Source organism: Geodermatophilus sp. SYSU D01036 (assembly GCF_054050435.1).
Genome location: NZ_JBJGZJ010000010.1, coordinates 112,693 through 162,434, shown reverse-complemented (window position 1 = coordinate 162,434; position 49,742 = coordinate 112,693). Strand labels below are relative to the sequence as shown.

Genomic DNA, 49,742 nt, shown 5'->3' with positions numbered 1-49,742 from the left:
GGTTCCAGCCGATCCTGGTGACCGAGCCCAGCGTCGAGGACACCGTGCAGATCCTCTGCGGCCTGCGCGACCGCTACGAGGCCCACCACCAGGTGCGCTTCACCGACGACGCCGTCCGCGCCGCCGTCGAGCTGTCCGACCGCTACGTTCCCGACCGGCACCTGCCCGACAAGGCGATCGACCTCATCGACCAGGCCGGGGCCCGGGTGCGCCGCCGGGTGAAGACCCCGCCGACGGACCTGCGCGGCCTGGAGCAGGAGGTCGAGCGGCTGCAGCGGGAGAAGGACCAGGCGGTCGCCGCCGAGCAGTACGAGCGCGCCTCCCAGCTGCGCGACCAGGTCGCCGAGGCGCAGCGCCGCCTGGAGGAGGCCCGCACCGGCGGCGGCCAGCCCGGGGTGCCCGAGGTCGGCGTCGAGGACGTCGCCGAGGTGGTCTCCCGGGCCACCGGCATCCCGGTGGCCCAGCTCACCCAGGAGGAGATGGCGCGGCTGCTGCAGCTCGAGGAGCGGCTGCACGAGCGGGTCGTCGGGCAGGACGACGCCGTCCGCGTGGTCGCCGAGGCCATCCGCCGGTCCCGCGTGGGCCTGGGTGACCCGGACCGGCCGATCGGCAGCTTCCTGTTCCTCGGGCCCACCGGCGTCGGCAAGACCGAGCTGGCCCGGGCCCTGGCCGAGGCGATGTTCGGCGACTCCGACCGGATGGTCCGGCTGGACATGAGCGAGTTCCAGGAGCGGCACACGGTCAGCCGGCTGGTCGGCTCCCCGCCCGGCTACGTCGGCTACGAGGACGCCGGTCAGCTGACCGAGGCGGTGCGCCGCCGGCCGTACTCGGTGGTGCTGCTCGACGAGATCGAGAAGGCCCACCCCGACGTGTTCAACACGCTGCTGCAGGTGCTGGACGACGGCCGGCTCACCGACTCCCAGGGCCGCACGGTCGACTTCACCAACACCGTGCTGATCATGACCAGCAACCTCGGGTCGGAGCTCATCCAGGGGCGCAACACCCCCCTCGGCTTCGGCACCGGCGACGGCGCCGCGGCCGACGCCGGCCTGCGGGACCGGCTCATGCGGCGGCTGCGCGAGTCGTTCCGGCCGGAGTTCCTCAACCGGATCGACGAGATCGTGGTGTTCCAGCAGCTGGAGAGCGAGCAGCTGCAGCAGATCACCCGGCTGCTGCTCGACGAGACCCGCCGGCGGCTGTCGGCGCAGGGCATCGAGGTGACCTTCACCGACGAGGCGGTCGCCTGGATCGCCGAGCGGGGCTTCGAGCCGGCGTTCGGGGCGCGCCCGCTGCGCCGGGCCATCCAGCGGGAGGTCGACAACCCGCTGGCCCGGCTGCTGCTCGACGGCCGCGTCGGGGCCGGCCGGCACGTCGTCGCCGACGTCCGGGACGGCACCCTCGACCTGCGCGTCGAGGACCGCGAGCCGGCGGCGGCCGCCCGGGCCTGAGCCCGCCGTGACCTGCGCCACCCGGCCCCTGACCTGCGCGGTCGGGGGCCGGGTGACTTAGGGGGGCCTTGCTTGCAGGCCTCCCGAAATAGGACACAATCGTGTTGTGGAAAGCAGCGCGACCCAGGCGGGGACGGTGCGGGCCGACGACGTCCGCACCCGTGACCGCGTGCTCGCGCTGCTGCTCGAGCACGGTCCGCAGACCGCCAGCGAGCTGGCCGGCCGGCTGGGCGTCAGCCCCGCCGCCGTCCGGCGCCACCTCGACGCCCTGGCCGCCCAGGGGCGGGTCGAGGAGCGGGCCGCTGCCGGCGCGCACCGGGGGAGGGGCCGGCCCGCCCGGCACTTCCACCTCACCGACGCCGGCCGGTCCGGGTTCGCCCACGCCTACGACGACCTGGCGCTCACCGCGCTGCGGTACGTCGCGGCCTCGGGGGGTCCCGACGCCGTCCGCGCCGTCGCCGAGGCGCAGCTGGCCGGCCTCGAGCAGCGGGCCTCCGACGCCGTCGCCCGCGCGGACGGTGCGCCGGTCGAGCGGGCCCGGGCGCTGGCCGAGGCGCTGACGGCCGAGGGCTACGCTGCCACGGCCTCGGCGATCTCCAGCGGCGGGCAGCTGTGCCAGCACCACTGCCCGGTCGCGCACGTGGCGGCGGAGTTCCCGCAGCTGTGCGAGGTCGAGACGGCGGTCATCGGCCGGCTGGTGGGCACCCACGTCCAGCGGCTGGCCACGATCGCCCACGGCGACGGCGTCTGCACCACCCACATCCCCGGGCCGTCACGCGCCCGGGCTCACACCGGTGCGGGGAACAGAACCACCCCCGCACGCCCTGTACCCGGTGAGCGAGCGGCGCGGGTCGTCCCACCACGACCCGGCCCCGCACCGTCCACCAGCACCCCCACGAGCGACCGGGAGAGGACGCCCGCATGACCAGCACCCAGCAGCCGGTGAGCGGCACGCCGCTGACGCAGGACGAGCAGATTGAGCAGCTCGGCCGCTACCAGTACGGCTGGGCCGACGCCGACGTCGCCGGGGCCTCCGCCCGCCGCGGCCTCGACGAGGACGTCGTCCGGGACATCTCGGCGCGCAAGGGCGAGCCCGAGTGGATGCTCGAGCGCCGCCTCAAGGCGCTCAAGCTCTTCGAGCGCAAGCCGATGCCCGACTGGGGGTCGGACCTCTCCGGCATCGACTTCCAGAACATCAAGTACTTCGTGCGCTCGACCGAGGCCCAGGCGGCCTCGTGGGACGAGCTGCCCGAGGACATCAAGAACACCTACGACAAGCTGGGCATCCCCGAGGCGGAGAAGCAGCGGCTGATCGCCGGCGTCGCGGCCCAGTACGAGTCCGAGGTCGTCTACCACAAGATCCGCGAGGACCTCGAGGAGCAGGGCGTCGTCTTCCTCGACACCGACACCGCCCTCAAGGAGCACCCGGACCTGTTCCGCGAGTACTTCGGCTCGGTCATCCCGTCCGGCGACAACAAGTTCGCCGCGCTGAACACCGCGGTGTGGTCGGGCGGCTCGTTCATCTACGTGCCGAAGGGCGTGCACGTCGAGATCCCGCTGCAGGCCTACTTCCGGATCAACACCGAGAACATGGGCCAGTTCGAGCGGACGCTGATCATCGTCGACGAGGGCGCCTACGTGCACTACGTCGAGGGCTGCACCGCGCCGATCTACAAGTCGGACTCGCTGCACTCCGCGGTCGTCGAGATCATCGTCAAGAAGAACGCGCGCTGCCGGTACACGACCATCCAGAACTGGTCGAACAACGTCTACAACCTGGTCACCAAGCGGGCGATCGCCCACGAGGGCGCGACCATGGAGTGGATCGACGGCAACCTCGGCTCCAAGGTCACCATGAAGTACCCGGCCGTCTGGATGACCGGCGAGCACGCCAAGGGCGAGGTCCTGTCCATCGCCTTCGCGGGCGAGGGCCAGCACCAGGACGCCGGCGCCAAGATGGTGCACGCGGCCCCGAACACCTCCTCGACCATCGTGTCGAAGTCGGTGGCCCGCGGCGGTGGCCGCACGTCCTACCGCGGCCTGGTGCAGATCGACGAGGGCGCGTCCGGCTCGAAGTCGACGGTCAAGTGCGACGCCCTGCTGGTCGACACGATCAGCCGGTCGGACACCTACCCCTACGTCGACGTCCGCGAGGACGACGTCGCCATGGGCCACGAGGCGACCGTCTCTCGGGTCAGCGAGGACCAGCTCTTCTACCTGATGAGCCGCGGCCTGTCCGAGGACGAGGCCATGGCGATGGTGGTCCGCGGGTTCGTCGAGCCGATCGCCCGCGAGCTGCCCATGGAGTACGCCCTCGAGCTGAACCGCCTGATCGAGCTGCAGATGGAAGGTGCCGTCGGCTGATGCCGGAGCAGAACACCCCCAGCACCACCGGCCTCACCACGGAGTCCGCGACCCTCGCCGGCGAGCTGTTCGGCGACGGCGTCGGCACCCAGGCCGGCCCGCCCGCCGTCCCGGCGGCGGGCACCGGCACCGCCGGCCAGGCCGCGCCCGGCGCCCACTCGCACGGCGGGACGACGCCGACCGGCTCGCCGGCCGAGCGGTTCACCTCGACCGACCCCGAGGCCTTCGGCACGGTCACCGGCCGCGAGGAGACGTGGCGCTTCACCCCGATGCGCCGGATCCGCCCGCTGCTCGACAGCGTCCCCTCGGACGCGCACCTGGAGTGGGACACCGACCTGCCCGAGGGCGTCGAGCTGACCCGCGTCGACGCCGACGACCCGCTGCTCAAGGGCCTGCCCGAGCCGGTCGACCGGCTGGCGGCGCTCACCCGGCAGCGCAGCGGCGGCGCCGCGGTGGTCCGCGTGCCGTCCGAGGCGCGGCTGGACCGGCCGGTGACCCTCGGCCTGGCCGGCACCGGCGGCGACGACGTCGTCTGGGGTCAGCTGGTGATCGAGGTCGGCGCCTTCTCGAAGGCGACCGTCGTGCTCGACCACACGGGCCTGGCCCGGTATGCCGGCGGCGTCGCGGTGCTCGTCGGCGACAGCGCCGACGTCACCCTCGTCTCGGTGCAGGACTGGGCGCCCGGCGCGGTGCACGGCGGGCAGTACGACGCCGTCGTCGGCCGGGACGCCTCCTTCAAGCAGGTCGTGGTCACCCTCGGCGGCGACCTCGTCCGGCTGGTCAGCAACGTGCAGTACGCCGGCCCCGGCGGGCGGGCGGAGCTCTTCGGCGTCTACTTCTCCGACGAGACCCAGCACCAGGAACACCGGCTCTGGGTGGACCACGCGGTGCCCAACTGCAGCAGCAACGTGCTCTACAAGGGCGCGCTGCAGGGCGAGGGCGCGCGCACGGTGTGGATCGGCGACGTCCGCATCCGCCCGGAGGCCACCGGCACCGACACCTACGAGCTCAACCGCAACCTGGTGCTCACCGACGGCGCCCGCGCCGACTCGGTGCCCAACCTGGAGATCGAGACCGGCGAGATCGTCGGCGCCGGCCACGCCAGCGCCACCGGCCGGTTCGACGACGAGCAGCTGTTCTACCTGTGCTCGCGCGGCATCGACGCCGAGACCGCCCGCCGCCTGGTGGTGCGCGGCTTCTTCGCCGACGTCGTCCAGCACATCGGGGTCGACGAGCTGCAGGACCGCCTGATGCGCTCCATCGAGACGCGCCTCGGCGCTCTCCCCGGCCTCGACGAGCAGCCGGTCGAGGTGGCCTGACCCATGGCCTTCGAGCGGGTCTGCGGGCTCTCCGACGTCCCCGAGAACGGGGCGCTGCGGGTGGAGCTCGCCGACGTCGACGTCGCCGTCGTCCGGTACGACGGCGACGTCTACGCGGTGCAGGACGTGTGCTCGCACGCCGAGGTCCCGCTGTCGGAGGGCGACGTCGAGGAGTTCGACGGCGCCCCCACCATCGAGTGCTGGCTGCACGGGTCGTGCTTCGACCTGCGCACCGGCGAGCCCACCAACCTGCCGGCCACCGAGCCGGTCGACGTCTACCCGGTCCGCGTGGAGGGGGATGACGTCTACGTCGACACCGAGTCCGACGGGCGCCTCCCGCTCGCGGCCGGCAACTGAGGAGCGAGAGAAGAAGTGTCGGTTCTGGAGATCCGCGACCTGCACGTCACGGTCGGCGAGGGCGACGAGACCAAGGAGATCCTCCGCGGCGTCGACCTGACCGTCCGGTCGGGCGAGACGCACGCGATCATGGGCCCCAACGGCTCGGGCAAGTCGACCCTGGCGTACTCGATCGCCGGGCACCCGAAGTACACGATCACCGGCGGCACGGTGACCCTCGACGGCGAGGACGTCCTCGCGATGAGCGTCGACGAGCGCGCCCGCGCCGGCCTGTTCCTCGCCATGCAGTACCCGGTCGAGGTCCCCGGCGTCTCGGTGTCGAACTTCCTGCGCACCGCCGCCACCGCGGTCAAGGGCGAGGCCCCGAAGCTGCGCACCTGGGTCAGGGACGTCCGCGACGAGATGTCGGCGCTGGAGATGGACCCGGCGTTCGCCGAGCGCAACGTCAACGAGGGCTTCTCCGGCGGTGAGAAGAAGCGCCACGAGATCCTGCAGATGCGGCTGCTCAAGCCGAAGATGGCGATCCTCGACGAGACCGACTCCGGCCTCGACGTCGACGCGCTGCGCGTCGTCTCCGAGGGCGTCAACCGCACCCGCGAGGAGGGGGAGGTCGGCGTCCTGCTGATCACCCACTACACGCGGATCCTGCGCTACATCAAGCCGGACTTCGTGCACGTGTTCGTCGCCGGCCGCGTCGTCGACGAGGGCGGCCAGGAGCTGGCCGACAAGCTCGAGGCGGAGGGCTACGCCGCCTACGTCAAGGGCTCGAAGGAGACCGCGAAGGCATGACCTCGACCGCCTCGCGTCCCACGGGGACGCGTGCCCCGCTGCCCCTGGACGTCGAGGCGATCCGGGCGGACTTCCCGATCCTGTCGCGCACCGTGCGCGACGGGAAGCGGCTGGTCTACCTCGACTCCGGCGCCACCTCGCAGAAGCCGCGCAGCGTCCTCGACGCCGAGCGCGACTTCTACGAGCGGATCAACGCCGCCCCGCACCGCGGCGCGCACCAGCTGGCCGAGGAGGCCACCGGCGCGTACGAGTCGGCGCGGGCGCGGATCGCGGCCTTCATCGGCGCCTCCGCGGAGGAGGTCGTCTTCACCCGCAACTCCACCGAGGCGATCAACCTCGTGGCGTACTCGCTGTCCAACGCGGTCACCGCCAAGGACCCGGCGCACCGCCGGTACGCCGTCGGCCAGGGCGACGAGATCGTCGTGACCGAGATGGAGCACCACGCCAACCTGGTGCCCTGGCAGCAGCTGTGCGAGCGCACCGGCGCGACCCTGCGCTGGCTCGGGCTCACCGACGACGGCCGGCTGGACCTGTCCGACCTGGACACCGTGGTGAACGAGCGGACGAAGCTCGTCGCGGTCACCCAGCAGTCGAACATCCTGGGCACGATCAACCCGCTCGGGCCGATCACGGCGCGGGCGCGGGAGGTCGGCGCGCTGGTGCTGGTCGACGGCGCGCAGTCGGTGCCGCACCAGCCGGTCGACGTCGCGGCGCTCGGCGCGGACTTCCTGGTGTTCTCCGGCCACAAGATGCTCGGGCCCACCGGCATCGGCGTGCTGTGGGGCCGCTACGACGTCCTCGACGCGCTGCCGCCGTTCCTCACCGGCGGCTCGATGATCGAGGTCGTGCGGATGGAGGGCAGTACCTTCATGCCGCCGCCGCAGCGGTTCGAGGCCGGCGTCCCGATGACCGCGCAGGCCATCGGCCTCGGCGCCGCCGTCGACTACCTGCAGGCGCTGGGCATGGCGAACGTGCAGGCCCACGAGGAGGCGCTGACCGCCTACGCGCTCGAGCAGCTGCAGGCGGTCCCCGGTGTCACCGTGATCGGTCCGCCGGACACCGTCGCCCGCGGCGGCGCGGTCTCCTTCACCGTCGAGGGCATCCACCCGCACGACGTCGGCCAGGTCCTCGACGACCTCGGTGTCGCCGTCCGGGTGGGGCACCACTGCGCGTGGCCGGTGGTCCGCCGCTACGGCGTCCCGGCGACCACCCGGGCCACCTTCTACGTGCACACCGGGTACGACGACGTCGACGCGCTCGTGGAAGGCGTGCGGGCCGCGCAGCGTTTCTTCGGTGTGACGCCGGAGGAGGCAACCGCCTGATGCAGCTCGAGTCGATGTACCAGGAGATCATCCTGGACCACTACCGCAACCCCCACGGCCGCGGACTGCGCGACCCGTTCGACGCCGAGGTGCACCACGTCAACCCGACCTGCGGGGACGAGGTGACCCTGCGGGTGCACCTGGACGGCGAGACGATCGCCGACGTGTCCTACGAGGGCATGGGCTGCTCGATCAGCCAGGCGTCGGTCTCGGCGATGTACGACCTCGTCGTCGGCCGCCCGGTCACCGACGCGCTGGCCACCGGCGAGCACTTCATGACGCTCATGCAGTCCAAGGGCGACGCGGCCGTGGCCGAGCGGCTCGAGGACGAGCTCGAGGACGCCGTCGCCTTCGCCGGGGTGTCGAAGTACCCCGCCCGCATCAAGTGCGCGCTGATGAGCTGGATGGCCCTCAAGGACGCCTCCGCCCGCGCGCTGGCCGCCACGCCCACTGGAGGACAGGCATGAGCGAGACCACCGAGAACGAGACCCCCGAGCTGCCGGCCTACAAGTCGGCGCTGCTCGAGGACGTCGAGGAGGCCATGCGCGACGTCGTCGACCCCGAGCTGGGGGTCAACGTCGTCGACCTGGGCCTGGTCTACGGCATCGACGTCGCGGACGAGGGCAGCACGCAGGTCGCCGTCCTGGACATGACGCTGACCTCCGCGGCCTGCCCGCTGACCGACGTCATCGAGGACCAGGCCCGCCAGGCGCTGACCGGCGGCCCCGGCCCCGGCCTGGTCGACGACGTCCGGATCAACTGGGTCTGGATGCCGCCGTGGGGCCCGGACAAGATCACCGACGACGGGCGCGAGCAGCTGCGCGCCCTCGGCTTCCGGGTCTGACGAAGGACCCGGCTACCCCCCACGCCACGCTCCGCGTGCCGCGGGACCCCGCAGCCGCGCCGGACGAGCTCGACGAGACCCTGCGGGGCGGCCATCCGCTCGCCGGGCTCTTCGACCGACTGGCCGCCGGGGACGACCCGGCGGCCGACGCGAGCGTCCTGACACTGCCCGCGCCCCCCGGGGCGCGGGCAGTCGTCGTCGGGGGGACCGCCTGGCACGTCGTCGCCGCCGACGTCGACCCGGAGTGGGTCGCCCGCTGCGTGGCGCCGGACCCGCTGGCCCTGCCGCTGGGCGCCCGCTTCCTCGCCGCGCTGGCCGACCGCGTCGGCGCCGAGCCCGGGGTGGTCGACGCCGTCCTGGTGGCCCCGCCGCCGGCCGCCGCACCGGGCGTCGAGCTCGTGCCGGCCGAGGTGGACCACCCGCGGGTGACGCGGGCGCTGCGGCACCGCACCGACGTGCGGGTCTGGGCGACGCCCGACGGCGCCGGCGTGCTGGTGCTCGGCCGCGGCGTCGCCGGCCGCTGGGAGGTCAGCGTCGAGGTCGACCCGGCCGCGCGCGGGCGCGGGCTGGGGACCGCGCTGGTCGCGGCCGCGCCGTCGCTGGTGCCCGGCGCGCCGCTGTGGGCGCAGGTCGCGCCGGCGAACACCGCCTCGCTGCGGGCGTTCCTGGCCGCGGGCTACCGGGCGGTGGGCGCCGAGTCGCTGTTCGGCTCCTGAGCCTCAGCGCATCTCCGACAGCCGCGCGCCGAAGCCCGCGACCGGGCGCAGCTCGCGGCGGGCGCCGAGGGCCAGCAGGCCCGCGCCGGCGACGAGGACCCCGGCCAGCGGCAGCGGCAGCGCCTCGACCGCGAGTCCGGCACCGAGCGCGACCGCCGTCGCGGCGCCGACGACCAGCGGCGCCCGCACCGCGGTGCGCGCACCGAGCGCCATGACCGCGGCGGCGGCGAGGAGGACCAGCAGCGGGCGCAGCGCGTCGGGCTGCACCACCGCGGCCGCCGTCGACGGCGCCGCCGCGGCCACCAGGCCGGGGCCCCACGCCGGCCAGGACGGGCCGTCGACCAGGCGCGGCCCCGCCGCCACCAGCAGCGCCGCAGCGGCCGGGAGGCTCCACGCCTCGACGACGGCGGTGCCGCCCAGCGCGGCCAGCGTCCACCCCGCCGCGCCCAGCTGCACCGCGCCGGTGCGCCAGGCCGCCTCCGACCCGCTGTCACGGGGGAGCGCTGCGGCGGCCACGCAGGTGAGCACCCCCTGCACGGCCAGGTGCAGCGCCAGCAGCCCCCACGCGGCGGCGACGGCGAGCACGGCGAGCGCTGCGCCCGCGCAGACGGCGCCGACCGTGCCGGTGGGCCCGCGGGCGTCGGCGGCCAGCCCGGGCCGGGCGGCCAGCGTCACGGCGAACAGCCCGGTGAGCGCCGCGGCGGCCGCGCCGGGGGAGAGCAGCCCCGCCGGCACCGCGAGCAGCGCCGCCGCGGCGAGGCAGCCGACGGCCGCGGGCAGCGCCTGGGCCCGCTCGTCCCGCCGGGCCGCCGCGACACCGGCCGCGGGCAGCGCGGTCAGCACCAGCAGCGCCACCAGCGCCGGCCAGCGCGCGGCCGCGACCAGCTGGGCCACCGCGAGTACGACCAGGACGAGCCCCGCGGCGGTCGCGGCGGGCAGCAGCAGGCCCCGGCGCCAGCCGGTCAGCGTGGCCGCGGCGACGCTGACGAGGAGCACGCCGAGCCAGCCCGCGAGCGGGAGCGGGACCGGCCCGTCGGTGGACAGCGCTGCGCCCACCGCCCCGCCGGCGACCAGGCCCGCGACCCCGGGCACCAACCGCGGCGGCCCGAGCAGCGGCTCGACCGCGCGCTCCAGCCGCACGACCAGCAGCCCGGCCGCCGCGGCGACGGTCAGGCCGGCCGCGACCCAGCGGGCGGCGCCGGCGCCGGTGGCGGCGGTGACCAGCCCGCCGCCCACCCCGGCGGTCAACCACGGCGCGGAGGTGACCAGGGCGACGCGGGCCAGCGGGCGCCGCGCCATCAGCGTGACCGCGAGCCCGGCCAGCGCGACGCCGAGCAGCAGCGCGGTGCGCGGCACCCCCGCGGGCTCGAGCCCCAGCGACCGCAGGGCCGCCACCTGCAGCGCCAGCCACGCGCCGAGCGGCCAGCCCAGTGGCCGGGGGAGCAGCACCCGCAGGCTGAGCAGCACCACCGCCAGGCCCAGCGCCGGCAGCGGCCCGCCGTCGGTGGCGCGGACCCCGTCGGCGGCGCCGGTCAGCGCGAGCGCGGCCGCGGCCGCCGCGCAGGCCTCCTCGGTGCTGCGCAGCCGGGCGCGGGCGGCCACCGCCGCGGCGCACGCGGCGACCACCGCCAGCAGCAGGACGCCGATCCGGGCGATCCCGCCGACCAGTGGTCGCCCCGCCAGCGCCGCGGCCACCAGCAGGACCACGCCGACGCCGAGGATCACCTGCGGTGGCCGCAGCCGGGCCGGCAGCGAGGCGAGAGGTGGGCCGGGGTCGACGGCGGCGGCCCCCGGCGGGCCCGCGTAGGGCAGTGGCGGCAGCGGCGCGCCCGTCATCGCCGTCCCCCCTCGCGCCCGGCCGTCGGGCCCACGCTAGGGGCGGTCAGCGCATCTGCGCGACCCAGGCCACCGCCTCCCGCGCCTGCTGCCGGCGCCGCTCGTAGGTGGCCCCGACGACCAGCAGCAGCAGGCCCGCGGTGGCCAGCGTGACCCAGCGCGGCACCAGCGGCGCGTAGGGCGCCAGCCGGCCGAGCGCCACCACCAGCAGGGCGCCGGCCCCGACGACGAACGGCGCCTGCCGGTGGGTGAGCGCCCCGCCGACCGTCAGCCCGGCCGCCGCGGCGACCACCCCGACCAGCCGCAGCGGCGCCGGGTCGGCCACGGCGACCACCGCCGACGGCAGCACCGCCACGGCCACCGCGGCGCCCTCGGCGGCCCAGGACGCGGCCCCGGTGCGCAGGGCCGGGACCGCGAGCAGCAGCAGGCCCGCCGCGGCCGGCAACGTGTAGACCTCCGGCGTGCGGATCTCCGCGCCCGCCGCGGCGATCCACACCGCGAGCACCAGGTCGGCCACCGCGAGGACGGCGGCGAGGCGGCGCCGGGCGACGACGGCGTAGCAGCCGGCCGCCGCCCCGACCACGGCCAGGTCGATCGCGACCTGCCCCCACGCCCCGGCGCTGCCGGCGGTGATCCCGGCGGCCACGGCGAGGACCGCGCCGGTGCCCGCGGCGGCGGCCTCCTCGGGGCGCGCGGCGCGGGCCGTGGCGACGGCGAACGCGGCGGCGGCGACGAGGGCGAGCAGCAGGCCGGCGACCGCGGGGGACAGCAGCCCGGCACCGGCGCCGATCAGGACGGCACCGCCCGGGGCGGCCAGCGCGGCCGCGGTCGCCGCGGCGCGGACCCCGGGGCGCAGCACCGCGGCGAGACCGGCCGGGACGGCGGCGGCCAGGACCAGCAGGGCCAGCGGCGCGGAGTGCTCGCCGTCGGCGAGGACGCCGGTGCCGGCCGCGGTGAGCACGCCACCACCCGCGAGCAGCGCCGCCGGCACCGGCCCGGCCACCGACGGCGGCGCGGCCGCGGCGAGCAGCACCAGGCCCAGCCCGCCCGCCGCGACGGTCCCGGCCACCCCGAGCCCGCTCAGCGACCCGGCCAGGGCCAGGGCCGCGACCCCCGCCGCGCCGGCCGCGGCGGCGCGCGGCTCCGGCAGGAACGGCGCCAGCCGCGGCTCCCGCAGCAGGGCGCCGGCGACGGCCGCGGCCACCACCAGGACGGCGGTGGCGACCCAGCCGTCGACCGTACCGCCGTCCCAGGCCAGCGGCACGCCGAGCAGCACGCCGGCGCCCCCGGTCAGGGCGCCCAGGCCGAGCGCGGCCTGCTGCAGCGCCGGGCGCAGCACCAGCAGCGCCAGGACGTCGACCAGCGTGGTGGCGAGCAGGACCGCGACCCCGGCGGCGCCCTCGGCCGGCCCGAGGGGCAGCAGCAGCCAGCCGGCCGGCTGGGCGGCGAGCAGGGCGACCAGCGGCCAGGTGACCGTGCTGCGCGTGCCGCGGCCGAGGGCCAGGGCCCCTCCCGCCACGACCACGCAGGACAGTCCGCCCCACAGCCGGGGCGGCACGGCGTCGGCGCCCCACAGGCCGAGCGCGTGCGCGGCGGCGAGGTCGACGGCGAGCAGCGCGGCCCCGGCGCCGGCCAGGGCCTCCTCGGTGGCCCGCAAGCCGCGGCGGGCGCTCCACGCCGAGGTCGCGCAGGCGGCGGCGGTGACCGTGGCCATGACCGCGGCCTGGAAGGTGACGCCCAGCCGGGTCCAGGCCACCGCCACGAACGCGATGGCCGCGGCGACCACGAGCAGCGCCCCCAGGCCCAGCAGCACCTGCTGCGGGCTCAGCCGCCGCCGCGGGGACGGCGGCTGCAGGAGCGGTGGCGGGATGGGCGGCGCCACCGGGGCGGGCGGCGTCACCGGGGCGGGCGGCGTCAGCGGCGGAGGCGCCCACGCGGGAGCCGGAGCCGGGGCGGGAGCCGGAGCCGGAGCCGGAGCGGGAGGCGGAGCCGGGACGGGGGCCGGGCCCGGGGCCCCGGCGCGCAGGGTGGCCACCAGGGCGTCCCGCTCGCGGGCGAACTCGTCGATGGTCGCGCCGAGCCGGGCCACCACGGTGGCCGCCTGCGCGACGGCGGGCAGGCCGCAGGTCCCGCAGGGCGCCGGGGCGGGCGCCGCCGGCGTGCCGCAGACGGGACAGGGCAGACCCCAGGAGGGGCCGGACCAGGAGGGATCGGTCACGAGCGGATGGTGACCCGCCGCGGGCGCCGGCGGTAGCGATCTCCCCCGGAGTGTGGACGGACGGTCGTGCTGTGGACGTCACCCGGCAATCCGCTCCGGTTCCGGGACGACAGGGCCTACCCTGGGATCAGTGATCACGACGACCGGCCTCGAACTGCGCGCCGGCGCCCGCATCCTCCTCGGCGACGTCAGCCTGCGCGTGCAGCCGGGCGACCGCATCGGTCTGGTCGGGCGCAACGGCGCCGGCAAGACCACCACGCTCACCACGCTCGCCGGTGAGCGCCTGCCGCACGCGGGCAAGGTCGAGGTGACCGGCGAGATCGGCTACCTCCCGCAGGACCCGCGCAGCGGCGACCTCGACATCACCGCCAGCGACCGCGTGCTGTCCGGCCGCGGCCTCGACGTCCTCAAGGCCCAGCTGGTCAAGGCGCAGGTCGCCATGGCCGAGCCCGCCGACGACGCCGAGCGCGACCGCGCCGTGCGCCGGTACGGGCGGCTCGAGGACCAGTTCGCGGCTCTGGGCGGGTACGCCGCCGAGAGCGACGCCGCGCGCATCTGCACCGCCCTCGGCCTGCCCGACCGGGTCATGGGCCAGCCGCTGCGCACCCTGTCCGGCGGTCAGCGGCGGCGCGTGGAGCTCGCCCGCATCCTGTTCTCCGACGCCGAGACCCTGCTGCTCGACGAGCCCACCAACCACCTCGACGCCGACTCGATCGCCTGGCTCAAGACCTTCCTCGCCGCGCACAGGGGCGGGCTGATCGTCATCAGCCACGACGTCGAGCTGCTCGACGCCGTCGTCAACAAGGTGTGGCACCTCGACGCCAACCGGGCCACGGTCGACGTCTACAACCTCGGCTGGAAGCCCTACCTGGCCCAGCGGGAGACCGACGAGCGGCGCCGCAAGCAGGAGCGGGCCAACACCGAGCGCAAGATCGATGCGCTGACGGCGCAGGCGGACAAGATGCGCGCCAAGGCCACCAAGGCCCGGGCCGCGCAGAGCATGGACAAGCGCGCCGCGCGGCTGGCCGCCGGGCTGGAGGAGGTCCGCGTCCAGGACCGGGTGGCCAAGCTCCGGTTCCCCACGCCGGCGCCGTGCGGGCGGACCCCGCTCACCGCGGAGGGACTGTCCAAGAGCTACGGCTCGCTCGAGGTGTTCACCGACGTCGACCTCGCCGTCGACCGGGGCGCGCGGGTCGTCGTCCTCGGGCTCAACGGGGCGGGCAAGACGACGCTGCTGCGGATGCTGGCCGGCACCGAGGCCCCCGACACCGGCCAGGTGCAGCCCGGCCACGGGCTCCGGATCGGCTACTACGCGCAGGAGCACGAGACGCTCGACCACGACCGCTCGCTGCTGGAGAACATGCGCGCGGCCGCGCCGCAGAGCACCGACACCGAGCTGCGGCGCATCCTCGGCGCCTTCCTCTTCTCCGGCGACGCCGCCGACCAGCGCGCCGGCACGCTGTCCGGCGGGGAGAAGACCCGGCTGGCGATGGCCACGCTCGTCGTGTCCGGCGCCAACGTGCTGCTGCTCGACGAGCCGACCAACAACCTCGACCCCGCCAGCCGCGAGCAGGTGCTCGACGCGCTGCGCACCTACACCGGCGCGATCGTGCTGGTCACGCACGACGAGGGCGCTGTCCGCGCGCTCGACCCGGACAAGGTCATCCTCCTGCCCGACGGCACCGAGGACGCCTGGAGCGAGGACCTCGCCGACCTCGTCGAGCTCGCCTGAGGCGGCCCTCGCCGGGAAGTTGTCATTCGCGTGGCCGAGCCGCGCGGGCTGGGTGATCATCGGTGCGGGAGGCCGGCGTCACGGGGACGGCGGCACCACGCGAGCCAGCACCCGACCGGGCCGGCCCCCTCGCCGGCCTCGGCGGCTGCGACGGAGGGGAGTCATGGCCGACTCGAGCACGGACCTCGGCAAGGGCAAGCGCATCACCGGTGGGGACCGCACCACCCTCGCCGACGAGCTGAAGAAGCGGTACGACGGCGGGGAGAGCATCCGCTCCCTGGCGACCTCGACCAACCGGTCCTACGGGTTCGTGCACCGGCTCCTGTCGGAGTCCGGTGCCACGCTGCGCAGCCGTGGCGGGGCGAACCGGAACAGCAAGAAGACCGCGTGACGGCGGCCGACGCCGACGGCTGGGTCCGCACCAGCCGGGACGGCGCCGTCCTGACCGTCACGCTCGACCGGCCCGACCAGCTCAACGCCCAGACGCCGGCCACCTGGGCGGCGCTGGCGTCCGTGGGTGCCTCGCTCGACGACGACGTCCGCGTGGTCGTCGTGCGAGGCAGCGGCCGCTCCTTCTCCGCGGGCCTGGACCGCAGCCTGTTCGGTGCCGACCCGTCGACCCCCGGCGGGCTCGGCGAGCTGGGCACGATGCCGGCCGAGCTCGCCCAGGAACGGATCCGCGGCTACCAGGCCGGCTTCCGGTGGCTGCGCTCGCCGGGGATCGTCTCGGTGGCCGCGGTGCAGGGCCACGCGATCGGCGCCGGCGCCCAGCTGGCGCTCGCCTGCGACCTGCGGGTGATGACCGACGACGCGTCGCTGCGGCTCCCCGAGGCGACGCTCGGCCTCGTCCCCGACCTCACCGGCACCAGCACGCTGGCGGAGCTGGTGGGCTACGCGCGGGCGATGGAGGTCTGCGTGACCGGCCGGCCGGTGCCGGCGGCGGAGGCGCTGGCGTGGGGGATCGCGAACGCCGTCGTCCCGGCCGCGGAGCTGGACGGGGCGGTCGCGACGCTGGTCGCCGCGCTCACCGCGCCGCCGGCCGGGGCGGTCCGGGAGACCGCGGCGCTGGTGCGCTCGGCCGTGCGCAACCCCCCGGAGGCGCAGGACGCGGCCGAGCGGGCCGCGCAGTCCCGGCGGCTGGCCGAGCTGGCGGGGCTCGCCCGCCGCTGAGGGATCCGGAACAGGAGGGGACCGGCCGCTGTTGTGCCTGCGGCCGGTCCCCGTCCGGTCGTGAGGAGGTCGTGTCGTGAGCAGTCCCATGACCTCCATGGCGGCGATGCGCTCGTTCCGCCGGGACCCGTCGGTCACCTCGCGGCCGCTGCCGAAGGGCACGGTGCGCCGCATCCTCGGCGTCGCCCGGCCCTACCGGCGCGAGCTCACCTTCTTCCTGCTGCTGGTGGTCGGCTCCTCGGTCATCGGCGTGCTCACCCCGTTGCTGGCCGGCGACATCGTCAACCGGATCGCCCGCCTCGACGGCACCGCCGGCGGCATCGTCCGCATCGCGCTGTTCATCGCGGGCCTGGCGGTGGTCGACGCCGCGATCTCGGTGGCCACCCGCTGGTACTCCGCCCGCATCGGCGAGGGCGTCATCTACGACCTGCGCAGCCGGGTGTTCGAGCACGTGCAGCGGATGCCGGTCGCGTTCTTCACCCGCACCCAGACCGGTGCGCTGGTCAGCCGGCTCAACAACGACGTCGTCGGCGCCCAGCAGGCGTTCACCTCGACCCTGTCCGGCGTCGTCTCCAACGTGATCGGCCTGGTGCTCACCGCCGGCGTCATGTTCACGCTGTCCTGGCAGATCACCCTGCTCTCGCTGGTGATGGTGCCGCTGTTCGTGCTGCCCGCGCGGCGCATCGGCAAGCGGCTGCAGGAGATCACCCGGGAGTCCTACGGGCTCAACGCGTCGATGAACGCGACGATGACCGAGCGGTTCAACGTCGCCGGGGCGCTGCTGGTCAAGCTCTTCGGCCGGCCCGACACCGAGGCCGAGAGCTTCCGCGGCCGGGCGGCGCGGGTGCGCGACATCGGCGTCCTGTCGGCCATGTACGGCCGCACCTTCTTCACCGCGCTGACGCTGGTGGCGGCGCTGGCCACCGCGCTGGTCTACGGCCTGGGCGGCTGGCTGGCCTTCGACGGGTCGCTGTCGCCGGGCGACGTCGTCGCGCTGGCGCTGCTGCTGTCGCGGCTGTACGGGCCGCTGACCGCGCTGTCCAACGTCCGCGTCGACGTCATGAGCGCGATGGTCAGCTTCGACCGGGTCTTCGAGGTGCTCGACCTCGCGCCGATGATCGCCGAGGCGCCCGGCGCCGTCCCGGTGCCGGCCGGTGACCGGTCGATCGAGTTCGACGCCGTCTCCTTCAGCTACCCGGCCGCCACCGACGTGTCCCTGGCCTCGCTCGAGGACGTGTCCCTGCCCGAGCACGGCGGCCCGACGGCGGTGCTGCACGACGTGTCGTTCCGGGTCGAGCCCGGGCAGATGGTGGCGCTGGTCGGGCACTCGGGCGCCGGCAAGTCGACGATCGTCAACCTCGTTCCGCGGCTGTACGACGTCACCGGCGGCGCGGTGCGGGTCGGCGGGCTCGACGTCCGCGAGGCGACGCTGGCCTCGCTGCGCGACGCGATCGGCGTCGTCAGCCAGGACGCGCACCTGTTCCACGACACGATCCGCGCCAACCTGCTCTACGCCCGCCCCGACGCCACCGAGGAGCAGCTGTGGGCGGCGCTGACCGGCGCGCGGATCGCCGCGCTGGTGGCGGCGCTGCCCGACGGCCTGGACACCGTCGTCGGCGACCGCGGCTACCGGCTCTCGGGCGGGGAGAAGCAGCGGCTGGCGATCGCGCGGGTGCTGCTCAAGGCGCCGGGGATCGTCATCCTCGACGAGGCGACCGCGCACCTGGACAGCGAGTCCGAGGTGGCGGTGCAGCACGCGCTGGACACCGCGCTGACCGGCCGGACGGCGCTGGTGATCGCGCACCGGCTGTCCACCATCCGCAGCGCCGACCAGATCCTCGTGGTCGACGACGGTCGCATCGTGGAGTCGGGCACTCACGAGGAGTTGCTGGCGCTCGGGGGCCGCTACGCCGACCTCTACCGGACCCAGTTCGCCGACGGCGAGCGTCGGACGGTCGGCGCGGCGTAGCAACTAGCGTTCCTCCTGCCCCATCTGCACCAGGAGGAGCTCCGTGACGTCCGCGCACCCGTACGACGCCCAGATCCGCGCCCTCTACGCCGACTTCGTCGACGGCTGGAACCGGCGCAGCGGCGCGGCGGTGGCCGCCGTCTTCGCCGACGACGGCGACATGGTCGGCTACGACGGGACGTCGGTGAGCGGCCGGCTGTCCATCGCCTCGGACCTGCGGCGGGTGTTCGGCAGCCATCCGACGGCGACCTACGTGGCCGTGGTCCGCTCCGTGCGCGCCGTGACCGACGGCGTGGCCGTGCTGCACGCGCACGCCGGGATGATCCCGCCGGGGGAGGACGACGTGGACCCGGGGCTGCACAGCATCCACACCCTCGTCGCCGTCGACGAGGGCGGCGGGCGGTGGAAGACCACGCTGTTCCAGGCGACGCCGGCCGCGTGGCTGGGCCGCCGCGACGCCCGGGACGCGCTGACCCAGGAGCTGCGCGGGCTGCTCGCCACCGCCCGGTGACGGTCCTCGTCGGCGCCGCGGAGCTGCTCGCGGCGCCGTCCCGGCCGGTGCTGCTCGACGTCCGGTGGGCGCTGGGCGACCCGCACGGCCGCGAGCGGTACCTGGCCGGCCACCTGCCGGGCGCGGTGTTCGTCGACCTGGAGACCGAGCTGTCCGCGCCGCCGTCGGCCGCCGGGGGCCGGCACCCGCTGCCGTCGCCGGCGGCCCTGCAGGCCGCGGCCCGGCGGTGGGGGATCGGCCGCGGGGCGTCCGTCGTGGCCTACGACGCCACCGGCGGGCAGGCCGCCGCGCGGGCGTGGTGGCTGCTGCGCTGGGGCGGCCTGACCGGCGTCCGGCTGCTCGACGGCGGCCTGGACGCGTGGGTCGCCGCGGGCGGGGCGCTGGAGACCGGCGACGTCGTCCCGGCGCCCGGCGACGTGGTGCTGACCGGCGGCGGCATGCCGACGCTCACCGCCGACGAGGCCGCGGCGCTGCCCGTACGCGGCGGGGTGCTGCTCGACGCCCGGGCCGGCGAGCGCTACCGCGGCGAGCGCGAGCCGGTGGACCCGCGGGCAGGGCACGTGCCGGGCGCGGTGAGCGCGCCGACGGGCGAGAACCTGCGGGCGGACGGCCGGTTCCGCACCGACCTGGCCGACCGGTTCGCCGCGCTCGGCGTGCGGCCGGGGACGGCGGTCGGCGTCTACTGCGGCTCGGGCGTGACCGCCGCCCACGAGGTGGCCGCGCTGGCCGAGGCGGGCATCGAGGCGGCGCTGTGGCCGGGCTCGTGGTCGCAGTGGTCGGCCGACCCGTCCCGCCCGGCGGTCACCGGCTCCGATCCCGGTTAAGGACGCCGCGTCGCTGTCATGCTCGCGCCGTGCCGACCGACACCGCCCGTCCGACCGGACCGCTCCTGCTCGCCGGCGTGGCCGGGCTGGCCCACCTGGCCGTCGGCTGGTTCTACCTGGCCGGCGGGCTGGTGGTCCCCGGTCCGGTGCTCGTCCCGCTGTGGCTGGCCTGGCTCGCCGCGGCGGTGCTGCTCGTGCGGCTGGCTATCCGCGGTTCCTGGTGGACGCCGGTGGTCCCGCTGGCGGCCGCGGTGCTCTTCGTCGCCGTCCTGGTGGCCGGCGAGCGGTGGCTCGGCTGGACCGCCTGAGCGCGCTCAGCCGACGGCGGCGTCGTAGCGGTCGAGCAGGACGGCGGCGATGCGCTCGTCGGGCAGCAGGGGAGCGGTGACGACGTCGGCGCCGGCCTCGGCCAGCTTCCCGTGGAAGTGGCCGGGCGCGAGCAGGTAGGAGGCGACGACGACCCGCTCGGCGCCCGCCTTGCGCGCGGCGGCGACCGCGTCGACGACCGGGGGCTGCGCCGCCGAGCCGTAGCCGGTGGTCACCGGGCCGGCCCAGGAGCGCTGCAGCAGGTCGGCGGTGTCCTCGACGTCGGCCACCGACCGTGGGTCGCTCGAGCCCGCGGCGGCCAGGACCACGGCGGTGAGCGGGTCGCGCGGGTCCGCACCGGCCTCGGTCAGCCGGTCGGAGAGGACGCCGGCCAGCCGCGGGTCGGGGCCCAGCGGGCGGGCGGCGACGGCGGACTCGTGCGCGGCCACGGCGCCCGCGATGTCGACGTGCACGTGGTAGCCGCCGGACAGCAGGAGGGGCACGACGACGGCCGGCCGCCCGGATGCGGCGAGCCCCGCGACGACGTCGACCACCGTGGGCGGCTGCACGTCGACGAAGGCCGCCGTCGTGACCAGGCCCGGGCGCAGCCGGCGCGCGGCCAGGGCCAGCTCGGCGACCAGCCGCCGCCCGGTGGGGTTGCGGGTGCCGTGGGCGCAGGCGACCAGGACGTGGCCCCCTCGCAGGGGCCCGCCGCGAGCGTGCGAGTGGTGGGGGGCGAGGGGGTCCTTCATCACGGAGTGCGGAGGACGCCGCCGTCGACCGCCACCATCGTGCCCGTGACGTAACTGGCGGCGGGGGAGAGCAGGAAGGCCGCCACCCGGCCGAACTCGTCGGGCTCGCCCACGCGGCGCAGCGGGATGCCGGCCTCGGTGCGCGCCCGCATCGCCGCCGGGTCCCCGGAGGCGGCCTCGATGTCGGTGATCCGGTCGGTGGCGATGGTGCCGGGCATCAGCCCGACCACCCGGATCCCGCGCGGGCCGAGCTCGTCGGCCAGCGCCTTCGCGGTCATGGCCAGGCCCGGGCGCAGCGCGTTGGAGATGGCCAGGTGCCCGATCGGCTGGCGCACCGACGTCGACAGCACGAAGCCGATCGCCGTCCCCGCGGACAGGTGTGGCTCCAGCGCCCGGACCAGCCGCAGCGGGCCGAGCAGCACGCTGTCGACGGCGGCCCGCCAGTCGTCCTCCGCCGTCCGGAGGACCGTGCCCGGCGCCGGTCCGCCGACGGAGACCAGCACGCCGTCGACCCGGCCGAGCACCTCGAGCGCGCGGTCGACGAGCAGGTCGGCGGCGCCGGGGTCGGCCAGGTCGGCGGCCACCCCGGACGCGCCGTCGCCCAGCTCCGCCACGGCCGCGGAGACCGACTCGGCGGAGCGGGAGCTGACCAGGACGCGGGCCCCGTCGGCGACGAGGGCCCGGGCGGTCGCCAGGCCCAGCCCCCGGCTCGCGCCGGTGAGCAGGTACCCGCGACCGCCCAGGCCCAGGTCCATCGGGGGATCAGCCTCCGGTCAGGCGGTGCGCAGCGAGCGGAGGACGTACTGCATGATCCCGCCGTTGCGGTAGTAGTTCGCCTCGCCGGGGGTGTCGATGCGGACGCGGGCGTCGAACTCCACGTCCCCGGCCTTCACCCTCACCGTGCGCGGGGTCTCGCCGTCGTTGAGGGCGGTGATCCCGGTGATGGTGAACTCCTCGTCGCCGGTCAGGCCGAGGGACTCGCGGTTCTCGCCCTCGGGGAACTGCAGCGGCAGCACGCCCATGCCGATGAGGTTGGAGCGGTGGATCCGCTCGTAGCTCTCGGCGATGACCGCCTTGACGCCGAGCAGCGCCGTCCCCTTGGCCGCCCAGTCGCGCGACGACCCCGAGCCGTACTCCTTGCCGGCCAGCACGACCAGCGGGACGCCGGCCTGCTGGTAGGCCTGCGACGCCTCGTAGATGCTCGTCGTCTCGCCGGTCAGGTGGTTCTTGGTGACGCCGCCCTCGGTGCCGGGCACCAGCTGGTTGCGCAGCCGGATGTTGGCGAAGGTGCCGCGGATCATGACCTCGTGGTTCCCGCGGCGGGAGCCGTAGGAGTTGAAGTCGCGCCGCTCCACGCCGTGCTCGCGCAGGTACTTCCCGGCCGGGCTGTCGGCCTTGATCGACCCCGCGGGCGAGATGTGGTCGGTGGTCACCGAGTCGCCGAGCACCGCCAGCGTGCGCGCGCCGGTGATGTCCTGCACCGGGGCGGGCTGGTCCTGCATGCCCTCGAAGTACGGGGGCTTGCGGACGTAGGTGCTCTCGGCGTCCCACGAGAACGTGTCACCGGTGGGCGTGGGCAGGTTCCGCCACTGCTCGGTGCCGGCGAAGACGTCCTCGTAGCTGCGGCCGAACTGCTCGGCGGAGACCGACTCGTCGATGACGCGCTGGACCTCCTGCGGCGAGGGCCAGATGTCGCGCAGGTACACGTCCTGCCCGTCCTTGCCCTTGCCCAGCGGCTCGGTGGTGATGTCGACGTCCATCGACCCGGCCAGCGCGTAGGCGATGACCAGCGGCGGGCTGGCCAGGTAGTTCATCTTGACGTCGGGGTTGATCCGGCCCTCGAAGTTGCGGTTGCCCGACAGCACCGAGACGACGGCGAGGTCGGCCTCGTTGACCGCGGCCGACACCGGCTCCGGCAGCGGGCCGGAGTTGCCGATGCAGGTGGTGCAGCCGTAGCCGACCAGGTAGAAGCCGAGCTTCTCCAGGTATGGGGTGAGGCCGGACTTCTCGTAGTAGTCGGTGACGACCTTCGAGCCGGGCGCCAGCGTCGTCTTGACCCAGGGCTTGGTCTGCAGGCCGGCCTCGACGGCCTTCTTCGCCAGCAGCGCCGCCCCGAGCATCACCTGCGGGTTGGAGGTGTTGGTGCAGGAGGTGATCGCGGCGATCACGACGTGGCCGTGGTCGACGAAGGTCTCCGTGCCGTCCTCGAGCACCACGCGGGTGGGCTTGGAGGCGCGGTCGGCCACCGGGCCGGGGCCGACGTGGTGCGGCTTGCCGGCGTCGCCGTTGTCGTGCGCGAACGGGCTGGCCGGGTCCGACGCCGGGAAGGTCTCCTCGACCGACTCGTCGACGTTGGAGGCGACGTCGCGGGGGGCGTCGTCGTCGTCCTTCTGCATCTCGTCGACCGGCGCGTAGGTGGGCAGCGCCTCGCGGAAGGAGGCCTTGGCGTCGGTGAGCGCGACCCGGTCCTGCGGGCGCTTCGGGCCGGCGATCGAGGGGACGACCGTGGACAGGTCCAGCTCGAGGTACTCGGAGAAGGCCGGCTCGCGCGACGGGTCGTGCCAGAGGCCCTGCTCCTTGGCGTACGCCTCGACCAGCGCCACCTGCGCGGCGGGGCGGCCGGTGAGCTTCAGGTAGGTGATGGTCTCCTCGTCGATGGGGAACATCGCCGCGGTCGAGCCGAACTCCGGGCTCATGTTGCCGATCGTGGCGCGGTTGGCCAGCGGCACCGCGGAGACGCCCTCGCCGTAGAACTCGACGAACTTCCCGACGACGCCGTGCTGGCGCAGCATCTCGGTGATCGTGAGGACGAGGTCGGTGGCGGTGGAGCCCTCGGGCAGCTCGCCGGTCAGCTTGAAGCCGACCACGCGCGGGATGAGCATCGACACCGGCTGGCCGAGCATCGCGGCCTCGGCCTCGATGCCGCCGACGCCCCAGCCCAGCACACCCAGGCCGTTGACCATCGTGGTGTGCGAGTCGGTGCCCACGCAGGTGTCGGGGTAGGCGACGACGCGGTCGCCCTCCTGCCGCGGGAACACCACGCGGGCCAGGTGCTCGATGTTGACCTGGTGGACGATGCCCATGCCCGGGGGGACGACCTTGAAGTCGTCGAAGGCGCCCTGGCCCCAGCGCAGGAACTGGTAGCGCTCGCCGTTGCGCTGGTACTCGATCTCGACGTTGCGCTCGAACGAGTCCGGCGTGCCGAAGACGTCGGCGATGACCGAGTGGTCGATGACCAGCTCGGCCGGTGCCAGCGGGTTGATCTTGTTCGGGTCGCCGCCGAGCTCCGCCATGGCCTCGCGCATGGTGGCGAGGTCGACGATGCAGGGGACGCCGGTGAAGTCCTGCATGACCACCCGCGCCGGGGTGAACTGGATCTCCTGGTCGGGCTCGGCCGACGGGTCCCAGTTCGCCAGCGCCCGGATGTGGTCGGCGGTGATGTCCGCGCCGTCCTCGGTGCGCAGCAGGTTCTCGAGCAGGACCTTCAGGCTGAAGGGGAGCCGGTCCGCGCCCTCGACCGCGTCGAGCCGGTAGATGTCGTAGTCGGTGCCGTCGACGCTGAGCGTCGCCCGGGCCCCGAAGCTGTCCTTGCTGGCTGCCACTGCTTGCGCCTCACCCTCGAGAGTCCATCGGGCTTGAATGCCACCCCCCATCATCCCAGCCGCCTGCGGAGACGCACCGGTGAGGCGACCCTTCCCTCACCCGGTGACGTCGCTCTCACCGGCGGTGTGCCCAGATGATCAGGCGGCCTGATCGTGCCGCGTCCCGGCTCACGGTGGGAGGGGAGCCGGGACGCGGCGAGCGGCCCGTCCGGTCGTCCGGGATGCGTGGTGGGCGTCAGGCCGGCGTCCCCGCCGTGCCGGCGGGCAGCAGGAGCCGGCCGTCCTCGCGGCGCGGGACCGGGCACGGGCCTTCCCGCAGTTCCTCGGGCAGCGCCGCGTCCGGGGCGTCCTGCCAGGCCATCGGGCGCAGGAACCGGCGGATCGCGGTCGCCCCCACCGAGGTGTGCAGCGCCGGCACCGAGGCCGGCCACGGCCCGCCGTGGTGGGTGGCCCAGCCGACGGCGAGGGCGGTCGGGAAGCCGTTCCACACCAGCCGGCCGGCCTTCGGCCCGAGCAGCGCCACGACGTCGTCCGCCCAGGCGTCGGTGCCCCGACCCACGTGCAGGGTGGCGGTCAGCGATCCCTCCACCAGGTCCAGGGCGGCGGCCAGCTCCTCGCGGTCGGCGTACCCGACCACCAGCGTCGTCGGGCCGAAGCACTCCTCGACCAGCAGCGGGTCCAGCGCGGGGACCGAGGTCGCCAGCAACACCGTCGGCACCCCGAACCCGGTCTCCTGCGCGGCTCCCGTGGCCAGCACCTCCACCCCGGGCCGGCCGGAGGACCGCTCCACCCCGCGCAGGTAGGCGTCCCTGATCCCCGCGCTCAGCAGCCACCCGGGGGTGCGCCCCTCCAACTCCTGCTGCACGAGAGCGCCGAGTTCCCGCACCCGGCCGGCCGGCACCAGCACCAGACCGGGCTTGGTGCAGTACTGGCCGGTGCCGAGGGTGAACGAGCCGACCAGACCGCGGGCGATCTCGGCCAGCCGCTCGTCGGCCGCGGCCGGGGTGACCACCAGCGGGTTCACGGAGCCGAGCTCGCCGTAGAACGGGACCGGGTCGGGCCGGGCCGACGCCAGGTCGTACAGCGCCCGCCCTCCGCGCAGGCTGCCGGTGAACCCGACCGCCCGGACGGCGGGGTGTCCGACCAGGTCCGCGCCGGCCTGCAGACCGCTGACGACGCCGAGGACTCCCTCCGGTGCTCCCGCCGTCCGCGCGGCCTCCTGCACGATCGCGACGCAGGCCCGGGTCAGCGCCGGATGCGCCGGGTGCGCCTTGACGACGACGGGGCAGCCGGCCGCCAGCGCCGAGGCGGTGTCCCCGCCGGCGACCGAGTACGCGAAGGGGAAGTTGCTGGAGCCGAACACGGCCACCGGCCCGAGCGGGACGAGCATGCGGCGCAGGTCGGGCCGGGGGCCGAGCGGTCCCTCGCCGGCCCGGTCGATCGCCGCTTCCAGGTAGCTGCCCTCCTCGAGGACCTCGGCGAACAGCCGCAGCTGGTGGCAGGTGCGGGCCAGCTCACCGGTCAGCCGAGGGGTCCCGAGGGCGCTCTCCCGGTCGGCCAGGGCGACCAGGTCGTCGCCGCGGGCGGCGAGGGCGTCCGCGACGGCGCGCAGGAGCCTGGCCCGGCCGGCGCGGCCGAGGGCCGCCAGGGCCGGCGCCGCGGCGGCCGCCAGCCGGCACACCCGGTCGACCTCGTCGGGCGTGCTCTCGTGCCCGACCGTCTCGACGACGGCGCCGGTGCGGGGGTCGGTGCTCGGGACGGCCGTGGTGCTGGGGGAGCTCATGGTGGTCCTCCGGGTGGGGCGTCGCCTCGGGCGGCGACTGGAGTCGTGGCTCGGGCGGTGACTCAGGCGGCGGCCGCGAGCACGCGACCGGCGATCATCTCGCCGATGGGGATCGCCGACGTCGCCGCCGGCGAGGGGGCGTTGAGCACGTGCACCGACCGCGGGGTCCGCTCGACCAGGAAGTCGTGCACGAGGGTGCCGTCGCGCAGCACGGCCTGGGCGCGGATCCCGGCCTCGTGCGGCAGCAGGTCGGACAGCTGCAGGTCGGGGCAGTACCGGCGAGCGGCGGCGAGGTAGCCGCGGCGGAACAGGGAGTTGCGCATCTCCACCACACCGGTGCGGGCGTGCCTCCGGGCGACGTGCCAGAAGCCGGGGAAGGCGAGGACGTCGCGCACGTCGCGCAGGTCCACCGACCCCTTGCGGTAGCCCTCCCGCGACAACCCGAGGACGGCGTTGGGGCCGACCGTCGTGCTGCCGTCCACCATGGGGGTGAGGTGCACCCCGAGGAAGGGCAGCGCGGGGTCGGGCACCGGGTAGATCAGCCGCCGGACGATCCCGGCCCGCTCGGCCGGCAGCCGGTAGTACTCGCCGCGGAACGGCACGATCCGCGCCGTGGTGGCGACGCCGGCCATCGCCGCCAGCCGATCGGCCTGCAGGCCGCCGCACACGACCAGCCGCCGCGTGCGCCACGTCTCGCGCCCCGACGGGCCGTCGGTGGTGACGACGACCTGCTCGGCGCCCTCCGTGATGGCGGTGACCGTCCGGCCCGTCTCGACCTGGCCACCCGCGGCCGCCACCACCATGTGCATGGCCCGTGTCATCAGGGTGTAGTCGACGCTGCCGGTGCCGTGGACCAGCAGCGCGGCCACGCCGGCGACGTTCGGCTCCAGCTCGCGCAGCTCGCCCGCGCCGACGCGGGTGACCTCGATGCGGTTCACGGCCGCCCGCTCCACCAGCGCCTCCAGCCGCTGGGCGTCGCGGCCGTCGGTGGCGACGAGCAGCTTCCCCTGGCGGGTGACCGGGATGCCGTGCTCCGCGCAGAACTCGCGGGTGGCCTCCGCACCCCGGCGGCACAGCTCGGCCTTGAGGCTGCCGGGCTCGTAGTAGATGCCGGAGTGGACCACGCCGCTGTTGTGGCCGGTCTGGTGCCGCGCCAGCTCGGCTTCCTTCTCCAGCACCAGCACGCCGGCGCCGGGTTGCCGGCGGAGCAGCGCCATCGCCGAGGCCATGCCGACGATGCCGCCGCCGATGACGATGTGGTCGTAGATCACGTGCATCTCCTCAGAACCGCAGGACCTGGCGCATCGCGCGCCCGGCCGCGAGGTCGTCCATGGCCTGGTTGACGTCGTCGAGATCCAGATGTGCCGTCACCAGGCGCTCCACCGGCAGCCGGCCGGCGCGCCACAGGTCGGCGTACTCGGGGATGTCGACGGCCGGCACGCCGGATCCCAGGAAGGACCCGATGATCGTCCGCGACTCGGCGACCAGCGTGAGCGGCGAGATCACCGCGCGCGCGTCGACCGCGGCGAGGCCCACCGAGACGGTCCGGCCGCCGGGGGCGGTGGCGGCGACGGCGGCCTCGAAGGCCCGGGGGTTCCCGGTGGCCTCGATCACCAGCGGCGCGCGGTAGCCGGAGGAGGCCAGCTCGTCGGGGCTCATCGCGGCGTCGGCGCCGAGCTCGCGGGCCGCGGCCTGCTTGCCCCGGAGGGTGTCCACGACGGTCACCCGGCCGGCGCCCAGCGCCCCGGCCACCAACGCGGCCGACATGCCCACACCGCCGGCACCGACGACGACGACCTCCTCGCCCGCGGTCAGTGCACCGGCGTTCTTCACCGCACCCCCGCCGGTGAGGACGGCGCAGCCGAGCAGCGCGGCGGTCTCCGCCGGGACGTCGTCCTCGACCGGGACCAGGGAGCTGCGGTGCAGGACCGCGGCGGTGGCGAACCCCGAGACGCCCGAGTGGTGGAAGACCTCGGCGCCGTCGCGGTGCAGCCGCCGGGTGCCGTGCAGCAGGGTCCCCGCGGCGTTGGCCTCCGTCGCAGGCGCGCACAGCCGCCGCCCGCCGGTGCGGCAGGCCTCGCACGCCCCGCAGCGCGGCAGGAAGACGATGACCACGCGCTGGCCGACGGTGAGGTCGTCGACGCCGGCGCCCAGCCGGGCGACCCGGCCGCTGGCTTCGTGGCCGAGCAGCATCGGGACCGGCCGGGGGCGGTCGCCGTTGACCACCGACAGGTCGGAGTGGCAGACCCCGGCGGCCTCGAGGGTCACCAGGACCTCGCCGGGGCCGGGGTCGTCGAGGGTGAGGTCGGAGATGCTCAGCGGACGGGAGGAGGCGAAGGGGTCCTGACGACCGCACTCCTCCAGCACCGCGCCTCGGATGTCCATGGGATGTGCTCCTCGGGTGTGCCGGCTCAGGCGACGGGCTCGTCGGCCGGGACCGGGGCGGGAACCCGCTCCGTCGCGGGCGGGACGGGGGCGGGGGCCGACCGCAGGCCGGGGTTGGAACGGACGGCGTACAGCGCCAGCAGGGCGACGACCGCACCGGCGGCGGTGTAGCCGGCGATCCAGGTCCACGAGCCGCTCCAGGCGAGCAGGGCGGCGGCGACGAACGGGGCCGGGGCGCTGGTGACCATGCCGCCGATCTGGTACGCGAGGGCGGAGCCGGTGTAGCGGACCCGGGGCTCGAAGAGGTCGGAGATGTAGCTCGCGGTCACCGCGTACGCGAAGGCGTGGGCCAGGGGCAGCAGCAGGAACAGCGCCAGGGCCAGCATGGCGACCGAGCCGGTGTTGATCAGCAGGAAGACCGGATAGGCCAGCCCCGCCACGAGCACGGCGCCGAGGGACATGATCCGGCGCCGTCCGTAACGGTCGGCCAGCATCGCCGCCCAGGGGATGGTGAGGACCTCCAGCGCCGAGGCGGCGATGAGGACGAGCAGCACGGTGCCGCGGGTGATGCCGGTCTGCTCGGGCACGTAGCTGAGCAGGAAGACGGTGGCCAGGTAGAACGGCACGTTGGGGGCGAACAGCGACAGGATGCCCAGCAGCAGCGGCCGCTTCGCCGTCCGCATGGTCTCGGCGAAGGGCACCGCCGCGTGCGCCTCCTGCTCCTGCAGGCGCTGGAACTCCGGCGACTCGGTGATGTTGAGCCGGATGTAGAGGCCGACGGCGACGAGCAGCGCGCTGGCGATGAAGGGGATCCGCCAGCCCCAGCTCAGCAGGTCGTCCTCGGGCATGAGCTGGACGAGGAAGAAGACGCTGCTGGACAGGACCACGCCCGCGGGAACGCCCGACTGTGGCCAGCTCGCGTAGAAGGCGCGCCTGCCGGGCGGGGCGTGCTCGGCGGCCATCAGCACGGCACCGCTCCACTCGCCGCCGACGGCGATGCCCTGCAGGATCCGGCACAGCACCAGCAGCAGCGGCGCAGCGATGCCGATCGCGTCGTAGGACGGCAGCAGGCCGACGGCGAGGGTGCCTGCGCCCATCATGAGCAGCGAGGTCACCAGCATCGCCTTGCGGCCCACCCGGTCGCCGTAGTGCCCGAACAGCACGCCCCCGAGGGGCCGGGCGACGAACGCGACGCCGAAGGTGGCGAGGGAGGCCAGCGTGCCCGCGACGGGGCTCAGGCTGCTGAAGAACTGGGTGTTGAAGACCAGGACCGCGGCGGTCCCGAAGATGTAGTAGTCGTACCACTCGATCGTGGTGCCGATGAAGCTGGCCATCGCGACCCGGCGGACCGGCGTTCGGCCGGCTCGCTGGCTGCCGGTGGGCGTCGTTGCCGACATGGCGTCACCTCCGAGGAACGTGCCCGGGCCACCGACGACCACGGGGGCGCCGGGCGGAGGGCGGGGGACACCGACGGCGAGGGCTCGCCGGTGCGGGGAGCGGCCACGTGACCGCCGCACACGACGTTAGGTGCGCCACACAGCGGTGTCTGTGGCCGGAAACGAGGTCTTCCGCGGCCGGTCGTTGCAGGATCTGCAACGACCGGGCCCCTGGTCAGCGGCGGCCGTCGCGCGGACCCGGTCCCGGCTCGGGTGCGGCGGTCGGGAGCGGCGGGGCCGCGTCCAGCCTCACGCCCAGGGCCAGGAGGAGCAGCCCGTCGGTCTCGTTGGGGTCGTGGCCGGTGAGCGTGGCGATGCGGCGCAGCCGGTGGACGACGGTGTTGGGCTGCACCATCAGCTGCTCGGCGCTGCGGGTCAGGTGGAATCGGCTGGCCACGTAGACACGCAGGGTGTGCAGCAGGTGGGCGCCGCGCTGCTCGTCGTAGGCACGCAACGGCTCGACGGTCTCCTCGAGGAGGGCGTCGGCGGACGGGCTGGTGCGCAACACGTGCTCGAGCAGCATCTCGGGGAAGGTCAGTGCCCGCTCCCGCACCCCGGAGGCAGCCGCGTAGGTGGCCGCCTCCCGGGCCTCGGCGTAGCTGCGGCCCACACCGGTGGCGCCGTCGTGGGCCCGGCCGACCCCGACCGCGTGCGTCGGCAGCGCCTGGGCCGTGGTCGTCGCGGCCCGGCGGGCGGAGGCGACGGCGGCGGCGTCCGACGCGGGGTACAGGGCCACCACCTCGTCGTCCCGGACGGCGATGAGCGCTCGCCCGCCGGCCGGGCGCAGATACCTGCGGGCTGCCTCCAGGGCGGACCGGAGAGCGTCGGCGGAGGGGTCCGGCCCGCCGGCCCGGCGGACCAGCACGACGAGGTGGTCCCGGGCGAGGTCGAGCTGCAGGGCCTCGGCCTGCGCCCGCCACCGGGGGCTGAGCGGCCGACCGCTGAGCAGCGCCTCCAGAAGGTCCCGGCGCAGGCCCTCGTCCTGCCGCCAGGCGCCGGAGGCCTCGTCCAGATAGGCCTGGGCGACCGCCGCGGAGACCTGGTCGACGTGCGCCATCACCCGCGAGGCGATGCGGAGGGCGGCGTCCCGCTCGATGGGCGTCGCGGCCGCACGCGCGACCTCGTCCCAGACGACCTGCCCCCACAGCCGGTAGGCGCGCAGCACCGACTGCACCGAGACGTTCTGGTGCACCCGCCGGACCGCGGCCTCCCGGAACCGGTCGAGCTGGCGGTCGTCCAGCGGGCGGTCGCTGCGCACCGAGTCGAGCAGCTCGTGGACGTTGCGGACGGCGGTGGGCAGCACCTCGTCGGCGAGGGCGTCGGCGCGCACGCTGCGGTAGTCGACGATGTCGGCCCGGTAACGCTCGACCAGTCGGCGCCCGATGTCGTCGGCGCGGGCCTGCAGGCGGTCCACGAGTGCGGTGACCGCCGGTCCACCCGTCCCCGCCTCCGGGGGGTCGGCATCCGACACGATGGTCCTCCCCGTCCACGATGGGCTGCGCCCGGCGGTGCAGCCGGCCGGGGGCATCATCGCGCGCCCCGCCCGCCCTACCGTGGGCGGAATGACGGTTCCCCATCCGCTGCCCGCCTGGCTCGCCCTGGCCCGGCGGATCACCGTGCTCACCGGCGCCGGGATCTCCACCGACAGCGGGATCCCCGACTACCGCGGTCCCAACGGGGTGTGGACCCGGGACCCGGACGCCGAGAAGCTCGTGACGCTCTCCTACTACGTCGCCGACCCGGAGATCCGGCGCAAGGCGTGGCGCATGCGCGCGGACGTGCGGGCGGCCACGATCGCCCCGAACGCCGGGCACCGGGCGCTGGCAGACCTGGAGCGGCAGGGCCGGCTGCGGGCGCTGCTCACCCAGAACGTCGACGGGCTGCACCAGGCCGCCGGGTCCTCGCCGCGGGCGGTGCTCGAGCTGCACGGCACGGTGCACGCGGTCGAGTGCCTGTCCTGCGGGGACCGGACGTCGATGGACGAGGCGCTGGCCCGCATCGACGCCGGGGACCCCGACCCGGCCTGCACCGACTGCGGCGGCATCCTCAAGTCCGCGACCGTGAGCTTCGGGCAGGCCCTCGACGAGCGGGTCCTCGACGCCGCGGCGCAGGCCGCCGCCGACTGCGACGTCTTCCTCGCCGTCGGCACCTCGCTGGTCGTGTACCCCGTGGCCGGGCTGGTCGAGCTCGCCGCCGCGCACGGCGCGCGGGTGGTCGTCGTCAACGCCGAGCCGACGCCCTACGACGGGCTGGCCGACCTCGTCGTCCGCGAGCCGATCTCGACGGCGCTGCCGCGGCTGCTGGGGACGGCGTGACCCGCACCGGACTCGCGGCGCGCCACCGGGCGCTGCTGCTGGGCGAGCTGCCGACGACGCGGCGGTGACCCTGCTCGTCGTCCACCTGGCGCTGACGGCGGCCTACGCCGGCTTCCAGTGGACCGTGCGGGCGCTGGTCTACCCGCAGTTCGCGCAGGTGCCGGCCGCGGCGTTCCCGGCCTACGAGCGGGCGCACCAGCGGCGGGTCTCCCGGGTCGTGGGCCCGCTGTTCGCCGGGCAGGGCGTCACCACGCTGTGGCTGCTGGCCGCCCGGCCCGACGGCGTCCCGCTGCTGCCGGTGCTCGTGGGTGGCGCCTGCCTGGCCGTCGTCCTCGGTGTCACCGCGCTGCTCGCCGTGCCGCTGCACCGGCGGCTGGGGGAGGGGTTCGACGCCGGCGCGTTCGGCCGGCTGCTGCGGGCGGACACCGTGCGGGCGGTGGCCGCCACGTGCGGCACGGTCGCGGCCGGGTGGCTGCTGCTCGTCAACGGCTAGCGTGACCCCGACCACGTCGAGCGGCTGACCGGCGCGCCGGCAGCCCTGGCCACCGGGAGCCCGGCATGCGCGTGCCCCTCACCACCCGCGACTTCCTCGACCGCGCCGAGCTGGTCTACGGCGACCGCGTCGGCGTCGTGGACGAACCGGACCAGCCCGCACCGCCGGTGGGGGAGGTGACCTGGCGCGAGGTGGCCCGCCGCGGCCGCGCGCTGCAGGCCGGCCTCGACGCGCTCGGCGTGGGGGAGGGCGAGCGGATCGCGATCGTCAGCCACAACGCCGCCCGGCTGCTCGAGGTGCTGCTCGCCGTGCCGTCGTCGGGGCGGGTGGCGGTGCCGGTCAACTTCCGGCTCAACCCCGAGGAGGTCTCCTACATCGTCGGGCACTGCGGCGCGCGGGTGCTGATGGTCGACCCCGAGCTGGAGGCGAGCCTCAAGGGCGTCGAGGCCGAGCACCGGTTCACCACCGGCGAGGAGTACGAGCAGCTGCTGGCGTTCGACGCCGAGCCGCGGCCGTGGAGCGCGCCCGACGAGGACGCCACCGCCACGATCAACTACACGAGCGGGACGACGGCGCGGCCCAAGGGCGTGCAGATGACCCACCGCAACATCTGGGTCAACGCGGTCACCTTCGGCATGCACATGCAGGTCAGCGACCGCGACGTCTACATGCACACGCTGCCGATGTTCCACTGCAACGGCTGGGGCCTGCCGTACACGATGGCCGGCGTCGGCGCCCGCCAGGTGGTGCTGCGCAAGGTGGACGGCGCGGAGATCCTGCGCCGGGTCGAGCGGCACGGCGTGACGATGATGTCCGGCGCGCCGGCGGTGTGGAACGCCGTCCTCGAGGCCGCCGCCGACTGGGACGGCGAGGTGCCCGGCCGCGACCGGGTGCGGATCGTCGTCGCGGGGGCGCCGCCGCCGTCGCGGACCATCGCCCGCGTGGAGGCGGAGCTCGGCTGGGAGTTCAACCAGATCTACGGCCTCACCGAGACCGCGCCGCTGCTCACCATCAACCGGCCGCGCGCCGAGTACGACGACCTCGACCCCGAGGAGCGCGCGAAGCGGCTGTCCCGGGCCGGCGTGCCGGCGATCGGCACCCGCATCGCGGTGAGCGAGTCCGGGGAGGTGCTGGCGCAGGGCAACACCGTGCTCGCCGGCTACTGGGAGAACCCCGACGCCTCCGCCGAGGCGCTCGACGGCGGCTGGTTCCACACCGGCGACGGCGGCAGCCTCGACGACGGCGGCTACCTCACGATCTCCGACCGCAAGAAGGACGTGATCATCACCGGCGGCGAGAACGTCTCCTCGATCGAGGTCGAGGACGCCGTCTTCAGCCACCCCGCCGTCGCCGAGGTCGCCGTCATCGGCATCCCCGACGAGAAGTGGGGCGAGCTGGTGACCGCGCTGGTGGTGCTCGCCGAGGGCGAGACGGCGACCGAGGCGGAGATCATCGCCCACTGCCGGTCCCGGCTGGCCGGCTACAAGGCGCCCAAGCGGGTCGAGTTCCGCGACGAGCTGGCCCGCACCGCCACCGGCAAGATCCAGAAGTTCAAGCTGCGTGAGCCGTTCTGGTCGGAGACCGGCGGCCGCCAGGTGAACTGAGGAAGGACCCCGCTGCCCCCCCACCCCTCGCCGACGCTCGGCGTGGGCCCCTCCAGCGGGGCCACCACCCCTTGGGGGGAGATCCGCCCGCCTGACCCTCCGGAGGTCACCCGGACCGGTCGACAACCGGTCCGGGTGGCGCCCGCACGGGCGCCCGGAGACCAGCGCCCGGCCTGCGACGCCGGCGCACCGGGAGGGGTCGGCACGTGGGTACGGGTACGCGCACGCGACATCACCGCTGGGCGGTCCGGGCGGCCGGCACGGCGATCGCCGGGCTGGTCGTCCTCGGGCTGACGCCCGGCACCGCCACGGCGGCGCCCAGCGACGCCGAGATCGCCGCGGCCGAGGCCGCCCGCGACGCCGCCGCCGCGCAGGTCGGCGTGCTGAGCGCCCAGCTGGCGCAGGCCGAGGCGGCCGCCGCGGAGGCGCACCAGGCCGCGCAGATCGCGCTGCAGGACTACGAGGAGACCCAGGCCGCCTACGAGGCCGCCCGCGCGGCCGCCGACGCCGCCGCGGCCGCCGCCGCGCAGGCCGACGCCGAGCTCGCCGAGGGCCGCACCCAGGTCGCCCACCACGCCCGCACGGTCTACATGCAGGGCAGCACCGCGCCCGGCGCCACCGCGCTGCTCTCCGCCGCGGGTCCCGCCCAGCTGATCGAGCGCGCCGCGCTGCTCGAGGCGGCCGGCACCCACCGCGTCGACGTCGTGGCCGAGCTGACCGTGCTGCAGGAGCAGGCCACCCAGGCCCAGGAGCAGGCGCAGACGGCGTCCGTGCAGGCCGAGACGCTGCAGGAGCAGGCCGCGCAGGCGCTGGCCGGCGCGCAGGCGCAGGAGACCACCGCCCGCGAGCAGACCGCGGCGCTCGCCGGGCAGCGCGACGCCGTCGCCGCGCAGGCCGAGGCCGCCGGGCAGCAGGTCGCGGGCATGCAGGCCGAGCAGGACGCCGCCGAGGCCGCCGCCGCTGCCGCGGCCGCCCGCCAGGCGGCGGCCGCCTCGGCGAGCCAGGCCGCACCCTCGCGCAGCTCCTCCGGCAGCTCCGCGTCGTCCTCGTCGTCGTCCTCGTCGTCGTCCTCGTCGTCGGGCCCGACCGCGAGCCGCCCGTCGTCCGGCGGGTCGTCCTCCTCCTCGGGCGGGTCGTCCTCGGGTGGGTCGTCGTCGGGCGGGTCGTCGAGCAGCACCCCGACGCCGCCGACCACCACGACGGCCGGCGCGCCCTCCGGCTCGGCAGTGCAGACGGCCATCGACGCGGCGCTGTCGCAGCGCGGCCTGCCCTACAGCTGGGGCGGTGGCGGCGCCAACGGCCCGTCCTACGGCATCCCGCCGGACACCGGCATCTACGGCTTCGACTGCTCGGGGCTGACCGAGTACGCGTACGCCCAGGCCGGCATCCGGATCGGCGGCACCAGCCGCGACCAGTGGTGGCTCAACCGGGGCAGGACCGTCGCCCGGGCGGACCTGCGCGCCGGTGACCTGGTCTTCTGGTCCAACGGCAGCTCGTACCTGGAGATCTACCACGTGGCGCTCTACCTCGGCGACGGCAAGGTGGTGCAGGCGCCGCAGAGCGGCGACGTCGTCCGGGTGTCGTCGATGTGGTTCGGCAGCGACTACTTCGGAGCCGTGCGGCCGACCGCCTGATGAAGGACCTCCCTGCCCCCCGCCGCTCGCAGGCTCGCGGCGGGACCCTGCAGGGAGGCCACAGGGAGCGGATGGGGCGAGAGTTCGGGGCGTCGGGCAGCCACGGGGGGAGCTGCCCGACGCAGGAGTCACGCTAGCAGCAGGGGCCGCGGCGGTGCAGGGGGGAAGACCCGGCGCGCCGCGGCCTCTGTCGTCGTCCGGCGCGTCGCGCGGCGCGTCGCGCGGCGGCCGCCCGGCCGGCGTCCGGCGTGCCAGCGCGCACGACGGTCGGACTGCCAGCTCCGTGTAGGACACTGGCCCGTGGGACGGGCGAGAGGCCCCGTCACCGGCCCCGTGTCGCTCCGTGACGCGTCCGGAGGCCGCGGACCGGCACGACAGGGAGCCCTGTGACCACCGCCGCCAGCACCCCGCTCGAGAAGCCCGCCGGCGCACCGGTGCCGCCCTCGGTGGACGCCGCGCTGCTGGAGCGCGCGCTGTTCGAGATCAAGCGGGTCATCGTCGGCCAGGACCGGCTGGTCGAGCGGATGCTGGTCGCCCTTCTCGCCCGTGGCCACGTGCTGCTCGAGGGCGTGCCCGGCGTCGCGAAGACGCTCGCGGTCGAGACGCTGGCCACCGTCGTCGGCGGGAGGTTCGCCCGCCTGCAGTTCACCCCCGACCTGGTGCCCGCCGACATCCTCGGCACCCGCATCTACAAGGCCGGGCAGGACGCCTTCGACACCGAGCTCGGCCCGGTGTTCGCCAACTTCGTCCTCACCGACGAGATCAACCGCGCGCCGGCGAAGGTGCAGTCGGCGCTGCTGGAGGTCATGGCCGAGCGGCAGGTCTCCATCGGCGGCGTGACCCACCCGCTGCCCGACCCCTTCCTCGTGTTGGCCACGCAGAACCCGATCGAGTCCGAGGGCGTCTACCCGCTGCCCGAGGCCCAGCGCGACCGCTTCCTCATGAAGGTGCTCGTCGACTACCCGACGCCGGAGGAGGAGCGCGAGATCATCTACCGGATGGGCGCCAACCCGCCGGTGCCCGAGACCGTCCTCGGCCCCGAGGACCTGCGCCGCATGCAGCGCACCGCCTCGCAGGTGTTCGTGCACCACGCGCTGGTCGACTACGTCGTCCGGCTCGTCGTCGCCACCCGCCAGCCGCGCGAGCACGGCATGGACGACGTCGCCTCCTGGGTCTCCTACGGCGCGAGCCCGCGCGCCTCGCTCGGCCTGATCGCCGCCAGCCGGGCGCTGGCGCTGGTCCGCGGCCGCGACTACGTGCTGCCGCAGGACGTCCTCGACGTCACCACCGACGTGCTGCGCCACCGGCTGGTGCTGTCCTACGACGCGCTGGCCGACGGTGTGCCCGCCGACCACGTGGTCAAGCGGATCCTGCAGACGGTGCCGCTGCCCCAGGTCACCCCGCGGCAGCGGGCCGGCGGCTTCGGCCCGGCCGCGCCGGGCGGCCCGCAGGTGCCGCTGCCCGGGGCGCCGCAGTACGGCCCGCCGCAGGGCGCTCCGCAGGGGCCCTACGGGCCCGGCTTCCCGCCCGCCGCGCAGCCCCGGCCCGGCGGTCCGGTCCCCAACGGCCAGCCGCCGCACGGCTCCTCCGCGCACGGCGCGTCCCCGCACGGCTCCGTCCCGCCCGGCAACGGCCAGGCGCCCCAGGGTCCCGGCGGCAACGGGCACGTCCCGGGGACCCCGCAGGCGTGAGACTGCGGCGCGGCCGGGCGCGGGCCGGGGAGGACCCGGCCGCGCCCCCTGACGAGCCCGACGCCGGTACGCCCGCTCTTGCGACGGCCGACCCCGACGGCGACCTGCCGCACTTCGGCGAGGGCCCGGCCGACGTGCTGCTGCAGCGGCTGGAGCTCACCGTGCGCCGGCGCCTGGACGGGCTGCTGCAGGGCGACCACCTCGGCCTGGTACCCGGCTCGGGCAGTGAGGCCGGCGACTCCCGGACCTACCACCCCGGCGACGACGTCCGGCGCATGGACTGGCCGGTGACCGCCCGGACGCAGGTGCCGCACGTCCGCGAGACGATCGCCGACCGCGAGCTGGAGACCTGGGCGGTGGTCGACCTCTCGGCCAGCCTGGACTTCGGCACCGGCAACTGCGACAAGCGGGACCTCGCGATCGCCGGGCTCGCCGCGGTCAGCCACCTCACCGTGCGCGGCGGCAACCGGCTCGGCGCCGTCGTCACCACCGGCGAGCGGGTCGACCGGTACCCGGCGCAGGCCGGGCGGCTGGCCGCCGACCGGCTGCTGCGCGCCGTCGTCGCCACCCCGCGGGCCGCGACCGGCCGCCGCGGCGACCTCGCCGCCGCGCTGGAGGCGCTGCGCCGCCCGCCGCGCCGCCGCGGGCTGGTGGTCGTCGTCTCGGACTTCCTCGGCGACCTGGACTGGGAGCGGCCGCTGCGGGGTCTGGGCGCCCGGCACGAGCTGCTGGCCATCGAGGTGGTCGACCCGCGGGAGCTGGAGCTGCCCGACGTCGGCCCGCTGACCGTCGTCGACCCGGAGACCGGGCAGACGCTCGAGGTGCCCACCGGTGACCCGCGCTTCCGTGCCCGCTTCGCCGAGGCCGCGGCCGAGCAGCGGCGGGCGATCGCCGCCTCGCTGCGCCGCGCCGGGGCCGGGCACCTGCAGCTGCGCACCGACCGCGACTGGGTGATGGACGTCGTCCGGTTCGTCGCCGACCGGCGGCGCGCCGGCAGCGGCGGGGCGTCCCGGTGAGCTCCCACCGCACCACGAGAGAGGCCCGCCCGTGAGTTTCCAGTCACCGCTGTGGCTGATCGCGCTCGTCCCCGTCGTCGCGCTGGCGGTGCTCTACGTCGTCCGCCAGCTGCGCCGCCGGGTGTACGCGGCGCGGTTCTCCCAGACCGGGCTGGCGCAGAGCCTGCTTCCCAAGCGGGCCGGCTGGGTGCGGCACGTCGCGTTCGGCCTGACGCTGACCGCGCTGCTGGGGCTGGTGCTGTCGCTGGCGCAGCCGAGCACCGAGGTCCGGGTGCCGCGGGAGACCGCGACCGTCGTCCTCGCGCTGGACGTCTCGCTGTCGATGCAGGCCGAGGACATCGAACCCAGCCGGTTCGAGGCGATGAAGGCCGCCGCCAGCGACTTCGTCGACATCCTCCCGGAGCGGATCAACCTGGGGCTGGTGTCGTTCTCCGGCACCGCCTCGACGCTGGTGGCGCCGACCACCGACCGCGAGCAGGTGCGCGGCGCGATCCAGAACCTGGAGCTGTCGGAGGCGACGGCGATCGGCGAGGCGATCTTCACCTCGCTGACGACGATCACCACGTTCCAGTCGACGCTCGACGTCGAGGACCCCGAGCAGCTGCCGCCGGCGCGGATCCTGCTGCTGTCCGACGGCTACAACACCGTCGGCCGGGAGAACACCCAGGCGATCGCGGCGGCGCAGGCGGCCGAGGTGCCGGTGTCGACGATCGCGTTCGGCACCGACTACGGCTCGATCGAGATCGGCGGCGAGGTGACGCCGGTGCCGATCGACCGCGACGCGTTGCGGCAGATTGCCGACGAGACCGGCGGGCAGTACAACGAGGCGCGCAGCCGGGCCGAGCTCGAGGCGGTCTACGACGACCTGGGCAGCCAGATCGGCTACACCACCGAGCCGCGGGACGTCTCCTACTGGTTCGTCCGCGTCGCCACGCTGCTGCTGGCCTGCGGGCTGGGCCTGGCGGCCTGGCGCCTGCAGCGCCTGTTCTGAACGGCGACGGGCCCGGGACCACGCGAGGTCCCGGGCCCGTCGTCCGTCGTGCGGCCTCAGACGGTGAAGCCCCGCTGGCGGCGCACCAGCTTCCTCAGCATGAAGATCGTCTGCAGCACGGTGAGCAGGTAGAGGACCGGCCAGCCGATCGACAGGATCGCCGACTGCACGCCGATGCCCTGCTGGCTCCACGCGAAGATCAGGACGGCGAACGTCGCCGCGGCGCAGACCGCCGGCATGACGTAGGCCGACCCGCGACCCCGTTCCGCGGCCGCCTGGGCGGCCCAGTTGTCCTTCTCCACGCGGGCGAAGAACTGCACCCACGCGGTGACGAAGTGACCCATGCGGACCCACATGTACAGCTCCGCCGGCACCACCAGCAGCGCGTAGAAGATGTCGACGGCGCTCTTGTCGTGCATGGACAGCGCGATGCGGAGGTTGAGCAGCGTGGCCACGGCCGGCGGGACGAGCCACACCGGGTTGAACACGAACGCGTCGATCGACAGCGCCGCCGCGAGCAGGAGCAGGAACCCCATCCGTGCGGCGATGTTGAAGACCATCGAGATGTTCTCGTACCAGCGCAGCCGCAGGTTCGGGTGCAGCGGCTGGCCCTTGCTGTCCCCGCGCTGACCCGGCCACAGCAGGTCGATGCCGCCGAAGTTCCACTTCACCTGCTGGCCGTGGAGCGCGCGCAGCGTGGTCATGGGGCCGACGAACGCGCGGGCCCGCGCGCTGATCTTGGTGCTGAAGCCCGCGTCCTTGATCTGCAGCGAGAGCTTGGAGTCCTCGACCTCCGAGTCGCGCACCCACGGCGCCGACTGGTGGTGGCGGTACATGACCGCCTCCAGCGCCCGGACGCTGAACAGGCTGCACTGGCCGCCGAGCACGGCCATGTTCCGGCCGCGGACGAGGTTGTCCATGTTGAAGCCGGCGAACTGGGCGCGCTGGCCGGCGACGAGGAACCGCGCCATCGCGCCGTGCACCGTGGACTTGTCGAAGGTGTAGACCGCCGAGAGCCCGCCGATGCGCGGGTCGGTGACCATCTCCTTCTCCAGCCACTCGACGCAGCGGCGGTCGAGGGTGGTGTCGCCGTCGACCCCGAGGATGTAGTCGTAGCCGCGGCTGACGTAGTAGCCGTAGTTGAGCGCGCCGACCTTCTTGTCGGGGTTCTCGCCGATGTCGTGGGAGAACACCGTCGTCCGGTAGGTCTCGCCCTTGACCACCCGGGTGTGCTCGCCGACGAACTGCTCGACGATCTCCGGGGTGTCGTCGTCGGTGTTGTTGATGACCACGTGGACGACGTCCGGCGGCCGGGTCTGCGCCAGCAGCGAGGTGAGGACGTCGGCGATCGTCGACTCCTCGTTGTAGGCCGGGATGACGCAGCTGATGGTGGCGTGCCGGAGCTGCTCCTCCGCCTGCGGGCCGCCGAACTCCGCGGGCACCAGCGAGCTGATGTCGGGCACCTGCTGGCCACCGCGGGCCAGGAGGTTCACGCGGTCGGTCGACCGCCGGTTGCCGTGGACGACGAGCTGGTTCACGAGGGGTCCTCCTGCAGGAGCGGCAGCTCGAGGGCGTCGAGCACGGTCTGGCGGAAGTAGCGCCCGGAGCCCGGCTCGGTCTCGACCAGGAGGTCGAACTGGACCGAGACGGTCAGCGAGTCCGCCGGGACCGCCGACCCCGGGAGACTGAGCGCGGTGGTGTAGGTGAAGGGCGGCATGAGGGCGAACTCACCGCGGTCCTCGGCGGCGAGGGCCCGGGTGGTGCCGTCGTCGGTGGTGGCCGCGAAGCGGGTGACCAGCACCTCGGTGTCGCCGTCGTCGCCCTCGACGTGCGCCGAGAGCTGGATCGTCTTGTCGTCGGCGGCGGTCCACGTGGCCGCCTGGTCGGCGGTCCAGTAGTCGACGACGACGGTGCGGTCGCCGGCCGGCAGCGTGCGGGTCAGCGAGCCGGCATCGAGGTCGCCGGCCGGACGGGCGGCCGTGGACGACGCGGCGGTGGTCCGGCCGGCGGGCTCGTCCGCCGGGTCGGGGGAGTGCTCGGCGGACGGCTCGGCGGACGGCGTGGCCTCGGTGGACTCGGCGGCGAGGCCCGGGCTCATGCTCACGTCGGGCCACTCGCAGCCGGTCAGGCCGGTGATCAGGGCCGCGCCGAGGGCGAACGCGGCCGCGCGGGATCGGGGTGTCGGTCGGGGCACGTTTCCCCCAGCAGGCGGTGGTGGTCGCCGGGACCGGGCGCCGTTGCACACCCCCAGCAGTTGTCGCTGACGACGCTAGGAGCGGGGGTGCGGACGGACGAGGGCCTGTAACCCCGCGGGGGGAGACGTGCCACCGCCCGGAGGGCGGACCCCTCCGGGCGGTGACCGTGCGTGGTGAGCGGGGGGCGGCGGGCGCTAGCGCGTCGGGTCGAGGACGAGCTTGCCGGTGGTGCGGCGGGACAGGATGTCCTGGTGCGCCTCGCGGACGGCGGTCAGCGGGTAGCGGCCGCCCCCGACCGGCTTGAGCGCGCCGTCGGCGGTGAGCTGGAGGAGCTCGGTCATGGCGTCGTCGAGCATGGCCGGGCGGCTGAAGCAGTGCGCCAGCCAGAAGCCGACGACCGCGCGGCTGGTGCCCATGAGCGCCGGCGCCTGCACCGGCTTCGGCGGCCGGCGGCCGGCCATGCCGTAGGCGACGAGCCGGCCGAAGGGCGCCAGCGCGGAGAACGAGCCGTCGAAGACGTTGCCGCCGGTCATCTCCAGGACGACGTCGACCCGCTTGCCGCCGTTGGCCTCGCGCAGCGCGGCGGTGAAGGTCTTCGGGTCGTCGTCGGCCAGCGCCGGGTCGACGGTGGCGTCGGCGCCGAGCTCCTCGGCCAGCGCCCGCTTCTCCGGGCTGGAGGCGGTGGCGACGACCCGCCCGGCGCCCCAGCGCTTGGCCAGCTGGACGGCCAGCGAGCCGACCCCGCCGGCGCCGGCGATGACGACGACCGACTCGCCCGCGGCGAGGTGCGCGCTGGTGCGCAGCAGGTGCCAGGCGGTGGTGCCCTGCAGCACGAGGGCGAGGGCCTGCTCGTCGGTGACGGCGTCGGGCACGGGCCAGGTCAGCCGCGGGTTGGCGACCACCTTCTCCGCGTAGCCGCCGCCGTCGAGCAGGCCGACGACGCGCTCGCCGCCGCCCACCGGCCGGCCGACGAACTCCGCGCCCGGGATCAGCGGCAGCGTCTGCGGGGCGAGGTAGCTGTCCTCGGTCTGGTGGGTGTCGGCGTAGTTCACGCCGGCCGCGCTCACCTCGTAGAGCTGCTGGCCGTCGCCGGGGACGGGGTCGGGGAGGTCGACGACGTCGAGGACCTCGGGGCCGCCGAAGCGGGTGATCTGCACAGCGCGCATGCGGCCGAGGCTAGAGCGCGCCGCCGGCCGGCCGTGCTGTCGGTGCACGGCCGGCCGGGGCCTCACGTCACCGGGCGGTCTGCGCCTCGCGGCGGGGGAGCACCCAGTCGGGCCGCACGTAGTGGCAGGTGTAGCCGTACGGGTGCTTCTGCAGGTAGTCCTGGTGCTCCTCCTCGGCCTCCCAGAAGGGGCCGGCCGGCGTCACCTCCGTGACGACCTTCCCGGGCCACAGGCCCGAGGCGTCGACGTCGGCGATCGTGTCGAGGGCGACGCGCCGCTGCTCCTCGCTCGTGTAGAAGACCGCCGAGCGGTAGCTCCGGCCGATGTCGTTGCCCTGCCGGTCCACCGTCGTCGGGTCGTGGATCTGGAAGAAGAACTCCAGGAGCTCCCGGAACGAGATCACGTCGGGGTCGAAGACGATCTCGACCGCCTCGGCGTGGTCACCGTGGTTCCTGTAGGTGGCGTTCGGGGTGTCGCCGCCGGAGTAGCCGACGCGGCTCGAGAGCACTCCCGGGCGCTTGCGCAGCAGGTCCTGCGCACCCCAGAAGCAGCCGCCGGCGAGGATCGCGGTCTCGGTGGTCACGTGTGCCTCCCTCTGTGTCGAGCGTGTGGCTGAACACCGCGACCGGGGCCGGTCTTCCCACTGGCTCCCGTGGTCGGGCGCCGGTGGGAGGACCAGCCCGGAACGGCGACGGCGGTCAGGAGCGGATGAACTCGAGCAGGTCGGCGTTGATCGTCTCGGCCTGCGTCGTCGGCATGCCGTGCGGGAAGCCGGCGTAGGTCTCGAGCGTCCCGTTCTGGAGGAGTTCCGCGGACCGGGGGCCCGAGTTCTCGTACGGGACGACCTGGTCGTCGTCGCCGTGCATCACCAGGACCGGCACCGTGATCTTCTTCAGGTCGTCGGTGAAGTCGGTCTGGGAGAAGGCGACGACGCCGTCGTGGTGGGCCTTCACGCCGCCCATCATCCCCTGGCGCCACCAGTTCGCGATGATCGCGTCGGACGGCTCGGCGCCCGGCCGGTTGAACCCGTAGAACGGCCCCGACGGCAGGTCGCGGTAGAACCGGGACCGGTTGGTGGCGACCTGGGTCTGGATGTCGTCGAACACGCTCTTCGGCAGGCCGCCGGGGTTGGCGTCGGTCTGCACCATGAGCGGCGGCACCGCGCTGATCAGCACGGCCTTCGCGACGCGCTCCTCGCCGTGGCGGCCGAGGTAGTGCGCGACCTCGCCGCCGCCGGTCGAGTGGCCGACGTGCACCGCGTCGTGCAGGTCGAGGTGCGCCGTCAGCGTCGCCAGGTCGTCCGCGTAGTGGTCCATGTCGTGCCCGTCGCCGGTCTGGGTGGAGCGGCCGTGCCCCCGCCGGTCGTGCGCGATGACCCGGTAGCCCCGGGCCAGGAAGAACATCATCTGCGCGTCCCAGTCGTCGGCCGACAGCGGCCAGCCGTGGCTGAAGACGATCGGCTGACCGGTGCCCCAGTCCTTGTAGAAGATCTCGGTGCCGTCGGCGGTCGTGACCGTGCCCATGGATTGCCTCCGTCGGTCTCGGGATGGCGGTGCGTTCGACGTGTCGCGCCCCCCATCGCAGCCGGGGTGGGTGGTCAGCGGGCGACGTCGGTCGAACGGTTGGGTGAACTCCGGGCCGGAGGGCGCCGGGGTCCTCGGCCACGTGCCGGGCCACCTCTGTCACGGCCGCTCCCGGGATCCGCCCCGGTCGGCACAGCGTCGTGCGCCCACCCACGCGAGCGCAACCCCCGTGGCGGCGCCGGGGCAGGTCCGGGTGGCGGCCTCGTATCGTCCTCCGGCATGCGAGCCGCGTCGGCGGTCGACTCGGTCCGGAGCTGTCGGGCTCCAGCCCCTGCCCCGTCCCGGGGGACAGCGGGAGCTGCGGCGGGCGGCGGAACTCCATGGCCACCTCGGTGAGGCGCGCGGGGAGCCGCTCGCCGGTGCGCGCGTGGACCGGCACGCCGGTCCACCGCCAGTCCTGGACCTCCAGCCGCGTCGCCACGAAGGCCTCGGTAGCGCTCGGAGGGTCGACCCAGGGCTCTCCGCGGTAGCCGGGCACCAGGTCCTCACGCGTGCCGCCACGCGTGTACCGGCCGCGGACCGCATCCGCCGCGAACACCTCCTCCTCGCTGCTCGGGATCCGGACGCTCGACGTTCGCACCCAGGAGCCCGTCCACCCACCCCCACTGATCCGCGCGGCTCGCCTCCAGGTGGGGCCAGGACCCGCCACCGGTCGCCCCACCGGCCGGGCCGCGGGGCGACGTGGTTGTGACCTGGCTCACGAGGACGTTACGGTCGTCCGCAGCCGGGTCCCGGCACGTCGGTGGGGACCGGCGGACCCGCGGAGCGGTACGTACCACCGAGCGAGGGTGGCAGCCATGACGGCGATGCTGCGCAGACGTCCGGTCACCGGCCGGCTCCCGGCGGGAGCCGCCGCGGGTCCGGGGCGCTCGGTGCCCGCCGCGACGGGCACGGGCACGTGACCGGCGCAGGCCCGGTCCTCGACCCGGACCGCAACCTCGCCCTGGAACTGGTACGCGCCACCGAGGCCGCGGCCATCTCCTCGGCCCGCCACGTCGGCCGGGGGGACAAGAACGAGGTCGACCGGGCCGCGGTCGACGCCATGCGGCCGGTGCTGGGCACGGTCGGGATGCGCGGCGTCGTCGTGATCGGCGAGGGGGAGAAGGACGAGGCCCCGATGCTGTTCAACGGCGAGCAGGTCGGCAACGGCTCCGACCCGGAGGTCGACATCGCCGTCGACCCGGTGGACGGCACCACGGCCGCCGCCAAGGGACTGCCGGACGCGATCGCCGTCGTCGGCCTGGCCGAGCGGGGCACCATGTTCGACCCGGGGCCGTGCGTCTACATGCACAAGGTGGTGGTCCCGACCGCCGCCGCCGGCTCGGTCGACCCGACCGCGCCGGTGGCCGACGTCCTCACGGCGGTGGCCCGCGCGCTGGGCAGGGACCGGCGCGACCTGACCGTCGCCGTGCTCGACCGGCCCCGGCACACCGGCCTGGTCGCGGACGTCCGCAGCACGGGCGCCGCGGTCCGGTTCCTGCTCGACGGCGACGTCGCCGGGGCCATCGCCGTCGGCCGGCCCGGCTCCGGGGTGGACCTGCTGCTCGGCATCGGCGGCACCCCGGAGGGGGTGATCGCGGCATGCGCGCTGCGCTGCGGCGGCGCGGAGATGTTCGGCCGCCTGTACCCCCGGGACGACGCGGAGCGGACCGCCGCGCTGGACTTCGGCCACGACCTGGACCGCGTCCTGACCACCGTGGACCTCGTCTCGGGGGACGACGTCTTCTTCGGCGCCACCGGGGTGACCGACGGGGCGCTGCTGCGCGGGGTCCGCTCCGAGCCGGGTGTGGTCGTCACCCAGTCGCTGTCCATGCGGTCGAGGTCGGGCGCCGTCCGCCTCATCGAGACGCGGCACGACCGCAGCCGCTCCAACCTGATCAGGCACGGGTCCGCGGCACCGGGCGTCACCGGCGCAGAGGAGCGATCGTGAGCACCGCCGAACGGCTCGGACCGGAGTACCGCACCGCCGCCCTGCGGGGGCTGGAGCAGGAGGAGCTCGACGTCCTGGTCATCGGCGGCGGGGTCGTCGGCGCGGGCAGCGCCCTGGACGCGGCCACCCGGGGGCTCCGGGTCGGCCTGGTGGAGGCGCGCGACTACGCGGCTGGGACCTCCAGCCGCTCCAGCAAGCTCTTCCACGGCGGGCTGCGGTACCTGGAGCAGTTCGACTTCGGCCTGGTGTTCGAGGCGCTGCGGGAGCGCAGGCTCGTGCTCGAGACACTGTGCCCGCACCTGGCCCGGCCGGTGCCGTTCATCTACCCGCTGCAGAAGCGCATCGACCGGCCCTACGTGGGGCTCGGGATCGGCGTCTACGACGTGATGGGCGCCGGGCGCGGGGTGCCGGGCCACCACCGCCACCTCGGGCGCCGGAAGACCGCGGCGTCCTTCCCGTCCGGGAGGCGGTCGGCCATCCGGGGCGCCATCCGCTTCTACGAGGGCCAGGTCGACGACGCGCGGCACACGATGACGCTGGCCCGGACGGCGGCGACCTACGGCGCGCTGTGCGTCACCAGCACCCGGGTCACCGAGTTCCTCCGGGAGGCCGACCGGATCGCCGGGGTCCGGGTGCGTGACCTGGAGAGCGGCCGGGTGTTCACCGTCCGGGCGCAGCAGGTGGTCAACGCCGCCGGGATCTGGACCGACGAGATCCAGGAGATGGTGGGCGGGCGCGGCCAGTTCCAGGTCCGCGCGTCCAAGGGTGTCCACCTCGTCGTCCCGCGGAACCGGATCAACAGCGCCACCGGGATCATCACGCGCACGGAGAAGAGCCTGCTGTTCGTCATCCCGTGGGGCAGCCACTGGATCATCGGGACGACCGACACCGACTGGGACCTCGACCTCGCGCACCCCGCCGCCAGCCGGAGCGACATCGACTACCTGCTCGACCACGTCAACACGCTGCTGCAGGACCCGCTCACCCGGGAGGACGTGGTCGGGGTCTACGCAGGACTGCGGCCGCTGCTGTCCGGGGAGTCGGAGTCGACGAGCAAGCTGTCCCGCGAGCACGCGGTCGCCAGCCCCGTCCGCGGGCTCACCGTCATCGCCGGCGGGAAGTACACGACCTACCGGGTGATGGCGCAGGACGCCGTCGACTCGGCCGTCCACGGCCTGGAGCGCACCGTCCCGCCGTCGATCACCGAACGCACCCCGCTCGTGGGCGCCGACGGCTACTTCGCCGCGCACAACGCCCGCCGGCTCACCGCCGAGCGCACCGGCCTCCCGGTGTCCACGGTGGAGCACCTGCTGGGGCGGTACGGGACGCTGTCCGCCGAGGTGTTCGACCTGATCGCCGGGCGGCCCGACCTCGCCGAGCCCCTGGAGGCCGCGCCGGAGTACCTGAGGGCCGAGGCCCACTACGCGGCCAGCCACGAGGGCGCCCTGCACCTGGACGACGTCCTCACCCGGCGCACCCGGATCTCCATCGAGGTACCCGACCGTGGGGAGGGCGCCGCCCGCGAGGTGGCGGACATCGTCGCCCCGCTCCTGGGCTGGGACGCCGAGCACGCCGACCGGGAGGTGGAGCACTACCGGCTGCGGGTCCGGGCCGAGCGCGAGTCGCAGGAGCAGGCCGACGACCGCACCGCGGACGCCGCGCGCCTGGGCGCACCGGACGTCCGGATGGGAGCGACGAGCATGGTCTGACGGCAGGGTCCGGCCCCACGGCGCGGGTCCCGCGCGCCGGACGCCCCTCCGTCGGCGACGACGGCTCCCGGCACACTGGGGGTGCTCGGCCGACGCGTGCCGGCGACGACCGAGGAGGCCCCCATCCCCGCTGACCGCATCCTGGAGGCGGCGACGCGGATCGCCGACCTGCTGCTCGACGTCCAGACGACGGTGAACGCGCAGATCGACGCCACGCTCGCCGACCTGCTGCCCGGTGTCCAGCGGCAGGTGGGCGTCACGGCGGCGGACGGCGCCGACCTGTCCGGCCTGGTGAACGCGCGGATCACCGGCCTGAGCGTCGTCGTCACGCCCGCGGCGGTGGCGACCGTGGTCCCGCTGTCGCCGGAGTCGGCCGCGACGACGCGCGCCGCGCGGGCCGCGGTCACCGACGTCCTCACCGGCGCCGACGACCGCCTCGTCGTCATCGCCGGCCCCTGCTCGGTGCACGACCCCGTCGCCGCGCTCGAGTACGCCGCCTTCCTCGGCCGCATGCGGGCACGGCACGGCGACGACCTCGAGATCCTCATGCGGACCTACACGGAGAAGCCGCGGACCGAGGTCGACTGGAAGGGCTTCGCCTACGACCCGTTCCTCGACGGGTCCAACCGGATCAGCGTCGGCCTGGTCGCCACCCGGATGCTCATGTGCCGCATCACCGGGCTGGGCGTCCCCGTCGCCGCCGAGCCGCTCAACGCGCTCACGCCGCAGTACGTCAACGGGCTGGTCACCTACAACGGCGTCGGCGCGCGCAACGTCACCGACCAGACCGCCCGCGAGCGGGTGTCGGGCTTCTCGTCCGTGGTCGGCTTCAAGAACTCGCCCGAGGGCAGCGTCGACTCCGCCATCCAGGCCGTCGTCACCGCGCGCGCCCCGCACGAGTTCCTCGGTGTCGACCACCACGGGGTCTCGGCGCAGCTGTCGACCACCGGCAACGACACCGGCCACGTCATCCTGCGCGGCACCACGGACGGCCCCAACTACTCGGCGGCGCACGTCGCCGAGGTGAAGCGGAAGCTCGCCGCGCGCGGGCTGCCCGAGGTGGTCGTCGTCGACGCCTCCCACGGCAACAGCCAGAAGGACCACCGGCGCCAGCCCGCGGTCGTGCACGACCTGGCCGAGCAGGTCGCCGGCGGAGAGCGGGCGATCCGCGGCGTGATGATCGAGAGCAACCTCGCCGAGGGCCGGCAGGACCTCGACCGCGAGCACCCCGAGCGGCTCGAGTACGGCGTGAGCGTCACCGACGCCTGCGTCGACCCGGCGACGACGGAGGCCCTGCTCGCCGAGCTGGCCGCCGCCGTCCGGTCCCGCCGCGACACCGCCTGACCGCACGCGCCGACGGGCCTGGCCGTGCCCGGCCGGGGCGGGCACCATCCCTGCCCACGGCGGGGCCCGGGCTCCTGCCGAGGACGGAGGTGGCCGGTGCGCGCAGGGACCGTCGACCGGATCGGCGTCGTCGGCGCCGGGATCGTGGGCCTGGCGGTCGCCCGCCGGCTGGCCGAGCTCCGGCCCGACCTGCACGTCACGGTCGTGGGCAAGGAGGACGACGTCGCCGTGCACCAGACCGGCCACAGCAGCGGCGTGGTGCACGCCGGGCTCTACTACGCGCCCGGCTCGCTCAAGGCGGGGCTGTGCACCCGCGGGCGCGGCCTGCTGCGCGACTTCTGCGGCGAGCACGGCCATGGCCGGCGACCTGCGGGACGAGGGCCACGAC

General features: G+C 75.1%; 43 protein-coding genes and 2 pseudogenes (1 of these 45 running past the window's edge). 29 read left to right on the top strand and 16 right to left on the bottom strand.

Going from position 1 to position 49,742, the window contains the following annotated elements:
* From ACI8AR_RS12765 to ACI8AR_RS12720, 10 genes are all read left to right on the top strand, one after another.
* On the top strand, positions 1-1,448 hold a 1,448-nt coding region (locus ACI8AR_RS12765; RefSeq protein WP_457051360.1), incomplete at its 5' end, for an AAA family ATPase.
* A gap of 106 nt (positions 1,449-1,554) precedes the next feature.
* Positions 1,555-2,373 (top strand): helix-turn-helix transcriptional regulator, encoded by an 819-nt coding sequence (locus ACI8AR_RS12760; RefSeq protein WP_457051359.1) that lies wholly within the window; start codon positions 1,555-1,557, stop codon positions 2,371-2,373.
* Complete coding sequence (gene sufB, locus ACI8AR_RS12755) at positions 2,370-3,812, top strand: Fe-S cluster assembly protein SufB (RefSeq protein WP_456929773.1); 1,443 nt, start codon at positions 2,370-2,372, stop codon at positions 3,810-3,812. Before ACI8AR_RS12760 ends, sufB begins: the two co-directional genes overlap by 4 nt.
* On the top strand, positions 3,812-5,131 hold the full coding sequence (gene sufD, locus ACI8AR_RS12750; protein ID WP_457051358.1) for a Fe-S cluster assembly protein SufD: 1,320 nt from the start codon (positions 3,812-3,814) through the stop codon (positions 5,129-5,131). The genes sufB and sufD overlap by 1 nt, the downstream gene beginning before the upstream one ends.
* Before the next feature lie 3 nt (positions 5,132-5,134).
* Complete coding sequence (locus ACI8AR_RS12745) at positions 5,135-5,488, top strand: non-heme iron oxygenase ferredoxin subunit (protein ID WP_387992930.1); 354 nt, start codon at positions 5,135-5,137, stop codon at positions 5,486-5,488.
* A gap of 15 nt (positions 5,489-5,503) precedes the next feature.
* Positions 5,504-6,277 carry a Fe-S cluster assembly ATPase SufC gene (sufC, locus tag ACI8AR_RS12740; RefSeq protein ID WP_457051357.1) on the top strand — a complete coding sequence of 258 codons (774 nt, stop codon included), beginning with the start codon at positions 5,504-5,506 and terminating at the stop codon, positions 6,275-6,277.
* Positions 6,274-7,599: a cysteine desulfurase gene (locus tag ACI8AR_RS12735; RefSeq protein ID WP_457051356.1), complete on the top strand. Its 1,326-nt coding sequence runs from the start codon at positions 6,274-6,276 to the stop codon at positions 7,597-7,599. Before sufC ends, ACI8AR_RS12735 begins: the two co-directional genes overlap by 4 nt.
* Positions 7,599-8,066, top strand: a complete 468-nt coding sequence (gene sufU / locus ACI8AR_RS12730; RefSeq protein WP_456929768.1) for a Fe-S cluster assembly sulfur transfer protein SufU — start codon at positions 7,599-7,601, stop codon at positions 8,064-8,066. The genes ACI8AR_RS12735 and sufU overlap by 1 nt, the downstream gene beginning before the upstream one ends.
* Positions 8,063-8,443, top strand: coding sequence for a metal-sulfur cluster assembly factor (locus tag ACI8AR_RS12725; protein ID WP_457051355.1), 381 nt, complete (start codon positions 8,063-8,065; stop codon positions 8,441-8,443). The genes sufU and ACI8AR_RS12725 overlap by 4 nt, the downstream gene beginning before the upstream one ends.
* Positions 8,444-8,478: 35 nt before the next feature.
* Positions 8,479-9,159, top strand: a complete 681-nt coding sequence (locus tag ACI8AR_RS12720; protein WP_457051354.1) for an N-acetyltransferase family protein — start codon at positions 8,479-8,481, stop codon at positions 9,157-9,159.
* Between the two features lie 3 nt (positions 9,160-9,162).
* Here the strand turns inward: ACI8AR_RS12720 and ACI8AR_RS12715 are convergent, their stop codons facing one another.
* Positions 9,163-10,995: an SCO7613 C-terminal domain-containing membrane protein gene (locus ACI8AR_RS12715; protein WP_457051353.1), complete on the bottom strand. Its 1,833-nt coding sequence runs from the start codon at positions 10,993-10,995 to the stop codon at positions 9,163-9,165.
* 46 nt (positions 10,996-11,041) lie between these two features.
* A complete protein-coding gene (locus tag ACI8AR_RS12710) occupies positions 11,042-13,213 on the bottom strand; it encodes an SCO7613 C-terminal domain-containing membrane protein (protein ID WP_457051352.1) in 2,172 nt (723 codons plus the stop codon).
* 130 nt (positions 13,214-13,343) lie between these two features.
* Between ACI8AR_RS12710 and ACI8AR_RS12705 the strand changes: the two genes are divergently transcribed.
* The 7 genes from ACI8AR_RS12705 to ACI8AR_RS12675 all read left to right on the top strand — a co-directional run bounded on the left by ACI8AR_RS12705 (position 13,344) and on the right by ACI8AR_RS12675 (position 19,727).
* Positions 13,344-14,945 carry an ABC-F family ATP-binding cassette domain-containing protein gene (locus tag ACI8AR_RS12705; RefSeq protein ID WP_457051351.1) on the top strand — a complete coding sequence of 534 codons (1,602 nt, stop codon included), beginning with the start codon at positions 13,344-13,346 and terminating at the stop codon, positions 14,943-14,945.
* Positions 14,946-15,108: 163 nt separating this feature from the next.
* Positions 15,109-15,336 carry a helix-turn-helix domain-containing protein gene (locus ACI8AR_RS12700; RefSeq protein WP_387992902.1) on the top strand — a complete coding sequence of 76 codons (228 nt, stop codon included), beginning with the start codon at positions 15,109-15,111 and terminating at the stop codon, positions 15,334-15,336.
* Entirely contained in the window at positions 15,333-16,115 is a 783-nt protein-coding gene (locus ACI8AR_RS12695; protein ID WP_457051350.1) for an enoyl-CoA hydratase/isomerase family protein, read from the top strand. The genes ACI8AR_RS12700 and ACI8AR_RS12695 overlap by 4 nt, the downstream gene beginning before the upstream one ends.
* A 76-nt stretch (positions 16,116-16,191) precedes the next feature.
* Entirely contained in the window at positions 16,192-18,084 is a 1,893-nt protein-coding gene (locus ACI8AR_RS12690) for an ABC transporter ATP-binding protein (protein ID WP_457051349.1), read from the top strand.
* A 43-nt stretch (positions 18,085-18,127) separates the two neighbouring features.
* Positions 18,128-18,595, top strand: a complete 468-nt coding sequence (locus ACI8AR_RS12685; RefSeq protein WP_457051348.1) for an SgcJ/EcaC family oxidoreductase — start codon at positions 18,128-18,130, stop codon at positions 18,593-18,595.
* Complete coding sequence (locus ACI8AR_RS12680) at positions 18,592-19,419, top strand: sulfurtransferase (protein ID WP_457051347.1); 828 nt, start codon at positions 18,592-18,594, stop codon at positions 19,417-19,419. The genes ACI8AR_RS12685 and ACI8AR_RS12680 overlap by 4 nt, the downstream gene beginning before the upstream one ends.
* A 29-nt stretch (positions 19,420-19,448) precedes the next feature.
* Positions 19,449-19,727, top strand: a complete 279-nt coding sequence (locus ACI8AR_RS12675; protein WP_457051346.1) for a hypothetical protein — start codon at positions 19,449-19,451, stop codon at positions 19,725-19,727.
* Between the two features lie 6 nt (positions 19,728-19,733).
* Here the strand turns inward: ACI8AR_RS12675 and ACI8AR_RS12670 are convergent, their stop codons facing one another.
* The 8 genes from ACI8AR_RS12670 to ACI8AR_RS12635 form a co-directional block, all read right to left on the bottom strand.
* Positions 19,734-20,477, bottom strand: coding sequence for a sirohydrochlorin chelatase (locus tag ACI8AR_RS12670; RefSeq protein WP_457051345.1), 744 nt, complete (start codon positions 20,475-20,477; stop codon positions 19,734-19,736).
* Complete coding sequence (locus ACI8AR_RS12665; RefSeq protein ID WP_457051344.1) at positions 20,477-21,232, bottom strand: SDR family oxidoreductase; 756 nt, start codon at positions 21,230-21,232, stop codon at positions 20,477-20,479. Before ACI8AR_RS12665 ends, ACI8AR_RS12670 begins: the two co-directional genes overlap by 1 nt.
* Positions 21,233-21,250: 18 nt before the next feature.
* Complete coding sequence (locus ACI8AR_RS12660; protein ID WP_457051343.1) at positions 21,251-24,079, bottom strand: aconitate hydratase; 2,829 nt, start codon at positions 24,077-24,079, stop codon at positions 21,251-21,253.
* A gap of 235 nt (positions 24,080-24,314) precedes the next feature.
* Positions 24,315-25,862 carry an aldehyde dehydrogenase (NADP(+)) gene (locus tag ACI8AR_RS12655; protein ID WP_457051342.1) on the bottom strand — a complete coding sequence of 516 codons (1,548 nt, stop codon included), beginning with the start codon at positions 25,860-25,862 and terminating at the stop codon, positions 24,315-24,317.
* Positions 25,863-25,924: 62 nt separating this feature from the next.
* Positions 25,925-27,133 carry an L-2-hydroxyglutarate oxidase gene (lhgO, locus tag ACI8AR_RS12650; protein WP_457051341.1) on the bottom strand — a complete coding sequence of 403 codons (1,209 nt, stop codon included), beginning with the start codon at positions 27,131-27,133 and terminating at the stop codon, positions 25,925-25,927.
* 10 nt (positions 27,134-27,143) lie between these two features.
* Positions 27,144-28,247, bottom strand: a complete 1,104-nt coding sequence (locus ACI8AR_RS12645; RefSeq protein WP_457051340.1) for an alcohol dehydrogenase catalytic domain-containing protein — start codon at positions 28,245-28,247, stop codon at positions 27,144-27,146.
* A 26-nt stretch (positions 28,248-28,273) separates the two neighbouring features.
* Positions 28,274-29,644 (bottom strand): MFS transporter, encoded by a 1,371-nt coding sequence (locus tag ACI8AR_RS12640; RefSeq protein ID WP_457051339.1) that lies wholly within the window; start codon positions 29,642-29,644, stop codon positions 28,274-28,276.
* A gap of 214 nt (positions 29,645-29,858) precedes the next feature.
* On the bottom strand, positions 29,859-31,097 hold the full coding sequence (locus ACI8AR_RS12635) for a PucR family transcriptional regulator (protein WP_457051338.1): 1,239 nt from the start codon (positions 31,095-31,097) through the stop codon (positions 29,859-29,861).
* A gap of 148 nt (positions 31,098-31,245) precedes the next feature.
* On the opposite strand from ACI8AR_RS12635, the gene ACI8AR_RS12630 reads away from it, so the two are divergent.
* The 7 genes from ACI8AR_RS12630 (at position 31,246) to ACI8AR_RS12600 (ending at position 39,427) form a co-directional block, all read left to right on the top strand.
* Positions 31,246-31,998, top strand: coding sequence for an SIR2 family NAD-dependent protein deacylase (locus ACI8AR_RS12630; RefSeq protein ID WP_457051337.1), 753 nt, complete (start codon positions 31,246-31,248; stop codon positions 31,996-31,998).
* 64 nt (positions 31,999-32,062) lie between these two features.
* Entirely contained in the window at positions 32,063-32,491 is a 429-nt protein-coding gene (locus ACI8AR_RS12625) for a DUF1772 domain-containing protein (RefSeq protein ID WP_457051336.1), read from the top strand.
* 65 nt (positions 32,492-32,556) lie between these two features.
* Entirely contained in the window at positions 32,557-34,095 is a 1,539-nt protein-coding gene (locus ACI8AR_RS12620) for an AMP-binding protein (RefSeq protein ID WP_457051335.1), read from the top strand.
* 206 nt (positions 34,096-34,301) lie between these two features.
* Positions 34,302-35,729, top strand: a complete 1,428-nt coding sequence (locus ACI8AR_RS12615; protein WP_457051334.1) for a C40 family peptidase — start codon at positions 34,302-34,304, stop codon at positions 35,727-35,729.
* 386 nt (positions 35,730-36,115) lie between these two features.
* A complete protein-coding gene (locus tag ACI8AR_RS12610) occupies positions 36,116-37,420 on the top strand; it encodes an AAA family ATPase (protein ID WP_457051333.1) in 1,305 nt (434 codons plus the stop codon).
* Entirely contained in the window at positions 37,417-38,436 is a 1,020-nt protein-coding gene (locus ACI8AR_RS12605; protein WP_457051332.1) for a DUF58 domain-containing protein, read from the top strand. Before ACI8AR_RS12610 ends, ACI8AR_RS12605 begins: the two co-directional genes overlap by 4 nt.
* Positions 38,437-38,467: 31 nt before the next feature.
* Positions 38,468-39,427 carry a VWA domain-containing protein gene (locus tag ACI8AR_RS12600; RefSeq protein ID WP_457051331.1) on the top strand — a complete coding sequence of 320 codons (960 nt, stop codon included), beginning with the start codon at positions 38,468-38,470 and terminating at the stop codon, positions 39,425-39,427.
* Between the two features lie 56 nt (positions 39,428-39,483).
* Here ACI8AR_RS12600 and ACI8AR_RS12595 read toward each other — a convergent pair whose 3' ends face one another.
* From ACI8AR_RS12595 to ACI8AR_RS12570, 6 genes and pseudogenes are all read right to left on the bottom strand, one after another.
* Complete coding sequence (locus tag ACI8AR_RS12595) at positions 39,484-40,965, bottom strand: glycosyltransferase family 2 protein (RefSeq protein WP_457051330.1); 1,482 nt, start codon at positions 40,963-40,965, stop codon at positions 39,484-39,486.
* Positions 40,962-41,621, bottom strand: a complete 660-nt coding sequence (locus tag ACI8AR_RS12590; protein WP_457051329.1) for a hypothetical protein — start codon at positions 41,619-41,621, stop codon at positions 40,962-40,964. Before ACI8AR_RS12590 ends, ACI8AR_RS12595 begins: the two co-directional genes overlap by 4 nt.
* 195 nt (positions 41,622-41,816) lie before the next feature.
* Entirely contained in the window at positions 41,817-42,788 is a 972-nt protein-coding gene (locus ACI8AR_RS12585) for a quinone oxidoreductase family protein (protein WP_457051328.1), read from the bottom strand.
* A 67-nt stretch (positions 42,789-42,855) separates the two neighbouring features.
* Positions 42,856-43,371, bottom strand: a complete 516-nt coding sequence (msrA, locus tag ACI8AR_RS12580) for a peptide-methionine (S)-S-oxide reductase MsrA (protein WP_457051327.1) — start codon at positions 43,369-43,371, stop codon at positions 42,856-42,858.
* A 115-nt stretch (positions 43,372-43,486) separates the two neighbouring features.
* Entirely contained in the window at positions 43,487-44,311 is an 825-nt protein-coding gene (locus ACI8AR_RS12575) for an alpha/beta fold hydrolase (RefSeq protein ID WP_457051326.1), read from the bottom strand.
* 367 nt (positions 44,312-44,678) lie between these two features.
* Positions 44,679-44,909, bottom strand: a pseudogene (locus ACI8AR_RS12570) (glucose-6-phosphate dehydrogenase); the annotation flags it as partial.
* A 360-nt stretch (positions 44,910-45,269) separates the two neighbouring features.
* Between ACI8AR_RS12570 and glpX the strand changes: the two are divergent.
* From glpX to ACI8AR_RS12545, 5 genes and pseudogenes are all read left to right on the top strand, one after another.
* Positions 45,270-46,301 carry a class II fructose-bisphosphatase gene (gene glpX, locus ACI8AR_RS12565; protein ID WP_457051325.1) on the top strand — a complete coding sequence of 344 codons (1,032 nt, stop codon included), beginning with the start codon at positions 45,270-45,272 and terminating at the stop codon, positions 46,299-46,301.
* Complete coding sequence (locus ACI8AR_RS12560) at positions 46,298-48,010, top strand: glycerol-3-phosphate dehydrogenase/oxidase (protein ID WP_457051324.1); 1,713 nt, start codon at positions 46,298-46,300, stop codon at positions 48,008-48,010. Before glpX ends, ACI8AR_RS12560 begins: the two co-directional genes overlap by 4 nt.
* Before the next feature lie 96 nt (positions 48,011-48,106).
* Entirely contained in the window at positions 48,107-49,354 is a 1,248-nt protein-coding gene (locus tag ACI8AR_RS12555) for a 3-deoxy-7-phosphoheptulonate synthase (RefSeq protein WP_457051323.1), read from the top strand.
* A 24-nt stretch (positions 49,355-49,378) separates the two neighbouring features.
* A pseudogene (locus ACI8AR_RS12550) lies at positions 49,379-49,660 on the top strand (FAD-dependent oxidoreductase); the annotation flags it as partial.
* A 49-nt stretch (positions 49,661-49,709) separates the two neighbouring features.
* Positions 49,710-49,742, top strand: the 5' portion of a protein-coding gene (locus ACI8AR_RS12545; RefSeq protein WP_457051362.1) for a hypothetical protein. The gene runs 228 nt beyond the window's last position; 33 of the gene's 261 nt are visible here — the first part of the coding sequence; it begins with the start codon at positions 49,710-49,712; its stop codon lies off the right edge, out of view.

What these genes read in the sequence shown, in the direction of transcription:
- ACI8AR_RS12700 (WP_387992902.1), top strand. Translation starts at nt 15,109, where the DNA reads ATGGCCGACTCGAGCACGGACCTCGGCAAGGGCAAGCGCATCACCGGT.
- sufB (WP_456929773.1), top strand. Translation starts at nt 2,370, where the DNA reads ATGACCAGCACCCAGCAGCCGGTGAGCGGCACGCCGCTGACGCAGGAC.
- ACI8AR_RS12655 (WP_457051342.1), bottom strand. Translation starts at nt 25,862, where the DNA reads ATGAGCTCCCCCAGCACCACGGCCGTCCCGAGCACCGACCCCCGCACC.
- ACI8AR_RS12575 (WP_457051326.1), bottom strand. Translation starts at nt 44,311, where the DNA reads ATGGGCACGGTCACGACCGCCGACGGCACCGAGATCTTCTACAAGGAC.
- sufU (WP_456929768.1), top strand. Translation starts at nt 7,599, where the DNA reads ATGCAGCTCGAGTCGATGTACCAGGAGATCATCCTGGACCACTACCGC.
- ACI8AR_RS12630 (WP_457051337.1), top strand. Translation starts at nt 31,246, where the DNA reads ATGACGGTTCCCCATCCGCTGCCCGCCTGGCTCGCCCTGGCCCGGCGG.
- ACI8AR_RS12745 (WP_387992930.1), top strand. Translation starts at nt 5,135, where the DNA reads ATGGCCTTCGAGCGGGTCTGCGGGCTCTCCGACGTCCCCGAGAACGGG.
- ACI8AR_RS12725 (WP_457051355.1), top strand. Translation starts at nt 8,063, where the DNA reads ATGAGCGAGACCACCGAGAACGAGACCCCCGAGCTGCCGGCCTACAAG.
- sufD (WP_457051358.1), top strand. Translation starts at nt 3,812, where the DNA reads ATGCCGGAGCAGAACACCCCCAGCACCACCGGCCTCACCACGGAGTCC.
- ACI8AR_RS12640 (WP_457051339.1), bottom strand. Translation starts at nt 29,644, where the DNA reads ATGTCGGCAACGACGCCCACCGGCAGCCAGCGAGCCGGCCGAACGCCG.
- ACI8AR_RS12715 (WP_457051353.1), bottom strand. Translation starts at nt 10,995, where the DNA reads ATGACGGGCGCGCCGCTGCCGCCACTGCCCTACGCGGGCCCGCCGGGG.
- ACI8AR_RS12670 (WP_457051345.1), bottom strand. Translation starts at nt 20,477, where the DNA reads ATGAAGGACCCCCTCGCCCCCCACCACTCGCACGCTCGCGGCGGGCCC.
- ACI8AR_RS12645 (WP_457051340.1), bottom strand. Translation starts at nt 28,247, where the DNA reads ATGGACATCCGAGGCGCGGTGCTGGAGGAGTGCGGTCGTCAGGACCCC.
- ACI8AR_RS12665 (WP_457051344.1), bottom strand. Translation starts at nt 21,232, where the DNA reads ATGGACCTGGGCCTGGGCGGTCGCGGGTACCTGCTCACCGGCGCGAGC.
- ACI8AR_RS12620 (WP_457051335.1), top strand. Translation starts at nt 32,557, where the DNA reads ATGCGCGTGCCCCTCACCACCCGCGACTTCCTCGACCGCGCCGAGCTG.
- ACI8AR_RS12585 (WP_457051328.1), bottom strand. Translation starts at nt 42,788, where the DNA reads ATGCGCGCTGTGCAGATCACCCGCTTCGGCGGCCCCGAGGTCCTCGAC.
- ACI8AR_RS12735 (WP_457051356.1), top strand. Translation starts at nt 6,274, where the DNA reads ATGACCTCGACCGCCTCGCGTCCCACGGGGACGCGTGCCCCGCTGCCC.